The organism is Mesorhizobium sangaii (assembly GCF_014207355.1).
Lineage (GTDB): Bacteria > Pseudomonadota > Alphaproteobacteria > Rhizobiales > Rhizobiaceae > Mesorhizobium > Mesorhizobium sangaii.
The window spans coordinates 1-57,671 of record NZ_JACHEF010000013.1 but is presented as its reverse complement, the minus strand read 5'-3'; the positions used below and the strand labels follow the sequence as shown (position 1 = coordinate 57,671).

The 57,671-nt window shown below is 61.3% G+C and carries 47 protein-coding genes and 10 pseudogenes (1 of these 57 running past the window's edge); 34 read left to right on the top strand and 23 right to left on the bottom strand.

Translation table 11 applies throughout. The features are described 5' to 3' along the window. The 3 genes in view from HNQ71_RS33050 to HNQ71_RS33040 are tightly spaced (each overlapping or abutting the next) and all read left to right on the top strand, a layout consistent with a single transcriptional unit that may run on beyond the window. Window positions 1-860: the 3' portion of a saccharopine dehydrogenase C-terminal domain-containing protein gene (locus tag HNQ71_RS33050; protein WP_343068310.1), read on the top strand. It extends 418 nt beyond the left edge of the window; 860 of the gene's 1,278 nt are visible here — the last part of the coding sequence; the start codon falls outside the window, past its left edge; its stop codon occupies window positions 858-860. Continuing rightward, window positions 751-2,109: a SidA/IucD/PvdA family monooxygenase gene (locus HNQ71_RS33045; RefSeq protein ID WP_184878757.1), complete on the top strand. Its 1,359-nt coding sequence runs from the start codon at window positions 751-753 to the stop codon at window positions 2,107-2,109. Before HNQ71_RS33050 ends, HNQ71_RS33045 begins: the two co-directional genes overlap by 110 nt. Beyond that, window positions 2,073-4,103, top strand: a complete 2,031-nt coding sequence (locus HNQ71_RS33040) for a class I tRNA ligase family protein (protein ID WP_184878754.1) — start codon at window positions 2,073-2,075, stop codon at window positions 4,101-4,103. Before HNQ71_RS33045 ends, HNQ71_RS33040 begins: the two co-directional genes overlap by 37 nt. A 256-nt stretch (window positions 4,104-4,359) precedes the next feature. Here HNQ71_RS33040 and HNQ71_RS33035 read toward each other — a convergent pair. Beyond that, window positions 4,360-5,050: pseudogene (locus tag HNQ71_RS33035) on the bottom strand (IS6 family transposase). Window positions 5,051-5,162: 112 nt separating this feature from the next. Beyond that, window positions 5,163-5,922, bottom strand: a pseudogene (locus HNQ71_RS33030) (IS5 family transposase). A 99-nt stretch (window positions 5,923-6,021) separates the two neighbouring features. Here HNQ71_RS33030 and HNQ71_RS33025 point away from each other — a divergent pair. Continuing rightward, a complete protein-coding gene (locus HNQ71_RS33025; protein ID WP_210334139.1) occupies window positions 6,022-6,291 on the top strand; it encodes a hypothetical protein in 270 nt (89 codons plus the stop codon). A 342-nt stretch (window positions 6,292-6,633) separates the two neighbouring features. Here the strand turns inward: HNQ71_RS33025 and HNQ71_RS33020 are convergent, their stop codons facing one another. From HNQ71_RS33020 to HNQ71_RS32985, 8 genes and pseudogenes are all read right to left on the bottom strand, one after another. Then, a complete protein-coding gene (locus HNQ71_RS33020; RefSeq protein ID WP_184878751.1) occupies window positions 6,634-7,209 on the bottom strand; it encodes a Fic/DOC family protein in 576 nt (191 codons plus the stop codon). Beyond that, window positions 7,209-7,418 carry a hypothetical protein gene (locus HNQ71_RS33015; RefSeq protein ID WP_184878734.1) on the bottom strand — a complete coding sequence of 70 codons (210 nt, stop codon included), beginning with the start codon at window positions 7,416-7,418 and terminating at the stop codon, window positions 7,209-7,211. Before HNQ71_RS33015 ends, HNQ71_RS33020 begins: the two co-directional genes overlap by 1 nt. A 33-nt stretch (window positions 7,419-7,451) precedes the next feature. Further along, window positions 7,452-7,697: a DUF6290 family protein gene (locus HNQ71_RS35295; protein WP_184878730.1), complete on the bottom strand. Its 246-nt coding sequence runs from the start codon at window positions 7,695-7,697 to the stop codon at window positions 7,452-7,454. Window positions 7,698-8,034: 337 nt separating this feature from the next. After that, a pseudogene (locus HNQ71_RS33005) lies at window positions 8,035-8,378 on the bottom strand (nucleotidyl transferase AbiEii/AbiGii toxin family protein); the annotation flags it as partial. Continuing rightward, window positions 8,375-9,175 carry a DUF6088 family protein gene (locus HNQ71_RS33000; RefSeq protein ID WP_246462369.1) on the bottom strand — a complete coding sequence of 267 codons (801 nt, stop codon included), beginning with the start codon at window positions 9,173-9,175 and terminating at the stop codon, window positions 8,375-8,377. The pseudogene HNQ71_RS33005 and the gene HNQ71_RS33000, both read right to left, overlap by 4 nt. A gap of 123 nt (window positions 9,176-9,298) precedes the next feature. Then, window positions 9,299-11,932: an AAA family ATPase gene (locus tag HNQ71_RS32995; RefSeq protein WP_184878711.1), complete on the bottom strand. Its 2,634-nt coding sequence runs from the start codon at window positions 11,930-11,932 to the stop codon at window positions 9,299-9,301. Further along, the gene (locus HNQ71_RS32990; protein WP_184878707.1) at window positions 11,929-13,053 is read right to left on the bottom strand and encodes a metallophosphoesterase family protein; all 1,125 of its coding nucleotides are present in this window, start codon (window positions 13,051-13,053) and stop codon (window positions 11,929-11,931) included. Before HNQ71_RS32990 ends, HNQ71_RS32995 begins: the two co-directional genes overlap by 4 nt. A 13-nt stretch (window positions 13,054-13,066) precedes the next feature. After that, a complete protein-coding gene (locus HNQ71_RS32985) occupies window positions 13,067-19,030 on the bottom strand; it encodes a DUF3320 domain-containing protein (protein WP_184878704.1) in 5,964 nt (1,987 codons plus the stop codon). Window positions 19,031-19,413: 383 nt separating this feature from the next. Between HNQ71_RS32985 and HNQ71_RS32980 the strand changes: the two are divergent. From HNQ71_RS32980 to HNQ71_RS32970, 4 genes and pseudogenes are all read left to right on the top strand, one after another. Continuing rightward, window positions 19,414-19,764, top strand: a pseudogene (locus HNQ71_RS32980) (IS30 family transposase); the annotation flags it as partial. A 195-nt stretch (window positions 19,765-19,959) separates the two neighbouring features. Continuing rightward, window positions 19,960-20,469: pseudogene (locus tag HNQ71_RS35290) on the top strand (class I SAM-dependent methyltransferase); the annotation flags it as partial. 121 nt (window positions 20,470-20,590) lie between these two features. Further along, a pseudogene (gene repC, locus HNQ71_RS32975) lies at window positions 20,591-20,817 on the top strand (replication initiation protein RepC); the annotation flags it as partial. A 185-nt stretch (window positions 20,818-21,002) separates the two neighbouring features. Then, the gene (locus tag HNQ71_RS32970; protein ID WP_184878701.1) at window positions 21,003-21,197 is read left to right on the top strand and encodes a cold-shock protein; all 195 of its coding nucleotides are present in this window, start codon (window positions 21,003-21,005) and stop codon (window positions 21,195-21,197) included. A gap of 39 nt (window positions 21,198-21,236) precedes the next feature. Here the strand turns inward: HNQ71_RS32970 and HNQ71_RS32965 are convergent, their stop codons facing one another. Further along, window positions 21,237-21,482, bottom strand: a complete 246-nt coding sequence (locus HNQ71_RS32965) for a hypothetical protein (protein WP_246462367.1) — start codon at window positions 21,480-21,482, stop codon at window positions 21,237-21,239. 335 nt (window positions 21,483-21,817) lie between these two features. On the opposite strand from HNQ71_RS32965, the gene HNQ71_RS32960 reads away from it, so the two are divergent. Both HNQ71_RS32960 and HNQ71_RS32955 read left to right on the top strand, forming a co-directional pair. Further along, window positions 21,818-22,036 (top strand): hypothetical protein, encoded by a 219-nt coding sequence (locus HNQ71_RS32960; RefSeq protein ID WP_343068309.1) that lies wholly within the window; start codon window positions 21,818-21,820, stop codon window positions 22,034-22,036. Between the two features lie 221 nt (window positions 22,037-22,257). Continuing rightward, window positions 22,258-22,530, top strand: coding sequence for a hypothetical protein (locus tag HNQ71_RS32955; protein ID WP_246462366.1), 273 nt, complete (start codon window positions 22,258-22,260; stop codon window positions 22,528-22,530). A gap of 72 nt (window positions 22,531-22,602) precedes the next feature. Here HNQ71_RS32955 and HNQ71_RS32950 read toward each other — a convergent pair whose 3' ends face one another. The 5 genes from HNQ71_RS32950 to HNQ71_RS32935 all read right to left on the bottom strand — a co-directional run bounded on the left by HNQ71_RS32950 (window position 22,603) and on the right by HNQ71_RS32935 (window position 27,607). Then, window positions 22,603-23,271, bottom strand: a complete 669-nt coding sequence (locus tag HNQ71_RS32950; protein ID WP_184878698.1) for a hypothetical protein — start codon at window positions 23,269-23,271, stop codon at window positions 22,603-22,605. A gap of 798 nt (window positions 23,272-24,069) precedes the next feature. After that, window positions 24,070-25,725: a chaperonin GroEL gene (gene groL, locus HNQ71_RS32945; RefSeq protein ID WP_184878696.1), complete on the bottom strand. Its 1,656-nt coding sequence runs from the start codon at window positions 25,723-25,725 to the stop codon at window positions 24,070-24,072. A 62-nt stretch (window positions 25,726-25,787) separates the two neighbouring features. Continuing rightward, window positions 25,788-26,084, bottom strand: coding sequence for a co-chaperone GroES (gene groES, locus HNQ71_RS32940; protein ID WP_023802596.1), 297 nt, complete (start codon window positions 26,082-26,084; stop codon window positions 25,788-25,790). A 166-nt stretch (window positions 26,085-26,250) separates the two neighbouring features. Further along, window positions 26,251-26,382 (bottom strand): hypothetical protein, encoded by a 132-nt coding sequence (locus HNQ71_RS35595; protein ID WP_281391491.1) that lies wholly within the window; start codon window positions 26,380-26,382, stop codon window positions 26,251-26,253. Window positions 26,383-26,410: 28 nt separating this feature from the next. Then, the gene (locus HNQ71_RS32935; protein ID WP_184878693.1) at window positions 26,411-27,607 is read right to left on the bottom strand and encodes a DUF1173 domain-containing protein; all 1,197 of its coding nucleotides are present in this window, start codon (window positions 27,605-27,607) and stop codon (window positions 26,411-26,413) included. 362 nt (window positions 27,608-27,969) lie between these two features. Here HNQ71_RS32935 and HNQ71_RS32930 point away from each other — a divergent pair. From HNQ71_RS32930 to HNQ71_RS32920, 3 genes and pseudogenes are all read left to right on the top strand, one after another. Further along, window positions 27,970-29,165 (top strand): annotated as a pseudogene (locus tag HNQ71_RS32930) (DUF932 domain-containing protein). Window positions 29,166-29,330: 165 nt separating this feature from the next. Then, window positions 29,331-29,708, top strand: a complete 378-nt coding sequence (locus HNQ71_RS32925; RefSeq protein WP_184878767.1) for a DUF2958 domain-containing protein — start codon at window positions 29,331-29,333, stop codon at window positions 29,706-29,708. Beyond that, on the top strand, window positions 29,708-30,484 hold the full coding sequence (locus tag HNQ71_RS32920) for a hypothetical protein (protein ID WP_184878688.1): 777 nt from the start codon (window positions 29,708-29,710) through the stop codon (window positions 30,482-30,484). Before HNQ71_RS32925 ends, HNQ71_RS32920 begins: the two co-directional genes overlap by 1 nt. A gap of 313 nt (window positions 30,485-30,797) precedes the next feature. Here HNQ71_RS32920 and HNQ71_RS32915 read toward each other — a convergent pair whose 3' ends face one another. Both HNQ71_RS32915 and HNQ71_RS32910 read right to left on the bottom strand, forming a co-directional pair. Beyond that, complete coding sequence (locus tag HNQ71_RS32915; RefSeq protein ID WP_184878685.1) at window positions 30,798-31,184, bottom strand: DUF5615 family PIN-like protein; 387 nt, start codon at window positions 31,182-31,184, stop codon at window positions 30,798-30,800. Continuing rightward, the gene (locus tag HNQ71_RS32910) at window positions 31,181-31,801 is read right to left on the bottom strand and encodes a DUF433 domain-containing protein (RefSeq protein ID WP_184878681.1); all 621 of its coding nucleotides are present in this window, start codon (window positions 31,799-31,801) and stop codon (window positions 31,181-31,183) included. The genes HNQ71_RS32915 and HNQ71_RS32910 overlap by 4 nt, the downstream gene beginning before the upstream one ends. A 186-nt stretch (window positions 31,802-31,987) precedes the next feature. Here HNQ71_RS32910 and HNQ71_RS32905 point away from each other — a divergent pair, with 186 nt between their 5' ends. The 17 genes from HNQ71_RS32905 (at window position 31,988) to HNQ71_RS32825 (ending at window position 49,238) form a co-directional block, all read left to right on the top strand. Beyond that, window positions 31,988-34,141: a ParB/RepB/Spo0J family partition protein gene (locus HNQ71_RS32905; protein ID WP_184878678.1), complete on the top strand. Its 2,154-nt coding sequence runs from the start codon at window positions 31,988-31,990 to the stop codon at window positions 34,139-34,141. A gap of 74 nt (window positions 34,142-34,215) precedes the next feature. Beyond that, entirely contained in the window at window positions 34,216-34,692 is a 477-nt protein-coding gene (locus tag HNQ71_RS32900) for a hypothetical protein (RefSeq protein WP_184878675.1), read from the top strand. Between the two features lie 85 nt (window positions 34,693-34,777). Next, window positions 34,778-35,170 carry a hypothetical protein gene (locus HNQ71_RS32895; RefSeq protein WP_184878672.1) on the top strand — a complete coding sequence of 131 codons (393 nt, stop codon included), beginning with the start codon at window positions 34,778-34,780 and terminating at the stop codon, window positions 35,168-35,170. 91 nt (window positions 35,171-35,261) lie between these two features. Beyond that, window positions 35,262-35,894: a DUF1419 domain-containing protein gene (locus HNQ71_RS32890; protein ID WP_184878764.1), complete on the top strand. Its 633-nt coding sequence runs from the start codon at window positions 35,262-35,264 to the stop codon at window positions 35,892-35,894. Beyond that, a complete protein-coding gene (locus HNQ71_RS32885) occupies window positions 35,878-36,315 on the top strand; it encodes a hypothetical protein (RefSeq protein WP_184878669.1) in 438 nt (145 codons plus the stop codon). The genes HNQ71_RS32890 and HNQ71_RS32885 overlap by 17 nt, the downstream gene beginning before the upstream one ends. Window positions 36,316-36,464: 149 nt before the next feature. Then, window positions 36,465-37,247 (top strand): hypothetical protein, encoded by a 783-nt coding sequence (locus HNQ71_RS32880; RefSeq protein ID WP_184878666.1) that lies wholly within the window; start codon window positions 36,465-36,467, stop codon window positions 37,245-37,247. Between the two features lie 217 nt (window positions 37,248-37,464). After that, window positions 37,465-37,872 carry a hypothetical protein gene (locus HNQ71_RS32875; protein ID WP_184878663.1) on the top strand — a complete coding sequence of 136 codons (408 nt, stop codon included), beginning with the start codon at window positions 37,465-37,467 and terminating at the stop codon, window positions 37,870-37,872. 393 nt (window positions 37,873-38,265) lie between these two features. Further along, entirely contained in the window at window positions 38,266-42,723 is a 4,458-nt protein-coding gene (locus HNQ71_RS32870) for a strawberry notch family protein (protein WP_184878660.1), read from the top strand. 12 nt (window positions 42,724-42,735) lie between these two features. Then, window positions 42,736-43,806, top strand: coding sequence for a DUF7146 domain-containing protein (locus HNQ71_RS32865; protein WP_184878658.1), 1,071 nt, complete (start codon window positions 42,736-42,738; stop codon window positions 43,804-43,806). Between the two features lie 245 nt (window positions 43,807-44,051). Next, window positions 44,052-44,993: a DUF2493 domain-containing protein gene (locus HNQ71_RS32860; protein WP_184878655.1), complete on the top strand. Its 942-nt coding sequence runs from the start codon at window positions 44,052-44,054 to the stop codon at window positions 44,991-44,993. A 305-nt stretch (window positions 44,994-45,298) separates the two neighbouring features. Continuing rightward, entirely contained in the window at window positions 45,299-46,138 is an 840-nt protein-coding gene (locus HNQ71_RS35285) for a hypothetical protein (RefSeq protein ID WP_246462364.1), read from the top strand. A 404-nt stretch (window positions 46,139-46,542) separates the two neighbouring features. Further along, a complete protein-coding gene (locus HNQ71_RS32850) occupies window positions 46,543-46,866 on the top strand; it encodes a DUF736 domain-containing protein (RefSeq protein ID WP_184878652.1) in 324 nt (107 codons plus the stop codon). A gap of 55 nt (window positions 46,867-46,921) precedes the next feature. Continuing rightward, complete coding sequence (locus HNQ71_RS32845) at window positions 46,922-47,248, top strand: hypothetical protein (protein WP_184878649.1); 327 nt, start codon at window positions 46,922-46,924, stop codon at window positions 47,246-47,248. Between the two features lie 183 nt (window positions 47,249-47,431). Beyond that, entirely contained in the window at window positions 47,432-47,617 is a 186-nt protein-coding gene (locus HNQ71_RS32840; protein ID WP_184878646.1) for a hypothetical protein, read from the top strand. Window positions 47,618-47,814: 197 nt separating this feature from the next. Next, entirely contained in the window at window positions 47,815-48,054 is a 240-nt protein-coding gene (locus HNQ71_RS32835; RefSeq protein ID WP_184878643.1) for a hypothetical protein, read from the top strand. 290 nt (window positions 48,055-48,344) lie between these two features. Then, window positions 48,345-48,518 (top strand): hypothetical protein, encoded by a 174-nt coding sequence (locus tag HNQ71_RS32830; RefSeq protein WP_184878640.1) that lies wholly within the window; start codon window positions 48,345-48,347, stop codon window positions 48,516-48,518. A 195-nt stretch (window positions 48,519-48,713) separates the two neighbouring features. Further along, a complete protein-coding gene (locus tag HNQ71_RS32825) occupies window positions 48,714-49,238 on the top strand; it encodes a hypothetical protein (protein WP_184878638.1) in 525 nt (174 codons plus the stop codon). Between the two features lie 150 nt (window positions 49,239-49,388). On the opposite strand, the gene HNQ71_RS32820 is transcribed toward HNQ71_RS32825, so the two are convergent. Next, entirely contained in the window at window positions 49,389-49,799 is a 411-nt protein-coding gene (locus tag HNQ71_RS32820; protein WP_184878635.1) for a hypothetical protein, read from the bottom strand. Further along, entirely contained in the window at window positions 49,796-50,476 is a 681-nt protein-coding gene (locus HNQ71_RS32815) for a nucleotide-binding protein (RefSeq protein ID WP_281391490.1), read from the bottom strand. The genes HNQ71_RS32820 and HNQ71_RS32815 overlap by 4 nt, the downstream gene beginning before the upstream one ends. A gap of 463 nt (window positions 50,477-50,939) precedes the next feature. On the opposite strand from HNQ71_RS32815, the gene HNQ71_RS32810 reads away from it, so the two are divergent. From HNQ71_RS32810 to HNQ71_RS32795, 3 genes are all read left to right on the top strand, one after another. Next, a complete protein-coding gene (locus tag HNQ71_RS32810) occupies window positions 50,940-51,347 on the top strand; it encodes a plasmid mobilization protein (RefSeq protein WP_184878629.1) in 408 nt (135 codons plus the stop codon). After that, entirely contained in the window at window positions 51,344-53,584 is a 2,241-nt protein-coding gene (locus HNQ71_RS32805; RefSeq protein WP_184878613.1) for a relaxase/mobilization nuclease domain-containing protein, read from the top strand. The genes HNQ71_RS32810 and HNQ71_RS32805 overlap by 4 nt, the downstream gene beginning before the upstream one ends. Before the next feature lie 787 nt (window positions 53,585-54,371). Further along, window positions 54,372-56,108, top strand: a complete 1,737-nt coding sequence (locus tag HNQ71_RS32795; RefSeq protein ID WP_184878593.1) for a DNA methyltransferase — start codon at window positions 54,372-54,374, stop codon at window positions 56,106-56,108. 337 nt (window positions 56,109-56,445) lie between these two features. Here HNQ71_RS32795 and HNQ71_RS36095 read toward each other — a convergent pair. The 3 genes and pseudogenes from HNQ71_RS36095 to HNQ71_RS35760 all read right to left on the bottom strand — a co-directional run. Then, window positions 56,446-56,613, bottom strand: a pseudogene (locus tag HNQ71_RS36095) (sunset domain-containing protein); the annotation flags it as partial. Window positions 56,614-56,759: 146 nt separating this feature from the next. Further along, window positions 56,760-56,906: pseudogene (locus HNQ71_RS36090) on the bottom strand (thermonuclease family protein); the annotation flags it as partial. A gap of 8 nt (window positions 56,907-56,914) precedes the next feature. Beyond that, complete coding sequence (locus HNQ71_RS35760; protein ID WP_343068313.1) at window positions 56,915-57,262, bottom strand: hypothetical protein; 348 nt, start codon at window positions 57,260-57,262, stop codon at window positions 56,915-56,917. A 21-nt stretch (window positions 57,263-57,283) separates the two neighbouring features. On the opposite strand from HNQ71_RS35760, the pseudogene HNQ71_RS35275 reads away from it, so the two are divergent. Further along, window positions 57,284-57,454 (top strand): annotated as a pseudogene (locus HNQ71_RS35275) (LysE family translocator); the annotation flags it as partial. Window positions 57,455-57,671 lie beyond the last annotated feature (217 nt).

Sequence of the window (57,671 nt, the reverse complement as noted above, 5' to 3'; positions counted from 1 at the left end):
TGGTTGCGGCTGAAATAAAGGACATAGAGAGCATAGTAACTCATTGCGGAGGGATTCCCAGAATTCCGGAACCTCCGCTGAACTATGCTCTCGCCTTTGGGCGTCGGCTGCCCATAGAGCAGAGGCTCGCGTTGGCTCGAATCGATGGCCAAGCCGTAACGCGAAATCGATTCGAAAGCGTATCTCAGCTGTTCGTGGATGGTGTCGGCCTTCTCGAAGCATACGATGATGCAATGGTTTCGTCGACGGCTGCAGGCGCTCATCCTAGCATTCCAACGCTTCGACAATTGACTGTGCGGTGGCCTGGCTTTGCGGATGGCGTTCGGATGTTGCATCGCCTCGGGCTGCTGTCCGACGAGGAGATCGAAATCGGGAGCGCGCGCCTGCAGGTCAAGGAGGTCACGGAGGCGCTTTTAAGTCGCCGGAGCCCAAATGACGATGGCGACCAGGTCGTCCTTGACATCGCCATTGACGATCGCCAAGGGCGGGTTGGCCGCTGGACGTGCATCCTGCGCTCCGAGCTTCAGGAGCGAGGCATCTCAAGCATGGCTATCGCCACCGCAGTTCCGGTGGCCGCAGCCGTGGATTGCGTCACGCGTCAACAGTTGCGGGGTCCCATACACCCCGGCAAAGCCGCGCTCGCCGATGTCGCCGCGATGGCCCTCGAGCAACTGAGGAGAAGCCGGATCGCTGTCTTAGCCGAGCGCGCGACCGGGCTGTTGGAAACAAGCACGATTTTGGGAGCCGGTCATGCAAAGACGAAAGACACTGCTCGTGGGGAGCGGACCAGCAAACCTGGCACTACTGACCTGCCTCAAGGAGTGGGGATCCTCAGTTCTGGATTCGCTGGAAGTCCTTGAGCGCCGCGACAGCGCAGAATGGCACCCGGGCATCGCTTTCGAGGATTCGATGCTCCAAGTGTCGTTGTTCAAGGACCTGGCGTTCCTGAGGAATCCGGCAAGCCCATTCACTTTTTTCTCGTTCCTGCGTGACAAGGAGCTTCTCTATCACTTCATCCATACGAACAATCTGTATCCGTCAAGGAAGCTGTTTTCCGACTATCTGGTCTGGGTAAGCCGGTTCTTTGCGAACAAGATTTCTTTCGGCAAGGAGGCGGTGGCGGTCAGGTTCCACGAGAAGCCGTCGGGAACCCAAACCCTTGTCGTCATGACCAGGGATGTCTCGAGCGGAGATGTTTCAGAAATCGAGGCAGACGACGTGGTCGTCAGCCTTGGGCATGAGCCATACATCCCCGAAGAGCTGGCCGTCGACTCCGGCCGCGTGGTGCATTCAAACTTCTTCCTATCCCATGCGAACGAGGGAATGATCAACGCTAACGCTCGCGTTGCGGTCGTCGGGTCCGGGCAAAGCGCCGGCGAGATAGTCAGATTCCTGCTCCAACATCGGGAAGTGTCGGAAGTTATCGTCGTTGGTCGGCGCCACCTCTTCGAACAGACGGATGACAACCCGTTCGTAAATGATTTCTACACTTATCCACACTCGCTGAAGTTCGCGGAGTTGCCACTCGAAGATCGCAAGAGGTTTCTTTCCGACACGAGGAACACGAACTTCTCCACCGTCACCAAGGACGTCCTCAAAAGCATCTACGATCTTCGATTCAAGGACCAGGCGTGCGGACGCGACAGGTTCAGGCTGTTCCCGTATACTAAAATCACGGCGGCAAAGCGTCTCGAGAATGGTCTTCGTCTTGACCTTCGCGGAATCGGAGGCAGGCCGGACTCGACGACGCTTGAAATTGAACTCCTGGTATGCGCGACGGGCTTTTCAAACCGTCGCCATCTATCATTCTTCCAACTGCTGCAACCGCGAATGGAAGATGCCGACGTCGTTGTCGACGAGTCCTTCGAAGTGGGACTCGATCAGATGCCAGAATCGTGTCTCACCGGTCCGAGACCTCGCGTTTTCTTGGTGAACCACTCTTTTGGCCTTCGGGGCCCAACGGAGCACACACTCGGCGGTCTGGCCGAACGGGCTGCGGTGGTGGCGAAGGCGCTGCAAGACGGGCACGTGCTTCAACCTGCTCAAGGTCGCCCCGAGACCTTGCCAGCGGCATGGCCAACCGGAAATTCGAGAGTGGAAACGAAATGATGTGTTCGCAAGTAATAGATCTCAAAAATGAAACACGCGCGGTCCCCATCTCGATCGAAGGGGGCATCGTCATGCATGATCCCTTCCCGGAAGGGGGCGACGTTTCCATCCGACTATTGAAGCTCAGTCCAGGCGCGACCACTTGCCGTCACAACCATACGGAAGTCGAATTTTGGACGGTGATCTCTGGCGGCGTTCGAATTCATCTAGACGAAAAGACGTTCCTGCTGCTTGGCGGAGAGAGCATTAGGATGGACCCGCTGAGCAGGCACAGGATTGAGGCTTTGGACAGCGGTGCAGTCATGCAGACGGTGTGGTGGCACAGCCGCGCAGCCTTCGAAGAGGCGACTTCCACGAACGAAGCGATAGGAAAGAGCAGACCGCTGCTGCTGGTGCCCGCAATGCTTACCCCGAATGGGAACATGCATATAGGTCATGCTTCAGGACCGTTCCTCTACGCGGATGTGTTGCGCCGAATTGCCGAGACCGGCGGCCGAGAGGTTTTCGTGCTGCAGGGCACGCACGGTCACCTTGAGCACATTGCAATTGCGGCCGACGCTGCTGGACTGGAATACTACCAGCTGGCCGAGAAAAACACGGCTTCTTTCCAGGAGGCTCTGCATCGGCTCAATGCAGTTTCGGATATTTTCCTTGGGACAAAGCCTGACCGCCGCGGCAAGGCGGTCGTTCTCGAGGTCTTCAAGCGACTTTGCAGCAAGGGCCTGATCGCTGAAAGAGAGCATTTGGTCCCGTATGACGTCCAAAGTGGGCGCTTCAAGGTGGACGCCTTCGTCCACGGCAAATGTCCATATTGCGGCGGCTATTCCTCCGGTCACGAATGCGAGGATTGCGGCGCGCTGGTCCTCGATGCCGAACTCCAGGATCCGGTCGATCTCGACGGGCGCTCGCTGGAACGTCGTCCCCTGAAGCGCCTTTTCCTGAACCTCGCTCCATTGCATGACGCACTCGAATCCTTCGCCTCGCGGAACTTCCTGCCCATTTACGCCAAGCTCTATGTCGAGTCCTGGCTGTCCCGGGGGCTTCCGGCAGTCTGCATCTCAAACCCAAACCGGGAGGGAATTCGGATTCCAATCCCAGGATTTGAATGCCAGCGGTTTACCATCACCATGGAACACGTGCCTCGGCACTTGCTCGCCTTAGAAACGATAAGAGAAAAGAGCGGATGCCCCGCCTTCTGGTACCAAATCCCACGGGACGAGATGCCGGAGCTGGACATTCTCTTCGGGGCGGACAACGCCTTCGGACGTCTGTTGGTTATTCCCGGGGTACTTTCGGCGCTCGATCTCCATGAGATGCTCCCCCGACGGATTTTCGTCAACCAGATGCTCACGCTTGAGGGGAAGAAGTTCTCAACATCACGAAATCACGCAATCTGGGTGAACGACATCGCTGCGGAAGAAACTGCCGAGCCGCTTCGCTTCTACTTGTGTCGGTGTCGTCCGGACGGTTCTGTCGAGGACTTCTCCATGGGTGCCTACGAGAGCTGGAAACGGGACTTCTGGGACGGACGGCTGTCGAGATCGGTCGCGAAGGCTAACGAGGTCATCGGGCGGGTCGCGACAGACGAGCTCCCGTGTCCTGGCCAGTGGTCAGCCACCGACATTGCGTTCCTCGCGGACTGCAGACGCTTCAACGCGGAAGTGCGGGCGCGATTCGAAGCGGATTACCCGGACGTACGTCAGCTGACACGCGCAATCGAGGCGTTCGTCGACGCAATTGACCACTATTCATGTTCAGTGCTGCAAGTTCCGGCTGCGCCGAAGGTGAAGGAGGCGCTTGCCCGGACTGCGGCCCGCGCGGTGACCTTCGCGCTCGTCGGACTCTGTGTCGCGACATACCCGGTCGTACCTGATTTCGCCATCTCCATCGCAAGGAGTCTGGGGCTAGAGATTCCCAAGCTCAGCTGGTTCGACCGCGACTGGATGGCCGAGCCAGTCCGTCTGTCTGCAAGCCATGACGCCGGAGGCCGTTGAATAACCGATCAAAGATTTCGGGCGTTCACCGCAGCCACTTTTCGAGAATCAGCCCGGAGGATGCGGGCAAGCCAGGAAGTGCATCGTGGACTTCGTCTTTGATCAGCCTTGTCACCGAAACGACGCCCATGTCGTCCGGCTCGGGCGAAGTCTGAAGTGTTGATGGCTTTTCAAAAGCGCGGCTAAACGACGACAAGAGTTGGTTGTGTTGGAAAGTTTTTTCTGTGTCATGAAGGTTGGTCGGGACAGGCCGCTGTCATGCCGCCAGTATGGCGAACTGCTCGGCCAGGGAGGGATTTGGATTGAACGCGTACCTCGCCTGTCGCTTGCGCATCATGTGAAGCATTTCGATCCCCGACAGGGTCATGCTGGCGGTGGCCGGCGACTTGAAACCCAGCATCGGCCGCACACGGCGCTTGATGCGCCGGTGGCCCTGCTCGATCCTGTTGTTCAAGTATCGACTTTTCCTGATCGTGATCGGGTTTAGCCAGCGCCGGGAACGATCCTGCAACCGATTTGCCGCATCGCAGGAAGTGATGGCTTCATGATTGGTCTGGCTGCCGTCGATGACGATGCGATCGGGCCGGTTATGGCGCTCCAGGGCTTTCCTGAAGAAGCGCTTGGACGCCAGCAGCTCGCTTAACCAGAATTCGACCGTGTCGCCGACACTGTCGATGGCGCGGTAGAGATACATCCACTCACCGCGAACCTTGATTTAGGTTTCGTCGACATGCCATTTGCCGGTGACGGCACGCTTGCGGCGGTTGAAGCGCTCCAGCAACCGCGGCGCGAAATGAATGACCCAGCGATGGATCGTCGAATGATCGACGCCGAATGCCGCGTTTGGCCATCATTTCTTTCCAGTCGCGCAGGCTCAGATTGTAGGCCAGATACCAGCGCACGCATAACAAGATGACGGACTGGTCGAACTGACGGCCTTTGAACATCTCGAACCTCGCGAAAATTGATGCAGGGTTCTCCCACGCGACCAGTTACAGCAACACAACCTGGCGGCTGCCATCCAACTGGGGCAGCATCTAGGGCGTGGTGACGATTTAACTATCTGAGCCAGATAGCGATAGCGGCGAGTTTAACGAAGCCCATGAAGTTTGCCAGCAGCTTGTCGTATCGTGTTGCGACCCGGCGGAACTGCTTGAGCTTGTTGAAGAAGCGCTCGATGATGTTGCGCTCTTTGTATAGGTGAGTGTCGTAGGGACGCTGGACCTTGCGGTTGCGCTTGGGTGGGATGACGATTTCGGCCCCCGTTTCAGCGATCTTTTCGTGCAGGTGGTCGGCGTCATAGCCCTTGTCGGCGATCGTGGCGCCAGCCTCGAAGCCATCGACGAGATCATGGGCAAAGGCGATGTCGTTGCGTTGTCCGGGGCTGGCGATCAGCCGAACCGGGAGCCCGAGCGCATCGCCGGCGGCATGGACCTTGGTGCTTAGTCCGCCGCGAGACCGACCCAGCCCTTGGGCATCCGCCCCCCTTTTTCCTTGCGCGCGCCAGCGGCGTGCTGATGCGCTCGCACGATAGTCGAGTCGATCATCAGCCATTCAAGATCGGCTTCGCGGCCAGGACCGCCAACATGTCGTCGGGCACACCCATCTCGATCCAGCGATAATAGCGCCGCTTCAATATAGCGTGGTTGCCAAGCCTTTCCGGCAGGTCGCGCCAGCGACCGCCCGAGCGCGCCATCCACAGCAGCGCATCCAAAAACAGCCGGTTGTTCGTCCTGGGACCGCGCTTGCCTTTCGTTGCGCCGGGTACGAACCCTTTGATCCGTTCCCACTGATCATTCCGAAGCGCATCACAATCCACCGCTGACCTCCAAAAGTCAGCGTTGAATCTGATTTGCGCCCAAAGGGGAATCCCCAAACCTTAAATCGTCACTACGACCTAGGGACAATCGGTGCGACATTGCTCGCCCTGGCGGGCAAGAACAGTGACACGGGTCGTGGCAGCCCGTCCGACTTCGCGGATGCGGTCGAGCGGCTGCGCGGCAAGGTGCGAATCATTATCCAGCGGGGGCGTCTCGCGAAGATGCGCCGGACACCGCGTATCGCGGCGGTGCTGGACCAGTTCGTGCGCGAGGTGGATTTCGACGAGGCTACCCATAGCTGGCATCCGAAGGCCGCACTGGTCCGAACACGCAGCTTGGAGGGTGAGATTCGAATATCCTGCGATTGAGCGCGCGCGGTTCGTGGGACGGGGTCGTCAAGGACGCGGAGACGAAACTCTCAGCGTCGCCATCGCATCTCACGCAGCGGTTTCGCGAGGCGCTTGCAACCGAATTCGGAGAGCCGGTGCGCGAGAAGCTCGAGTTAGGGAGCATGAGGATTTGTGGGGCAGTCACGTTGCGGCCGACCAAACGGGCACTTTCTGTGGCGCGGTTCCGGCCCGCTCAGAGAGCCTCCGTAACCAACCGCCCCACAGTTCCTCATGCTCTCCAGGCACGCTCCTCGCACATGCCTCAGCCCGGCTTTAGGCGCACGCGCTAGACGCTCGTCTTGAACGGCGCACACCCAAGATCTAAAGGAGCAGATGACGAAGCTCCAGGACCAATCGGGTGAGATCGCCCGTGTAGCTTGCGACCATCGCTGGCAAAAATGTTTCTCTTCTGACGCGACTAAAATCCATGGGATATCCCGCGCGCTCGCCGAGCATCGCCATGAATGACAGTTGCGAACGGCCATTGCCTTCTCGGAAGGGATGGATCGCATTCAGTTCGCCCAGGAAATGGGCCGCCTCGGCCACGAAAGCACCAGCGGTCTCCGCTCCGATCACCGACGGAAGCGCACCGAAAAGCCGTTTCATCTCGCCGTCGATATACTCCGGAAAGCAGAACGGATTGCCGGCCTTCGCAGTTCGCACCGTGCGGTACTTGCCAGCCCAGCTGTAGACATCCTGGAACAGGTGGTAATGGACGCGGCGATAGTGGCTCGGGTCATAACGACCACGCGGTAGCGGCTCGCCAGCGCGCAGCGTTGTCATTTCAAGCTCGAAGGCCTCGAGCAATGTGGGATCGCGCAAGGCAAGCTTGTTCTTTAGGGTCGTGGTGCCTTTATAGGCGTAGGGATCGTCGAAGGCGTCGTAACCGACCGACATCACCCGCGTGACTTGGCGTCCTGATAAGCGCGGATAATCTCAGCCCGCTGATCGTCAGGCGAAAGCTTGCGCTTCTTCAGATCCGCGAGACGCTTACGGCTGGCCGCGCTCAAGTTGATGCCTTCGACGGCTGTGATCGCCGCGAATGTGCGCTGTCCGAGGATATGGCCGGGCGCGCTAGGCGTCGGACCCTTGGTGGATTTCTTCATGCTTCCCCTGTCATCGAAGGCGGCAGTGACCGACTAGCGGTCGAGCAGCTTACGCGCCTGTGAAATGCGGTCCTTGAGCCCGGCCTGGAAGCTTGGGTCACGTCTGCGGGTCTCGATATGGGTGGTTATCGCTGCCCGAATAATATCGGACACGGGCCGATTTTCAACGCTGGCGACCATCTCCAGGGCCTGAGCTTGCTCTTCGGAGAGGCGAACAGTCATCGCTTTAGCTTGTTTCATGGCGCTGTTTTGCACCAAAACAAGCCTCTTGTCAACCACCTTGGTATCGTGGTATCACGGTATCAAATTGTGGAGGTGACGATGAGCGAAATGCAGAATGACGCTGAATCAAATTCCGAGTAAACCGCCATTAATCTGACGGGCCCTTCTCTACAGAGAATTTGAAGCTGATACTGACTCATTTGAGGCCGCCGCAGCCTGCCATAGGATCCAAACAAGGTCCGCTGCGGGCCATTCTGAGGGTCTTTCCGCTGTCCGCTTGTGGACGGCCTGCCCGGCCAGTCGGCGTACGCCCCTGACCTTGCCAGGCGCGATCCCTGCTAAATCCTCGCGCCCGCGTTAACAGCGGGTCTTGGACTGAAGTAGGTAGCTAATGGCGGCTTAAAGTTTTGCGCAGCGGGCCGTTGATGTAGGCTTGGCAGGCGTCCTTGATCGCATCGAGGCGCGCCTTCCGTTTCTTACCGCTCAGCGCGTCGAGCTCCTCGATGGTCCCCGGTTCGCCAATGTCGTCCCGAAACACCGTGACGTCGATATCCTGTGAGAAGCGGTTGATCAGACCGAAACCTTTGGACAAGGAGGTTCCGCCCCTGAAAAGGAGGCGGGGTCCCCCCTCTTTCAGTCCATTGAACAAGGCATGCCGAGGCGCATCGCCGTAGTATCGAAAGCGCTTAACATCGCGTCCGACCCTGCCGCGAGGACCTCGTCGAAAGCCGCATTCATGTCTTCGCGGTCCGGGTTGCGCCGCGCTTGGCGGTTCGTGTCTTGCCGGCAGAGTGCGGTTTCGGCTTCCGTCGGCCGATGGCTGCGTGATCATCGTCGCCGTCCCTCGTTCGTTGTCGCTGACGATCATGATCAGCATCGGCACCAGCATGATCATCATCACCGACATGCCAACGACCAACGCCAGCGTCGTTTTCGACAAGCGGCTTGAGAAACACCCACATCCAGGTTGGTAGCGCCGTCATACCCGCAGTGATGTCAGCTTTCAGCTGCAGGCCCGCAACTGGATCTTCGAAGAGCTTGGCGAGCTTGCGCTTGACGTGATCACTCTCTCCTTCACGGACCAGGAGACCGCGGAGCCAGTGAAGCGCCTGGACGACGCGCATCGCAAGTCGCCCGGCCCAGAACAACTTGCTGGGCGCAGTCGGACGGAAGGTGATTGTGACGTTACCGAGCTTAATGGCGCGACGGCGGGCGTCTGTGTGCACCACGATTTTTGCCGGGACGGCGTCGGTCAGGCCCAGATCGTTTGCTGCGGTCATGCCATCGACAAGCATCCGGGTTTGGTCGCGTCGGCCAACGGCGTCGATGACCGAGCGCGGATCGGGCGGGTTAGTTTTTTGGGTGAGCTTGTTGAAGCCAGGCTGATCGTAGAGTCCTCGATCGATTCGCCTGAGAGTTTGCGCGTTCGTCAACCGCTGCAACGCCTTATCGACGGCGTCCCGCGAGGCGAGATCCACGAAATCACTGGGCGTCCACACCTTGCGCGGCGCGTCGGCACGGATGCGGTCAAGCATGGCTGTCTTCAGATCGGGCGAGTCGCTGCTCATGTCCGAAAATTGTAGACGTTTTTCGGACGATCAACAAGCAGCTGTCCGAAACATATATACAAATTTCGGACAGAGCCATCTCGTCTCCGCTTATGACTTACCCGGTTGCCAGTCGCTCATCTGCAAAATGTTTCCGCCGAGTTTTGCGAACGCGCGTTGGCGGCAGGAGAAAACGAGAATCTGCTGATCGCGTGATTGACGATGCAAAGCGTCGAACATGCACTCAATGCGATCGTCATCGGAATAGACCAACGCGTCATCGAGGATAACCGGTGTGGGTCGCCCGTCGCGGGCGAGCAGACGGGCGAAGGCCAGCCGGGTCAGAACCGAAAGCTGTTCTCGCATGCCGCCACTCAACCTCTCGACATCCTCGTCCTGACCATTGCGACGAACGGTCTGCGGCAACAGTGTATTCTCATCGAACACTATGGAGATGTCGTCGAATAACAGTCTGAGCAGCGGCCGCAGCTCGGACATGACCGGCGTGAGATATAGATCGCGTGCCGCCGAGCGCGCAGCGACCAGCGTTGTGCGCAGCCGGTCGAGGACGGCCTTTTCGATTTCGAAGCGTCCCACTCGCTCTTCAGCGACTTCCAATTTTTCTCTGGCCTCGCGCCAAGCTTCTTCCACCGCGTCGTCGGACCGGGTCCGAATATGGCCATTGACATCGGCTAGAGTTACACGCAACTGACTTGCTTCCTGCGTGGCGGCATCCTGAACCGAGCGGGCACGGCGCAGAACGGCTTCGGCGCTGGTGAGATCGTGAGCGCCGTCGCGCAGGGGTGCAGCGCGCGTTTCAGCCGCTTCGCGCAGAGTTTGTCGCGAGGTGGCCTCGGTGAGGAGCAAGCGCTCCTTTTCCTCGCGCTCTGCGTCAGGCCCCAATATGACCTCAAGGCTGGTCAGTTCCGCCTGGATGGTCACGTAAGCAGTCTCCGCGGCCATGACAGCCTCGTCGGCATGGCTGCGCAGGGGCAGGGCCTCGCGCACGTTGTTGCGTGTTGTCGCCACACGCTGCTGGGCTGCTGCATGATGTTGCCGGATCTGTTGCGAATCGACTTTAAGTTCGAGGTCCCCGGCCGCGAGGGCACTCAGTCGGGCAAGCTCCTCGTGCAATTGCTGTATTCCTTTGGGCGCGAGATCGCCAAGCCGCTGACGCGCCAAGCCCAGTTCGGCAGCCTTGTCGCCCGCTTCAACCAGGCGCTGGCGTGCCGTCCTGAGGCTATCGACACCAAGGGACGCAAGCAGGCTGTGGTGCTTCGCTTCGGCTTCTTCGATGGTCCGGTTGGCTTGCTGTGGCCGATTTGAGCGCAGGGTCAAGGCTCCGATGCCGGCAATATCTATGCGCACGGTGCCAGCAAAGCTTTGGTCTTCTGCATGGGGCAAAGGCTTGGCATCGATGGTCACCAAATCGGCGGCGCCGTCCCGGTATTCCATGCGTAGTGTCGGCAGGGTTCCCAGTTGAGCTGCACGAAGGCCGGCAATGTCGATTTCGAGCGCTTGGAGCTGCTCGATAGCCTGTTCCGGCACCGCCAGCATAGCCAGCGCTGCCTCTCCATCTTCGATCTGGGTTCTGGCGACTTCGGCTTGTTTCAACCGGTTGTGTAGGGTGGCCAGTTGTTCGGCTGCGTCGCGTGCCAAGAGGGTCGCATCCAGCCGCGCGAGCAGTTCGCGAGCTTCGCGCTCTTCCTGTTCGGCTACTTGAACTTCGGCCATCGCTCGTTCGTTTTCGGCTATGGCTGAAGCGCGCCGATCGAGAACCTCACTGCGGCGAAGCTGCGCAATCGTCGACTGCTCGCGCAAATCGGCGGCTCGTTTGAGCGCGGTCCGAAAACTATCGAGGGCCTGCTTCGCAGCGTCGTGGTGAATTGTCGCCAGGGCAGCTTCCGCTTCAGCAGCTTTCAGGGCTTCGCTGTGCGATTTGGCGGCCTCGACCGCGGCTTCGGCTACCGAGATGCCCTCCCGCCGGGTAGCGCCTTCTTCGGGGTTTTCAAGCTCAGACAGACGCGCCAACGCCATGCGCCGCTTGTCGAGCGCATCGCGCAGACCGGCAACTTCGGCGCTGAGGCGCAGCTCTTCTTTCAGCAGTTTGTCACGCTCATCGAGCGCCGCCGCATAGAGACCGCCGCTCTTGGGACGCAGCGTTGACGTAACCAGGCTATAGAGTTCTTCTTCACATGCGGCGGCGATTTCGGCCATGCGTCGCCCGCCGGTCAGGGCTTCAACTTCCCCCTGAACCGAGGATAGTAGGCTTTCGCGCACGCGTTTTTCGCCATCCTCCTCGCTTTTGCTGCGCTTTTCGATGCCGGTGACCCCTTGGCGAACCCAGAGCAATCCTGCCGGTCCTGCGGCTCCGCCATGGATTAGTTTGCCGATAAACGCTTCGGCCTCGTCCGCTTGAGCCAACAGTCGCCCCCGATCGAGGTCGATAACGCTTGCCAGCTTGCCTCCATAAAACTGCTTGGTAAGCCGATAGCGTCCTTCTGAAGTAGTGATGTCGGCCTCCACCACCGGGTTGCCCCCACTATAAGGCCGTAGCAGTCTCACGCCTTCGGGCGTCCCCGTATGAGGCTGGAAAAAGAGTGCATGGAGTGCTTCGAAGAAGGTTGATTTGCCGAATTCATTGACTGCACAAAGCACGTTGACGCCGTCGCCTATGTTCTCGATGGCGACACCTTGCCCAGCGAACCGTTTGACGTTGTGGAGCCGAAGGGCTGTAAGTTTCATGATCCCATCGCCTCGCAATAGCTGTACAGCCGAACCAATGCTTCTCGCGATATGTCGCGTTCGACAGTCGACCGCCTTTCGTCAATACTTTCATCCAACAGTGCCTGCGCTGCCTCGCGAAGGGCACCGGAGCGATCGATCCGATCCAAATCGCCGCTTTCGCAGTCGGTCGCAAGCCCGTCCCCTTGCAGCTCCAGATAGGCGTAGTCGGGCGCGACTGCCGCGACCGCCGCTTCGAGGGCGGTTCGTCCGCTTACCCGTACCCGGCCAGACGCGACAATTCGCAGCAAGGTCTGACGCCGCAAGGGTGCCGGTGGTAGCAACGCTTCAAATGCCGCCGCGCTGTCGTCGCCAGACAGCAAATGCAGCGGAGCGGTTTTCCAGGAAAAGCTGGCTGTCTCGACGGCCACAATCTCGGGCATGGCACCTGGCCCGGCAATGGAAACGACAAGGGCCTGGCCGCGTGTATCATGCTTGAAACGGTCAGGTTCGGGCGCACCGCTGTAGCGGCTGCGCTCATTGATGGTGACGGGCCCGTGCCAGTCGCCAAGTGCCAGATAATCGAGGCCGGCCTTGGCCGCGCGATCTGGTGCAATGACGTCGGACGCTGCTGAATCTTCGGAAAAGTTCTGAATGGCGCCATGAGCAAGGCCGAGCCGGATGGCGCCTTGCGGCGTCGCGGCGCTGTTCATCCACTCGGTAAGGTCGCGACCGGGTCTGCGGGTCGTGCACGGTGCGGGCAGCAGCGCCACGTCCGCGCCAATAGTCAGGATTTCGGGCCGGGTCGCCAGCATGACATTGTCTGGCACAACGCTACCCGCCGCGCTCCACAATTGATCAGCTAACAGTGAATCGTGGTTGCCGGGCAGCAATATCCAGCGCAAGGGCGTGCTCTGGCTCATCTCGGCAAGGGCCTGCCGCAACATCGCTGGAGTGGGCGTTTCGGTGTCGAACGTATCGCCGGCCAGAAATATGGTGGATGCACCATGGACGCGTGCCTGTTCTGCCAGCCGGCTGATCGCGCTATGGCGCGCCTCACGGAGCCGCCCGCGCAGATCCTCCGGCATGTTGCCGAACCGCTTGCCGATATGAAGATCGGAGCTGTGGATGAAACGAAACATGGAGTCTCCGAGACTATGTCGATGCCAGGTAGCGCCGGGCGCGATCGATGGCCTCATCCAGCCGGGAGCGTGATATCGCCGCAAGTCGCTCGACGCCGAGCATACGTGCAAGGTCGAGAGCGGGATCCGACTGTTCCAGAACGTCTTTGTTCGCGACGACGACAGCGGCTAGCTCGGCGATTGGAATGTCGGCAATGGACCGGCGAGCATGGGCGTCAAACGGCATGCGATAATCAAGCAGATCGACCACCGTCCCCTTCTTCCATAGGAAGCTGCCGCTGGATTCTTCAGTTCTATCGAAATCGCGCAGATGCAGGTCGATCCGCTCCCGAATCTTGTTGCCCGTTCTGAGCCAGCCATGCGCCCGTGCGATGCGCTGCGCAAGGACGTCCTCTCGCAGCGGACCTTCCTGTTCGATCACTGCGTCGACCATTGTCCGCAAAGTGCCTCGGTAGGCGAAGTCGTAAAAATGATCCGGGCTGCTAGCGAATGCTGATAGGTCAGTGAGGCGATAACGGTCGTCCGTCGGTACGGAATCATGCGTCGAATTCGCGGCCGCGGGCGAAATTGCTCCAGATGCCGATGGGCGCTCTCCCGTCGCGACGGGTGCGGCGACAAGTTCTGGCTCTGATTTTATCGGCAGATGTTCCGGTTCGCCGATCGATGCAAACTCTTCGGCTGGCAATGGGGCTATGGGGTCGACCTTATGTCCCATGTCCCATTGGATCGTCGCTTCACTTTCCTGTTGTTCAGCTTGCTTGCGACGGCTGTCCTCGAGCAGCGCGGCCAGGCTGGCATGAAGCCTCTCGGTGCAACCTTCGAGATCAAACCACCAATCGGTTGACCATACCCGGACAATGTTCCACCCGAGGCCTCGCAGGACCTGCTCTCGGACCTTGTCTCGATCTCGCGCCGTGGCAGAACTGTGATAGGCAGCGCCGTCACACTCGACCCCAGCCAGATAGGCGCCGGCGAGATCGGGATGCCGGATCCCTATATCCACTCGAAAGCCAGAAATGCCAACTTGTGGAACGATGGTCCATCCGCGCTTCTCAAGCTCGGCGGCTACAGCCTCCTCGAAAGGGGATTCCAAGGCCCCGACCGATCCGCGTTCCTGCGCTGGCAATGCCACGGCGCCGCGCTCGGCAAAATCGAGGAAGGTTTTAAGATGCTGTACACCGATTGCCTTGGTCCGGTTGGGGTCGATCTGGTCGGCGGTAAAACCTGAAAATACTATCAGTTCCTGCCGCGCACGCGTCACCGCGACGTTCAGCCGGCGTTCGCCGCCGTCCCGATTTAGCGCGCCGAAATCCATGCTGCGCTTGCCGGCGTTATCTTGCGAGAAGGTGATCGAAAACAAGATTATGTCGCGCTCGTCGCCCTGGACATTTTCCAGATTCTTGACGATGACGGGTTCAATACGATCGTCGGCAAAGAACCATTCAAGCTCAGGCTCCATCTGTCGCGCCTTGTCGAAAAAGTCGAGGATGAGCGACTGCTGTTGCGCGTTGAAGGTGATGACTCCGAGCGTGGGTCGATCCTTTTCTGCAAGGGCCAGCCAACGCCGCATCCTGCTGACCGCCTCATCGGTGACCGCTTGGGCTTCTATGCGGTTGGTGCGACTTTTTCCTCGGTCGTAGATGCCGGTCGTGATTTTTCGCAGCTGCACCGCCCGATCTTCCACCGTTGGGGAAGGGAATGTGATGAGCCGGTTCTGATAGTAGTGATGGTTGGAAAAGGCGATCAGCGACTCATTGCGGCTACGATAATGCCAGCGCAGGTCACGCACCGGGATGCCGGCCGCTTTGGCTTCATCGAGAATGCTCTCAAGATCCTTTTCGTGCTCGACGACTTCCTCGTCCTCCTCGTTGCGGCCAAAGAAATTGGTGGGCGGCAACTGCTTGGGATCGCCTACGATAATGGTTTGATGGGCTCGCGCGATAGCACCGACAGCGTCCCAGGTGGTGATCTGCGATGCTTCGTCGAAAATGACCACGTCGAACAGCGCCTGGTCGGGAGGTAGGTATTGAGCGATTGAAAGAGGCGACATCAGCATGCAGGGCGCGAGCTTGGCAAAGCTCGACGGCATAGCGCCGATCATCTCGCGGATTGACCTGCTGGGCCGCTGCAATTCCATCTGATGGCGCAACAGGCCCAACTCGGAATTGCGAGGGACGCTTTGCACAGCGGGCAGACCATGAGCGATGGCACTGATGACGCGAAGGCTTGCTTGAGCGCGGACAAGATCGTCGATTTCCCGGAAATCTTCGATGGCATGCTCGTGCTGGAAGCGCCGGAAATCTCGCAGCACCGGATCGGCATCCAGCGTGGCCGGCAGCCACCAGCGTACATAGGCCAGGCGGAACGCGGATTGAGCTTCGGTTGGTTGCACTAGACCCGCCTCGATATCGTCGACCAACGCTCCCAGATTCTGACTGACAGCTCTGCGACGAGTGCCGCACCACGAAGTCCAGTCCCGCAGAAGATGACGGGCATTGAGCAAGTCTCCCATCGCGGTCATCAATTCGGTCAGCGGGTTATTATGTCCTGCCCACGAAGGCGTCTTTCCAGCAGCGATCGCAAATTGGGTCCTCGCAGCCTCGAATGCTGTAGAAGCCGCAAGGAAGCGGGCTGCCCCATGGCGCATCGTGCTATCTGCTGCACCGCTTCGCAGGCTCGGGGCGGTTGCTTGGAGGAGCGCTCTGAGATCCTCCGTGCCGAGGCCGGGCAGGCGTAGCGTCTGTCGAAGCCTTTCGGCGATCGAGAGTATCTGATCGATACTATGGGTGTCGGTATCAAGTGCAGCAAATCCGACCGGCTTCCCAGATAGGATGTTGGCTTCGACAGTGGCGCGGCGGTCCTGCATCACGCGCAACAGTGACAAGTCCCGCTGAGGATCGGCCACGCCCTCTGTTACATAGCATTGAAGCAGCTTCTGGACTTTGCGTTTGCCCAACTGACTATTTGGCCAGAACGCAGAAGCGGCCTGTTGCCATTGCTGCTCTATGTCCTCTACCCGTATGCGCGCAACAGCAGCCTCGTCATAGTGTGCCGACAGGCCCGTACGAGACGCGCGATACTCCCCGATTGCATCATTTAGAGTCGCGAGGGCTCCCCGTAACTGGGAGAAATCTCGATCAAAGACAATGCTGAGGTCATAGCCGGCGCTGTCCTGGAGTGCCCCTGCTAGTTTTCGCAGCGCTTCGAGCTCCGCTTTTGACGCATCGCCTTTTGCGCGCAGGCCGATGCTCACCAGGAAGGCGTCAAGTGCGGTCGCTAGAACCTCGGACGCACTCTTGAGGGTCTTTGCCCCTTCGAGCAAATTGTCCTGCCAGCCTGACGTCCACTCGGTGACATCTATGAGACGCAAGACCGGTCGCATCTCAACTGACTGAAATGCGAGACCTGTTTCGGCGGCAATATGCTCCAGCGCCAGCCGGCTTGCCTCGTCCAGGCCATCGCGCGATGGCCAGGATAATCCCGGAGCGTGCTGTTGCTTGTTCTTGAGAGCGATGCCAAGCGCCAGATAGGGCGTGAGGCCATTGATATGGCGCCGATGCAGCGCTTCGACATAGGCATTCAGTTCGTCGCGACGGACGCGAAGCCGCTCGTTGATCGCAATCCACTCTGCTGCGTCCACGCGCGCGCCGCTTTCCCAGCTGATCCTGAGCTGGTTGAGAAAGTTGCGTCGGTCCGCCTTGCTGGAATGGAGTTCGAGACAGTGCGCGCCCAGGCCATGTTCGCGCAAGCGGCGATACACCACATCGAGCGCCGCCGTCTTTTCGGCCACAAACAGCACGGTTTTGCCAACTGAAAGACAGTTGGCAATCATGTTGGCGATGGTCTGGCTCTTGCCAGTGCCGGGAGGACCGATGATGACAAAGTCGCGACCCTCAGCGGCGGCAAGGCTTGCCGCGGTCTGTGAAGAGTCGGCCGGCAGCAGCGAAACGATATCGGACGGGGCATAGTGCCGATCGAGTTCGCGCTCGTCCCGGAATGATGAACCATTGCCCTCGAACGCTATCTCCGGCGTATCGATCAGGTGGCGTACGACGCGGTTCTCGCGCAGCGCATCGGTACGCTCGACCAAATCCTTCCACATGAGAAACTTGGCGAAGGAGAAGGTAGAGAGCGCCGTCTCGTCCACCACCTCCATGCCGGGGACGTCGCGCACTGCCTGTCGCATGAGACTTAGCAGACGCGGTACATCAACGCCGCTTTCGTCTTCGGGCAGCTCACCAGAGAACTGTGGCAGTTTGAGCTCGAAGTCGCGCTCAAGAAACTGCAACAAGGTTGCGTTGAACCGCGGCTCATCTTCATGAAAGCGCAAGGTAAAACGCGATGTTGCGCTGCGGCGCTCGATTTTGACCGGCACGAGCAACAATGGCGCGCGATAGCTGCGCTCGTCCTCCGGTTTTTTCTTCCAGCGCAGGAAGCCGACCGCCAGGAAAAGCGTATTCGCGCCGCCCTCGGCAAAGTCATTGCGTACTTGACGGTAAACATCGATCAGTCGGGATTCCAATTGGCGTCCATCGAGCGTCGATGGGAGCTCGTCGCGCAGGAGCGCTTCTGCTGCGAAACCGCGCTGCAGGTCACGTCCATGGACTTCGCGATAGAGAGCAGCATCACGCTCGCCCAATGGATTCTGTTCGGGCAGCGAAATCACCCGGATCGAGGCGCCCGCCATCAGGCGGTCCTCGAGGTAGCCGACATCGGTGCAAAGAAAAGGAATTGTCTTCTTGGAGTCGGGAAAATTGAGCAGTCGGTTTCGCAGTGTCAAATCAAGGAGCTTTTTCTGCCAGCGGTCGATCCGCCCGGCCGCGGTCGTCGGCTTCACCTCGACGATGTCGGCAGGCAGGGCTGTCACTACCGGTGCCGCTGGCAGCGGCAGCGCGATTTCGGTTGCCACCTCGGTATCCACGCTGCGACGCATCGGTTCGTGCGAGGCAAGCGGTGTAATGCCGCCGCTACGCGAGCGGCGGATATCGATGGCGGCGACAAAGGAGCCTACCTGCGTTTCGTCGAGCCGCTGTTCGATTGCCCGTTGCGCAGCCTCCAGCGTCATCGCCGGCCGATGCGTTACGCCGGTCGTCTCAAACACGATCAGTTCGCGCGATGCCAGCGCCTTGCGGATCTCCATGGCATCGGCTTCGATGGCATTGGCGAGCGTCTTTTGTGTCATCCAGACGCCGACGGCAGCGTGGCCCTGGAACATAAGCACGACTGGGTGCAGGCCCGTCGCCTCCAGGGCGGAGGCGAACAACAGACTGGCATCGAGACAGGTTGCCAGCCTCTCCGCGGCAATTGTCGAGGGACGTCGGATTTTTTGGCCTCGGCTTTCGAAGCTTGCAGGAGGCTCTGCATAGTGCAGGGATAAACCGGCAACGGCCGAATAAATTGCGGCCGACAGCATGAACGCGCGTTGCGGATTGCCGCTTTGATAGCCATCGAGGCTGGAGGCATGACCATGCGCTGCGAGCCGCTCCGCTGCGGAACGAAGCAGTCCTGCGATCGCGGGGTCGTTCGGCATGACGAATGCAGGCAACAGTTGCGCCATATCGATGACGCCACCCCATTCGTCGCGTGCAAGCAGGCGCACCGCAACGCGCTGCTCGGCCAGCACTGCGTCTCCTGAGGTGAGCCGCAGCGTTATCTCCCCGCGCTCAGCCTCGTTGAGACCGGCCAGATAGCTGGCGTCGAGATCGATTTTTCGGTCGCTTAAGGGAAGCCGGTCGCCAGCAAGGATCCGATCAATTGTCCAGCTTTTGGCGCGCAAAAAAGGTGGGTTCGATGTCAGCTCGAGAGTGCATTTTTCGAAACCCTGCTGGGTCGGGTTGTTGAGCGCGATAGACCGGATCACCGGAATAGCATTTTGGAAGGACGCATATGTAAAGCTGGCGGCGATGTCCGCCACGACTTCTATTACGGGCGCGGTTGATATACCGGCGGCATCGCCAGTGTCCGAACTCGTTTCCATGCCCCATCCCCTATTTTCATTTACGATAGAACTTTGCGGCCAGAATTTGAAAGTAAATTCTTGGTATGGTCGCCGCTTAGTTCTTCAGCAGCATAAATCTCAGAAATTCGAACCGCCTCCGTCAGCTCGACAGTTGTCGACCGCTGCAGGGATTGTGATCCTTGCCGCCGGTACAGCACGCTTTTGGCCCCTTGTTGAAGGCAATTTGCCTGTCTGCAGGTATTGCGTGGTGAGGCAGCTGCTCGAGGAGGGCAGCCGCGCTTGCTTCCACGTTTCTTCGAGCCGCGCTGGTCGCCGTTTGTGGCTGCGCGCGTTCGTCGGGACACTGCAACTGGTGGGTCTTTGGTCCGACTCCTTTGAAGACCATAGGTCATCGCTCGAAGAAAAGAGACTCCGCGACCGTCGTGGCGGCCTTGGCCCAACAGATCGGCAAACTGCCCGAAGCGTTGCGACGTTCGCTAACGTGGGACCAAGGAAAAGAGATGGCGCGGCACCAGAGCTTCACCGTTGCAACCGATGTACAGGTCTACTTCTGCGATCCGCGCAGCCCCTGGCAGCGCGGCAGCAACGAAAATACCAACGGTCTGCTCAGGCAATACTTCCCGAGAGGAACCAACCTCTCCCATGTCTCCCAGGCCCAACTCAACGCCGTTGCCCTGCGGCTCAATCAGCGCCCCCGAAAAACCCTGGACTTCGAAACACCGGCCGATAGGCTGCACAAGGTGTTGCGATGACCAGTTGAGCTCAACGCCTAATACCGGCCATTGCGATTGGCATTCCTCTGGCCCGTAAGCCGATATCGCGTTCGAGCCAAAAAGTGGAACTTCCATGGCGCGTGGTACGATCTGGCCCAGCAAATTGTTTCTACCGACAATTTCCGGCCTGTCCTTGGGTGTGCTAGCCTAGGGCGCGTGTGATCGCCGCTCCGCGTGGCCGCAGTGGCACCCTCCGGTAAGGCACTCGCTAGGATCATCACGCAAGATATCACTGCCGACACAGGGACCGTCATCGAACTTGGTCCCGGCACCGGTGTTTTCACGGCGCAATTGCTGGAGCGGAAGACCTGACATTGGTTGAGTACGGCGCGGAGTTCGCACAGCATCTCCAGGCCGCCTTCCTCGGGTGCGCGTACTGCACATGGACGCCGCTGCTATCGGAAACATTGCGCGCTTCAAAATGGGGCGGCCGGAGCGGTCATCAGCGGCCTGCCGCTTCTGAGCATGCCCAATCAAAAGGTGATAGCAATCCTGGACGGAGTCTTTTCACTGCTGCGGCCCGGCGGCGCCTTCTATCAATTCACCTACCGTCCGCGCTGCCCGGTGCCGCGTCCGATCCTCGCGGGACTGGAATTGCGTGCCGCGCGCATAGGACGCGCGGTGCTAAACGTACCACCGGCGGCGGTCTACCGGATTTCACAGCTGCGAGCTTGGGATCGAGCGTATCGGGAAGAGATAGCTACGGTGAAGACTGAGGGAATTTCTGCGCCGATTGCCTCGCTTCTTAAGCTCCACAAGCTGCTGGTCCGCTATCGTGAACATCTCGGTCGTTCAGTGATTGGTATATCTGGGTGTCTCACCATCAGCGTACGAGGAGGCTTGCCATGTAATGGGCCAGGAAGTCGCCGCGATCGTGATTGCCTGCATCCTGCAGCGCGCTCAGCACATCAACTCGGCAGGCGGTTATCTGCGGGTGCCGACCGACAAGGCGAGGACAGGGCAGTTCTCTGTCGGACCGATGCTGATGGCCGCGCTGAAAGCCAACGGGCGACGGCGAGAATGACCGGATGACCATCTTGGCGGAGCAATCTCGACCAAGCCGGCCCTTTTTATGAGTTTCGAGGAGGTTCTGGACGGACCAAGGCGTCCAGAACCTGGCTTCATCGCGAAGCTGCGGAGTGAGGGCTTGGGTTTTGAACCGGGATGCCGGCGATCTTGGCGCGCTTGGCCGCCGCTTGTCGGCAAGGAATGCGCATATGGCGACTGGGACGGTGAAGTGGATCAACGCCTCCAAAGGCTTTGGCTTTATTCAGCCGGACAATGGCGGACAGGACGTTTTCGTTCACATCTCGGCCGTGGAGCGAGCTGGCCTGTCGACGTTGGTCGACGCACAGAAGATCAATTTCGAGATCGAGCAGGAGCGACGAACCGGCAAATCTTCACTTAAGTAAAGCGTAAAGGCGCGCTTGATCCGACCTAGGTAAAATTTTCTAAGCTGGCGGCATTTCGAAGATCATTGACAAGCCTCGATTCGCCGCCATCTCGACGATCAGGTGTTCGATCGCCTGATCAGAGACGTTTGACTGCGTCAGAGTCCGAATCTGCTTGACGAGATCATGGACCGGCAAAGGACCAACATCCGTGTCATCGAGCAGTTTGCCGATCTCGATCACCACATCCGCATCGATATCGCGTGGCAGGTCTCGCATGTGCTTCTCCTCGATGATGGGCAACATCGCGCCGTTTTACCTGGCTGTCGAGTGCGACAGACGAAACGCCTGCGTGACGGGAAGAGAGGTATCGATGCAAGTCGCGCCATCAACCGGTGATATATTGATGAAAATATGTCTGCCTCGCCTCGACAGTCGGCCGCAAGGCGAGATATGCGTGCATGTCTGAGATGACGACGTGCTGGCACTGACATCAACAGACCGACCGATCATGGCTATTTCCATCCCTCCGCGACGCGAAGGTTCGCCTCCAGAGGAATGGACGACTGGAGCCCGATGACACTGTTGCAGAAGAACTTGAGAGAGCGGCCGATCGCATAACGGATATCCCGTGCGCGGACTTGCAGATTATCCTGCGCCGCGCTGCCCTCATGCTCAGAAACGTCGCCGGCGTGCCATTGGAACCGGCGACCAAGGATGCCCTTATCTCCATCGCCGCTGAAATGAAAATTGGGAGATCGGATCTCATCAAGATCATTTTACGGGAGTGGTTGGAGACGAATGCCTATTTGCCGGTGCGCATGGTCAATGAGGACGGCGAAACGGAGGGAAGCGCGTGATCTCGGAATTGCTGTGGCACAGGCTCGTAATATTTTTGACGTGGGTTCCCTGTTGTATTAGCGCACAAGGGTTCAGAATCGCGCGCACGGACTTCCAGGTAGTCGGACTTCCGGAGCGAGCGCTACAAAGCTGGCCAAGGACCGGAATGAGCTTCGTTTTGGGCTCTCGCTCGTGAGATAAGAATATAGTCAACGAGAGGATGATCGTGATGACAAGTAGCATGCGGCAGATGAAGGCGAGTGAGATTCCAGCCTTCATCGACCAGGTGATCGGGGCCGGCTGCGATATCTGCGCTATCGGCCACAGAGGCTATGTACTCGGTGACCTGGAGGAGATGGTGACGGCGGCGGAGGATATCAAACGCATAGGCGAAGAGTTTGGCGATCGTGATTTTTTGCTAGCGGAGATCGTCGCCTACCTGCGCTCGATTGGTCGGTACATAGAACCCGGCTCGCCAGCGTCGCATTGGTCCGAAAATCAGAAAACACAGTAGAGAAAGGCGCTCGGTCGGCAACCTACGAGCGCTCGCTGTCACAGGGACCGGCCAGGGGGCGGTTCGCGGCCTTCAGCGGCGGCCAAAGGCCAGGACCTCGGCTGTGTAGGTCTCCACCACCAGGCTGAAGGGCTGGTTCGCCCCGGTATAGAGGATGGCCCGGTGCCGCAGCACCTCGTGGGGAATGACCAGCGCCCCCTTCCCCGCCGCCGGCAGCGGCGTGTCCATCTCCCATCCCTTGGGCAGCGGCGACCACAGCAGCTCGGCGCTAATGGTCTGCCGGCGGAAGTGCAGCGGCTGGACCACCTTCCCGAAGGGCTGGTCGGTGGTGTCGAGCACCTGGTTCATCTCGGGTGTGAGGCGCGACGGGACGTACCAGTTATCGGCCTCGGAGAGCACGAGCTCGCCACAGGCGAGCTGCACGCGGCGGTAGTGCACGGGTTCGTCAGCGCTGATGCTCAACGCTTGGCGGGCATTATCCGGCAGCAGTTTGTCGTCGCCCTTCACGCGATGGGCGACGATCTTCGCCTCCGGCGCCAGCCCGTGGTCACCACACCACCGTTCCAGCGTGAGCGTGGCGCTGGGGTGGCTGAGCAGGTCGGCGTTGAGGGTTTCCACCAGAGCCAGGGCTTGGATGCGGGAGGCGGTGTCGTTGGTGAAGGGGGTGCGGGCCTCGGAGGGTGACCCGACGGTCACCGTCATGGCGAGGAAGGCTGCTGCGATGAAATTTCGAATACCCATGCGATGAAATCCTTTGCGTTGTGTTACGAAGCGGCGTTTGCAAAACGCAGCCTGTGCGCGAATTGAAAACATGGCGGCGCAGCCGCAACCACGAAACGCACCCTGCGCGCGACCGCTGTTCGCGATAATGCCGCAGGACCTGTTGCGCATCGCGAAAAGATGGCGCGCACAGGGTGCGCTCTTATAAGAAGCGCCGCTCTTACAGGCCCTTCGCGGCCTGGGCTACCGCGCCGAAAAGTGTGCCGGCAGCGACTAGCAAAATTATGAGTGCGATTCTCCCTTGGCAACCCCCTGAGTGGCTCATGGGCTCAAACGGTGTATTTGGCGCAGGCGAGAGGGTTCTGCGAGCTAACAAAAGTATTAAGGCCCGTTTACAGACATAGGCTTTGCGAGGAACGCAGCGACAAGATTGACGAGGCCCGCAAAGCAGTCGTCGGTCTTCTTCCTAGCCCGGTGCGATGCGTCGGAATGCCTTGAGTTGGCAGAAGGAGTTCTCCACCAGATGACGCCATCTGGGATGGGCCCGGCCCGATCGGCCTTGGATCGGATGACCGCTGTGGCGCACAGCAGCCTGTCAACGAGACCGCGCCGTAGGCCATGGCGAGCGTGCCGACCACCGCTTGGCAGCCCGCCCTATGGCGAACAGAATGAATTCAGTCATTGGCGTCTTCAATTGAAGTGCCGCCGTATGGTGCCCTAGATCGGGCAAGGACCTGCCCCTGTAGGCAAAAGAGGTTCGCCCAAAGAAAAGGGCGGCATCGCTGCCGCCCTTTCTGAGACTGTTGGGGTACGGGGGCCTTAGAAATCCATACCGCCCATGCCGCCCATGCCACCGCCGCCCATGCCGCCAGGCATGCCGCCGCCAGCCGACTCCTTCTTCGGAGCCTCCGCGATCATGGCTTCGGTGGTGACGAGCAGGCCAGCGACCGAGGCCGCGTCCTGGAGAGCCGTGCGAACGACCTTGACCGGATCGACGATACCCATGGCGATCATGTCGCCATAGTCGCCGGTCTGGGCGTTGTAACCGAAGGTCGCGCCCTTGTTGTCGAGGATCTTGCCGGCAACGATCGATGCTTCCTCACCGGCGTTCGACGCGATCTGGCGGGCCGGAGCCTGCAGCGCGCGACGCACGATGGCGATGCCGGCCGTCTGATCGGCATTGGCGCCGGTGACGGTGATAGCCAGCGAAGCACGCAGGAGTGCGACGCCGCCGCCTGCAACGATGCCTTCTTCGACGGCCGCGCGGGTCGCGTTCAGCGCATCGTCAACGCGGTCCTTCTTTTCCTTGACTTCGACTTCCGTCGCGCCACCGACGCGGATCACCGCAACGCCGCCGGCGAGCTTCGCCAGACGTTCCTGCAGCTTCTCCTTGTCGTAGTCCGAGGTGGTCTCCTCGATCTGCTGCTTGATCTGGGCGACGCGGCCCTGGATCTCGGCCTTCTTGCCGGCGCCGTCGACGATGGTGGTGTTCTCCTTGGAGATCGACACCTTCTTGGCGCGGCCGAGCATGTTGAGGCCGACGTTCTCGAGCTTGATGCCGAGGTCTTCGGAAATGACCTGGCCACCGGTGAGGATGGCGATGTCTTCCAGCATGGCCTTGCGGCGATCACCGAAGCCCGGCGCCTTGACGGCGGCGATCTTCAGGCCACCACGCAGCTTGTTGACGACCAGCGTGGCCAGAGCCTCGCCTTCGACGTCTTCCGAGATGATGAGCAGCGGCTTCGAGGTCTGCACGACGGCTTCGAGAACCGGCAGCATGGCCTGGAGGTTGGAGAGCTTCTTCTCGTGGAGCAGGATGTAGACGTCCTCGAGCTCGGCAACCATCTTGTCGGCGTTGGTGACGAAGTAGGGCGAGAGGTAGCCGCGGTCGAACTGCATGCCTTCGACGACTTCGAGTTCGGTCTCGGCGGTCTTGGCTTCCTCAACCGTGATGACGCCTTCGTTGCCGACCTTCTGCATCGCTTCCGCGATCATCTTGCCGACCGACTCGTCGCCATTGCCGGCGATCGTGCCGACCTGGGCGACTTCTTCCGAAGTCTTGATCTTCTTGGCGTTCTTGACGAGGTGAGCGACGACTTCGATGACGGCGAGGTCGATGCCGCGCTTCAGGTCCATCGGGTTCATGCCGGCGGCAACCGCCTTGTGGCCTTCCTGGACGATCGACTGCGCCAGAACGGTCGCGGTCGTGGTGCCGTCGCCGGCAATGTCGTTGGTCTTCGAAGCAACTTCGCGGACCATCTGCGCGCCCATGTTCTCGAACTTGTCGGAGAGTTCGATTTCCTTGGCGACGGTGACGCCGTCCTTCGTGATGCGCGGGGCGCCGAACGACTTGTCGATGACGACGTTGCGGCCTTTGGGGCCGAGCGTGACCTTCACCGCGTCGGCGAGGATGTTGACGCCGCGCAGCATGCGCTCGCGGGCATCACGGGAGAATTTTACGTCTTTGGCAGCCATTTTTAACTCCTGGCAAGGGCTTGGATTGAGCCCGGGAATTCAGTTGACGGAAAGTGCTGATATCAGCCGATGATGCCCATGATGTCGGATTCCTTCATGATCAGAAGGTCTTCGCCATTGAGCTTGACTTCGGTGCCCGACCATTTGCCGAACAGGATCCGGTCGCCGGCCTTGACGTCCAGCGGGACGAGCTTGCCGGCTTCGTCACGAGCGCCGGAGCCGACAGCGATGATCTCGCCTTCCTGCGGCTTTTCCTTTGCCGTATCCGGGATGATGATCCCGCCGGCGGTTTTCGCTTCGGATTCGACCCGGCGAACGACCACGCGGTCATGCAGCGGCCGGAAATTCGACTTTGCCATTTTTGGATGTCTCCCTGGTACGGATGTTGAATGGTTCTCAGTTGCCGGAGAGCGTTAGCACTCGACCCAAGCGAGTGCTAACGTGGCGGTGAAATAGGCCGTAGGCAGGGACTAGTCAAGACGGAAGGTCGGCCGTCGGACCCATGGGCGGGAATTGGCGCCGATATCAGGCCGCGACCGCGTCCTGGAACGCCTTGGCGAGGTCCGTCTTTTCCCAGGAGAAGCACGCGTCGCTGCCGGCCTTGCGGCCAAAATGGCCGTAGGACGAGGTCTGGGCAAATCGGTTTCCGACAACCATATACTCGTCATGTGAGGGGCACTCGGTCCTACCGAACAGGCAATGGCGGCATTTCACCATCGGCCGTCCGCCAGATCCAGGAATCGAACTCAGGTCGGGATGCGATCAATTCGCCCAGCGTTTCCTCATATGCGCCATCGGAAGAAGGAGGAACAACGTAAAGTCCAACCGGTCGCGGCGGAATTTGCAACATCGCGGCCACGGCCGGCTTATCCGCCGGCAGGTTGTAGCGCAGACTCTTCACGCTGCGCTCTCTCACCCTGGCGAGCGCATCGAGCAGCTTCTTTTCATAGGCGGACTCGTAGGGTACCCAATTCTCCGCCACCACCATGACGGCCATTTCCTCGATCACCGCAAGCCCCGCCGGTGTCAACCCAAAGGTGGCAATGGCGATCAAATGCGATGCCTCATCCGCACCCCAGAGAGCCATCTCGTTTTCAAAACGGGTTTGAAGCCGACGATGAAGGCTCTCACCCAGCAAGAACACGAACCCCGGCATGTGCTTGACGATTAACTTGTGGCCGCTGCGAGCCGTGCCGAATTCCTTGACCTCGCCGACAAGGATCATCAGCTTTCTGGGACCGCTCTTCGGGGGCAGCGCGGAAGCAAGCGCCTCTGCGCGCCTTTGCTCGATCACCGTTTTGTCGGCGGACCGGAACGGCTCTGGCACGAACAGGATTTTGCTGAGCGGTCCGCCCCTGACCGTCATCTGTCCGGCGGCTTCGACGAGGTGCCGCCGGATATTCCACCAATGGCGCTTACCAGCCCATCGCGACGTCCAGACGGTGAGTTCGGCTTCATGCCAAAGGTAATGAAGTAGACTGCGCAGGGACAGTTTCTTCGTGTCCCCGACCACGCTGTCCGAGCCTCCGGCGTCCACAGGAGACGCCGATCGAGCGCCAACTTTCGAAAGACTGAAATCCAGTTTGAGCGCCGCCATCCCGCTCTCTGAATCGACCTGGATTGCGCTGCCCATCAGCATGCCGAGGCCGGAGAGCTCGTCTGGAGCCTCGTAGGCCGAGCAGGAGGGATCATGCCCGTCGCCCGAGAGCGGCATTCGCTTGACGATGTACTGGTCGCCGACCTGTGCGATGTACATCGCCACACCCGGCTCCTTGCACAGGCAGAGTGGCCGACTCTTGCGCTGGTAGGCATCCGCCAGCACGACCTGCAGGTCAGACGCCGATTCCTCTATGACCTGGTCAGCAATTCTGAATCGTCGCATCTCCATGCTCCGGACGCCGCCGCATCTCCTTGACGCGCATTGATTCATGGTTTCGCCATCGTGGCAACTGCCATTGTTCTCGCCATCGGGCGAATGCGCCGGCGAGGGCGTGGCTTGGCTTATCCCGGTGGTGACCAGGCACTGGTAATGGTGGGGCGCGTCTGGCCGCAGGACCCGATTGCGGTTGCGCTGGGGCCGGCCTGCGGCCAGTCCCCAGCTTTCGCGCAGAGACGCAATAGCTGCCGCATGGGCGGCGCTCGGTCTGGCTTGGCCGGCGCCGAGAGGGAGAGGGTGGAGCGGAATGCTTTCGGCGGGTGAAGGCCGGGAGAGAGGCTCCTGGCACCCGCCGCGGAGCAAGAGCTATGACCCAGATGCAAATTCAGGCGCCGACCCGGATCGGGAACAATGGTTACAAGGTGGATGTCAGCCGCGGCCAGCGCATTGGCCGCGTCTCGTCTGAGTGGTTCAACCGCCCGCCGGACGAGCGATATCTTTCATTGTCCGATCTCCACAACTCGGTGAAGCGGCGATCCGATCGCAGCCGTACGCGCATCGTCGACAGCGAGGCAATCCGCGTCGAGGCCAGCCGCGACGATCCCGAGCGCCTGACACTGATGCTGCCGCAGGCAGACACTCCCGTCGCCCCGACCCACTGGAGCTTCGGGCAACTCGCCGGCCTGGTCGGCGCACCGGCGACCTATTTGCGCCAGTTGCCGGCAGCGCTCGCCGGCATCAACCTGCAATATGGCCTTTCCACGCACCGTGCCGAGCAGGTGAAGACACTCGAAATCGAGAATGGCCGTCTCGAGCTTCGGGCAGTTACGGGTCCGGATTACGGGAGGATTTTCGACCACGAGCTCGTCGAGGCGGTGCGGAAGATCGCCGGCAACGGTACCGGTGACACACGCTGGAAGGTGCCCGGCGTGCTCGACTGGTCGACCAGCATCTACAATCCCAACGTCGACATATCGAAGGACACGACGACGCTTTATGCCTCGGACCGCGACATCTTTGTATTCCTGGTCGACGATCTTAACCCGATCGAAGCCGGTCGGCTGCCGAATGGCGAACCGGATCTCTACTTCCGCGGATTTTACGCCTGGAACAGCGAGGTCGGCTCGAAAACCCTCGGAATTGCAAGCTTTTACCTGCGTGCCGTGTGTTGCAACAGAAATCTCTGGGGCGTCGAGGATTTTCAGGAAATCACCATCCGCCACTCCAAATACGCCGCCTCGCGCTTTGCACTCGAAGCCGAGCCGGCACTGATCCAGTTCGCCGAATCCTCGCCCATGCCCTTCGTCAACGGCATCAAGGCAGCGCGCGAGCGCATCGTCGCCCGTGACGACGACGATCGCACGACATTCCTGCGCAAGCGCGGCTTCTCGAAGGTGAAACCACGAAGATCATCGAAGCCGTGCTCAGCGACGAAGGCCATCCGCCAACGTCGGTTTTCGATTTTGTGCAGGGCATCACCCGTGTTGCTCGCGACAAGCAGCACCAGGACGTCCGGCTCGAACTGGAAGGCAAGGCCAAGAAGCTGTTCGACCTCGCTAACTGATCAGGCTCGTCGGCACCGTCGGCTTTCCGATCATCGCCACTCCAAGGCGCCGCTCCTCCCAGCCAGGAGGACGGCGCCTTTCGTTGTGACGGGTCAGGAGGTCGTAGAGGACTTACGGCCGCCCGTCACGGAGCAAGCCTGATGAGTAAAATCGCCCAGAATCCCATGCCCCTGCTGGCGCCTGATCAGCGTGAACAGCTCCTCGCCAACGGCCGCCGGAGCGGTCGCGACCATGTGCCGGTGGTCAAGTTCTTCAATCCGGTCGGCATCGGCACCTGGCTCGCCACCGAGCTCGACGCGGACGGCGACATCATGTTCGGACTGACGCAGCTGAACGACCCGCCGGAACTCGGGTCCTTCAGCCTCGAAGAGCTTGCCACGCTCGAGCTGCCGTTCGATATGCATATCGAGCGCGACTTCTTCTTCACCGCCGCGTACCCGCTCTCCGCCTATGCCGAAGCCGCGCGTAGGACCGGCAGCATCACCACAGCCATCCGCATCCTTTCCAATGGCGCGCGGGCTGAACGCGGGGAGGGGGCCTGATGCGTTTCCGTCCCTGGCCAAAACCCGAACCCTATCGGGACACGTCGCGCAAACGTGCAGCCTTCAAGCGCAAGCAGCGCCTCGAACGTGAGGCCCTGCCGCTGTTCGCGGACATGATCGCTGCAGGCCAGCATAGCGTCGACGAAGAAATGGCCCGCCGCCACATCTGGTGGGATGAGCGCGAACGCGAGCAGCGCGCCCTGCGCGCCGCCCGGTGGCACGCAGCCCGTGCCCGGCTATTCGCCCTGCCCGACGATCTTCGCTGCACTGTCCGAGAACTCTGGCGGGGTTGTCCCTATCCCGCTGATCCCACCTATCTGCTCGATCTGCTTCATCAGATCGCCGTCGGCCGCGTCGATCCTCAGCGACCGCCCTGGGTCTTCCACGGCAAGCTGACAGCGCGCACCACGCCTGATCCGTCCAGCTTTGACGACGCCTTCCGCCAGATCGGGCAGCGGAAGATCGGCGGCGGCCCGAAGACCACGCCGGCCGTCGAGTTCCTGTTTTGCGGCAATCTCGGTTCGGGCATCCTGTTCCTGCGCACCCGCGTCCGGCTCAACGATCCACCTGAGAGCTACTACACCCCCTCCAGCCACCGGCTGCGCGACTCCCATGTCAGCCGGGCCGGTCACTGGATCGATCTCGAGGTGCGCGGCGACTGCTCAGATGCCGAACTCGACCTGATCCGCCGCCTCGCCCAGGAAGCCGACGCGCGGCCCGTGGTCGTGCGCCGTGTGGCGACGCTGACAACCACCGGTGAGGAAGTCGACGCATGAAATCGATCCTGATCCCGGCCCCGCGATTGCTCATCCTCGCCCGCTCGACAACCAAGCGTCACGACCCAGGTCGGTACATTACGGATTCCGCGATGCCGCCACGCCGATCGCGGACTATGACGCGCGGCTCACGCCAGATCTGGCCGAGCGCATGATCGCCGGCGGCGTTACGACACGCTGGCCATGCCCCCGCCGTCGAAACGGCCCTGACAATGCCGGCATGCATCCCGGCGCCGAGATCGCGTCCATGTCGCGCTGGGGCGCTGCGCAAGGCTGGCCGGGTCGACCTTGCCGAACCAGATGGGGTAGCGAGCTACTCGGGAAGATCGAACCGCTCGATCGTCACGGTCCGGTCTACGTCCACTGTGATCTCCAGCACTTCGTTCCACGCCTCTTCACCGTCCAGTTCGGAAAGGGCGAGGAGGAAGAGCCGTACCTGAAGATCGAGACTCATCAGGCCGGGCGCCGTGTTGAAGGCGATCAGACCGACATGGAGTTCCTCACGGCCGTAAAGCCCACGAAAGTCCGTCGTGTTGTGGGTGACCAGGACATAGCCGTCATCGACAGCGCGTCTAGTAACCACATGATCCTTCGCGCCCGCCAGGCCCAGCCAGCGCACGTGACTGGATTCCAGATACCCGCCCTCTCGCGCGAGCTTCGCCAGGTCCGGGCTGAGGCATTCGTCGATCAGGAACTTCACGAACCCGCCGGCAAATCGTCGAGACGGACCGTGCGCGACAATTTTGACGGCGCGGTCCGCCAGACTGGTTTCACCGGCGGACGGCCACGTCGGGGATAGGCAAGCGCGTAGTCCGCAGCGAGCCCGATCCGGTCGAGGGGCAGCTGCGGATAGGCGGAATGGATCGCCTCGACCGTATCGCCGTGGGCAAGCATATCGGCGATGTCATGGACCAGCACACGCGTTCCGTCAAAGACCGGCTGACCGCCCAGAACTTCGGGGTCCCGCGTGACCATCGCCTTTGCCTTTCTTAGCCGCGTAAGGCCGGTCTTCACCTCAGCCGCAATCGGCTTCAGGTCGACCTTCAGCGGGTCGGCAGCAACCACCGATGTCGCGTTGTTCGCAATCGCGCGCTCGACGATGCGCCGCCGGGCCGTCGGTGTCAGTGTCTCGGCCGTCAGCCAGGCCAGACGCAGCCCGACCAGGCCCGATCCGACGATGACGCGGCTTCCACCACGCATCTCGACACGGCCGCGCAGCAGGCCAGCATCGATGATGCGATGCACCTGCTTGAGCGGCACGCGCGTAACCGATGCCGCCTCGTTGGTGGTGAGCACCTCACTGCTGAACCCGGCCATCACAATAATCCTTCCACGTTTCTGGAAGATATATAGTTCTCTCTCGGGCAACAGTCCAGCACGCGCTGCGACCGCCGACGAGCGCTGGCGCGCGGCCGGCAGAGGCAGAGGGCGGAGGGGAGGGTTCCTGACGGGTTTGGTGGTTCGGGGAGAGGCCCCGGGCCGCCCGTCATGGAGACCCTGATCATGGCAAAGGCCAATCAGAAGATCGCAATGAACCCCTCGGAGAATATTGCCTACGACAAGCTTGTGCTGTCGCAGGAGAATGTGCGCCGGGCGAAGGACGGCGTAACCATCGAGCAGCTCGCCGAGGATATCGGCCGGCGAAAGCTCCTTCAGAGCCTGAACGTCCGTCCTGTGCTCGACGGAAATGGAGAGGAGACCGGCACCTTCGAAGTGCCCGCCGGCGGCCGTCGCTATCTGGCGCTCGGCATTCTCGTCAAGCAGAAGCGTCTGGCAAAGAATGAGCCGATCCCCTGCATTGTCAATCGCAGCGCAACGACGTCGGTCGAAGAGGACTCGCTTGCCGAGAACGTGCATCGCGAGAACCTTCATCCGCTCGACCAGTTCCGGGCTTTCAAAGCCCTGAGCGACCAGGGCCTTGACGTCGAGGAGATCGCCGCGCGCTTCTTCGTCTCGGCGGCTACCGTCAAGCAGCGCCTGAGGCTTGCAACGGTCTCTCCAAAGCTGCTCGAGCTCTACGAACGGGATGAAATCCGTCTCGAGCAGATCATGGCATTTTCGATCTCCGATGACCATGTGCGTCAGGAGCAGGTATGGGAGCGCATCTCCAAGAACTCGAACATGCAGGAGCCCTACTACATCAGGCGCCTGCTGACGGAGACCACGGTTCGTGCCGACGATCGCCGGGCGGTCTATGTCGGCGCCGAAGCCTATGAGGCTGCGGGCGGCGTTGTCCTGCGCGATCTGTTCGAGCAGGATTCCGGCGGCTGGTTCCAGGATGCAGCTCTTCTCGAGCAGCTGGTTTTCGACAAGCTCAAGGCAGATTCCGAGGCCGTTCGCGCCGACGGCTGGAAGTGGGTCGAGGCGGCGATCAGCTTCCCCTACGGCCACACCTCCGGCATGCGGCGCGTCTACGCCGAACGGGCGGAGATGATCGCCGAGGAGATCACCCGTTACGACGCGGCGAAAGCCGAGTATGACGATCTCGACGCCAAGTATGCCGAGATGGAGGAACCCGACGAGGCGATCGAGTCCAAGCTCGATCAGCTTGGCGCCGAACTCGACGCTTTCAGCGATCGGCCCCAGGTCTACGACCCGGCGCAGCAGGCCATCGCCGGTGCGTTCATCACGCTGGCCGCTAGCGGCCAGCTGCAGATCGAAGCCGGTTTTGTCCGTCCCGAGGACGAGGCGCGGGTCGAGACGGACGAGGACGACGAAGAAGCCGACGGCGAGGATCGCGACGCGTCGCAGGCAGACGATGACGGCGCCAATGGCGTTGTCGTCAACGGCAGGTCCGTGAGCGGAGCATCCGACGGCGCAGAAGAACCCGAGGATGAGGGCATCAAGCCACTGCCTGATCGTCTTGTCTTCGATCTCACCGCGCAGAAGACGCTCGCGCTGCGCAACGCGCTCGCGAACGACGTCGACATCGCCTTTGTCACGGTCCTCCATGCCCTCGTGCTGCAGGTGTTCTACCGGTTCGCCAAGGACAGCTGCCTGGAGGTCAGCCTGACGAGCAACAGCTTCGGCCAGGTCCAGGGTCTCGCCGAGACGCCCTGGGCGAAGGAGATCGCCGAGCGTCATGAAGCTTGGGATAGGGATATGCCGGACAGCAACAAGCTGTGGGATTTTCTCCTTGGTCTCGACGAGGCGAGCCGCAAGGCGCTGTTCGCGCACTGCGTGTCGCTCTCGCTCAATGCCGTCGTCGAGGCGTGGAACAAGCGGCCTGGCGCGCTGGCCCATGCCGACGCACTCGCCGCCACGCTCCAGTTCGACATGGTGGCGGCCGGCTGGGAGCCCACCGTCGACAACTATCTCGGCCGCGTCACCAAGGCCCGGATCGTTCAGGCGGTCCGCGAGGCTCGCGGCGAGGACTCCGCCCAGCTGATCGACCACATGAAGAAGGACTTGATGGCACGTGAGGCCGCCCGTCTTCTCGAAGGGTCGAACTGGCTGCCCGAGCCGCTGCGTCTCGATGTGGACGAGGCGGTTGCCAATGCCGGAGAGACCGTCACTGACGATAAGCCGGACGATGCCGGGCGCGATGGCGATGCCGCCGAATTGCCGGCCTTCCTCGCGGACGATGCGGCTCCGTCTTCCGAAGAGTCCGAGACCATCGCCGGCGACGAGACAAACCACCTCCAGGCCGCCGAGTAATCGGCCTCCCGCTCCGCACCGGGCCCGGCATATTCCGCCGGGCCCTTTCCGTTTTCCGACATGGAGAAATACATATGTCCGCACATACAATTTACGATTGCGCTTCTCTAGGGAGCGTCGTCCGTTACTACGACGCCACACCGAAGCCGCCGGCCCGCTTCACGAAAAAGGTCGTCGCGTGGGAAAGCCGCAATGGCACCGGTCGCCTGGTCAGGAAGGAGCCGCCGCGGTCGCGGGCGACCTATAGCTCGCCGGCCTGTTTCACCTTGCATGAGGGCGATTTCGGGCAGGGCGGTGTCATCATCGTCTCGGTCCGGCGCACCTGGTCCGTCGAGAGCGACCTGCGTTTCGAGATCGTCGAGCGTCCAGCAATAGCCATGGTCCGCGTTCTGCAGGACCTCGGCGACAGCCCGGAGCTCCTGCATCTCGCAGAGAACCGTGAAGCGGCCGGACGCTGGCTCGCCCGCAATTCGTACAGCCGGGCTTATCTCGAGGAGGTCTCTGCCGACGAGGTCGGCGCTGATGTCATCGAGGGCCGCGCGGCCGCCTGACGTCTTCACCGTTTAGAACCAACCGACAACAGGCCCGGGATCGCACAAGCGATCGCCGGGCCTGTTCCGCTTCATGGAGATCGACATGTTCGACTGGAACAGAAGCTGCTCCTATGACGAGCAGCAGAAAAGACGCTTTCACACGACAGCGCGTTCACGGCTGAAGAAACTCGCCGCGGAGCTGGCGCTGCCGCCGGGCAGCTATATCGTCCGATCCAACAAGGCCGGGGTTGCCATCTCGGGTGAGGTTACCCTGCACCACGACGGCGTCTACATCCAGGTCGGCCAGTTCGCCCTGTCCTCGGGTCACGGCATTCTGATCCGGACTTGCAAGGGGCGCAAGGACTATATCGGTGGGCCCAACCACTTCGTCGCGCTGACCATGCTCGACGACATTCCGGCCCTCGCCGCGGCCGTCCGCGCCATCACCGGTGTCGGTCGTGATGCCGCACTTTCCTCGGATCGCCGCGCCGCTTGAACCCCCCGCCACCGCCGATCCCGTCATCCCCCGACGGTCACTCGCCGCAGCGCAGCCGCGGCGGGTGGCCCGGCCATTCCGGAGAAACTTCATGTCCAACCATCCACCGTTTCGAAAGGTGTTCGAGGGCGTCGCGACGCGCGAGCAAATGTTCGCCCTCTTCAATCGCCACAGCGATACTCCCGGTGTCGATCCCCTGTCCGGCAAACCATATGCGTCGGAATGGTTCGAGATAGGAGGCGCGGAATATCATTTCATGCTGGGACTTCTGCCGCCGCTGTTCCAGAGGACCGGCATGTTCGGCATGTCCGAATACAAGGCGGGCTACGTCACCAGCGTTTTCTTCGCGATCAGGATCCGCGGTCGCGAACGGTGGTTCCATGGATTCTGCGATCTCTCCGACAAGCGCAGTCCTGACGCCATGCGTGCGGCGATCATTGCTCACGAGACGGGCGCCGTCGACAGCATGACGCGTGAGGAAAAGCTCGAGGCGATCTGGAACGCCACCCACCCCGACTTCAAGGGCATCGCCGGCGAGGCCAATCCCGACGCCTGGCCCGTCGAACACCACGGCAAGCGGACCATCCTGGTCAACGCCAGCGAGCAGGGGACCGTCCTCAAGCTCCTGGAGGATCTGTCCGACGAAGAGATCGACAGCCGCATGCCGGCAATCCGCCCACGACGCACGAGGAGGGGAGGAGGCAAAGATGCGGACCCATCGTAAGCAACCGTCGCCGGCGGCCACGCGCACCTACGAGGCGCATTCGACCTATACCGCCGGCCTGGGTGTAGCGGATCGACGGCGATACCGGCGCACAGCGCCCGGCGCGCCGACGGTGGCTGATCTCGCCAGGCCCGGCGACGCGGTTACGACCTCCTATAGCACCGGTGGCGTCGTGATCGAGGTAAAGGAGTACTTCTACGCCGCGCCAACAGGCGAGACGCTGTCGCATTGGACGATCGTCTATGTGCCGCCCGATCGCGTTGCAAAATACGGCGATCCCGATCGTCACTGGCTCAACGAGTGCGTCGCGGTCGGCAACCGCATTCTGATGCTGTTCGAGGCGAATTCAGACGAAGTGTTCGTCGTCGGCCGTGCTCGATCAGCTCAAGCCCAGAGCTTCAGAACCATTCTGATCACGTAAGCGCCTTGCCGATACGCGCTGCCACGTCGATCGGCTCTCGGCGCGCTGCAGCCGTCATGCCGGCGGCAAGTCCCCTCAGCCCCGCATCGCACTCTCTACCTCATGCCGAGGCGTCGGCCATCGTAATTCATTCTGGAAAGGAAACCGCCATGGCCAGAAAGGTCTTTTTCGCCGCCTTCGTCATCGACGAGGAGGCATACACACCCGAGCCCGGTCCCGTCGATCACCATTTTGTCGCCGCTGATCTCGCCCAGTCGAGTTTCGGCGAACAGTCCGGCGTGTCGAATATCATCCTCTGGAACTCCGCCGAGGACCTGATCGCCGATCATCAGCAGCGCGGTCCGATCACGGTTGCCTATCTGCGCGACGACGAAGCAGAGCACGGTGCGAGCTTCACGCATGGGCCGGAGAACTGCCCGGCAAGCCACTGGAACCGCGGCGACGACATCTGCGCCGATTGCGGCGCCAATCTCAACAAACTGCAGGCGAAACCGGCAACACCACTTACCGATCGCTGCCCATCGTTCCGAGACCATCTTACGCCAACAATGCGCAACACCCTCACCTTCGAATATTTCGAGGTGAGACCCTGCATCGAGCGCGATCGTCAGGTCACTTCCTACCGGGACGAGGATGAGTTCGCCGCCGACCTCGCGAGAGCGCAGAGGGCCGGCAGGGAATTCCGCGCATTCTGGTCACTTTATGGAGTGGACCAAAACTCCACCACCGCGATCGGCGACTTCGTCTCGAAAAATGCCGCACGTGAGGTGCTGAACGCAATTCTTGCCGTCCCTGCCGCGGCCCGCAACGCACTCCACGCCGAGAATTCCGCTCGACGACGGACCGGCGCTGGACTGGAAGTAGCCCGATATTCCGTAGCCGATTGGCTCGATGACATGATCAACCAGTCCTCTAACAACCAGCCGATCTGACAGCCGGTCGATCCCCGTCTTCACCGTACATGCCGGCCTCGCCGGGCTTGCGCATTTTCGGGGCTCGCGCAAGCGGCCCACCAGCCAGGGAGAACCTCTATGTCACAGCCAGCGATGGCCGCCTCTCCGTCTGTTCCGCCTTCCGACGCGCTAACCCCCACTTTGCGTCCTTCCCGGCACCCAACCGGACAGCCACATTCACAACAGGAGTACCGTAATGTCCAAATTTACGATCGAAACCACGTATCGTCTTCCTGTTTATCGCCAACGAGCCTACGAGGCCGCAACACTGGAAGATGCGTGCCTTCTCGCCATAGATGACGATGGATGGGGTGACGCCAAGGAGGATGTCGATACCTCCGGCGAAACCTACGTCACCGGCATCTGGTCCGGTGCAGATGCTGCTCATCGCGGCGAAGCTGCCGCCATTCCGTCCCAGTTCCGCGAGACGGTCCAGCGCAAGGCCGAGCACTTTCGAGATTTGCTCGACCAACTCGCCTATGTCGCCCAACCTACGGGCCTGTCCATGGTTGATTTCGAGCGTTGGCTGCCGAATGCGATTGCCGCGGTGGAGAAGGGAAGGGCGATCATCGAGGAACGGAGCAATCCCGATGAGCAGAATTAGTCATCGCGTCAACGGCGCAGAATCTTTGGCAACCGCCGTTTCCAACGCTGCCCTCGGGGGGAATGTTGGCTCGCCGTAGCGCCTGATACGCTTGCGCGCTGGCCGGGCAGGCGCTTCGGCAGGGGCCGTGGCAAGATGCTGCCCGGCATGCAGCGAAGGCCAACGGTCCATCGCCTCAGCACTTTGGATCTAGGGCTCCGGCACCCACGCGATTCATCCGCGTGGTCCGTGGCGCCAAAGAAAGGTGACGGGGGAGCCGCTTGCCGAGATCTCTTCGCCGCCCCCTTCGTCCACGTAGCTGGAGGGAGAGCGGGGCCGGAAGGAATGCGGCCTTGCCGGGGCGCAGAGAGCGTGCCGGCGGGGCGGACACTCACTTCCGCGAAGGACATATCCATGAACATCGTTACGACCTCATCGGCCGTCGCCCCGACGGCCGCTCCCCTTGCCAACCCGACCCCTGACGCCATCGACACTGCGCAGGCGATCCACCAGGCGGCCACACAGCTTCTGCCCTTCTTGGAACAGGGCAACGCGATCACAACCAGCGCACTACGGATCGCCATGACCGACAGCTTCGGCGGCACCGACGCACAAGGGTTCTGGGTCTGGAAAGACGCCTATGAGGCGCTCGAAGCCGCCCAGGTTCTGTTCATCCAGAAATTCGGGCCGGCGATCCTGTCCCGGTCAGCCTCGCCGCAGGTGACGCTGGCGATGATGAAACGCATTGCCGAACTCGTTCCCACCCACACGCGCCGCTCCGACGAGAGCCAGGCCATGCAGCAGCTGTCGACGCCGCTCCCGCTCGCTTTCGTCACCGCCCACGCCGCCGCGATCGCCGCTTCAGACCTCGTTCTCGAACCCTCGGCCGGCACCGGCCTTCTCGCCCTCCATGCCGAGACTGCCCGGGCTTCGCTCGCGCTCAATGAGCTTGCAGCAACACGCGCCGATCTGCTCGGCCTGCTGTTTCCGCGGGTTCCCATTTCCCGGCATGACGCAGCCCATATCGACGATCATCTCGATCCCGCCATCGAGCCGTCCGTCGTGCTGATAAACCCGCCTTTCACCGTCGGCGCCCATGTCGACGGTCATGTCGCCGATGCCGCATGGCGACACCTTTCCTCCGCATTCGCACGCCTACGCGCCGGCGGCCGTCTTGTCGCTATCACCGGCACCGGGCTTTCGCCCGAAAACCCCAAATGGCGGCCTGGCTTCGAACGACTGCAGCAGCAGGGCAGGATCGTCTTTACCGCGGCAATGGACGGCCGTGTCTATGCCCGCCACGGCACGACCGCCGAAACCCGCCTGACCATCATCGACAAGGTTCCTGCGACCGACGCATCCGCGTTCGCCACCTCGCTGGGCAAGGCTCCGGATGTCGAGACGCTGCTCTCCTGGATCTCTGACCTGCCGCCCCGGACACCGGGCGGCTTTCGGGACTCGATCGGCGCGCTGTCGAACGGGATCCTGCGCAACACAGCAATGCAGATGGCCGGTCGGCCCGCGGTAAGCACCGCCCCCATCGCCGCCTCGGTGGCTGCCACGAAGACCAGCCGGCCAGCCCACCCGGTTGCCCGGACGAGGTCCACCCGCCCAATCGTGCCCGGCACCACGCCCGCCGTCCCGCTCGCCTATGAGCTCCGCGACTGGATGGCGGAGGAGGGCGGCCGCCTCACCGACACGATCTACGAGCCCTATGCGCTCCAGTCGATCGACATTCCGCGGGCAAAGCCGCATCCGACACCGCTGGTCCAGTCGGCCGCCATGGCCGCGGTCGCGCCGCCGAAGCCGTCCTACAGGCCCCTCCTGCCTGATGCGATCATTGACGAGGGCTTGCTGTCCGACGCTCAGATCGAAAGCGTGATCTATGCCGGGGAAGCCCACTCCGGCCACCTCGCCGGCGCCTGGACTGTCGACGAAACCTGCGACGTCGTCGCGGCCGCGCCCGAAGGCGCTGCGAACGCTTTCCGCTTCCGCCGTGGATGGTTTCTTGGTGACGGAACCGGCTGCGGCAAGGGCCGACAGGTCGCCGGCATCATCCTCGACAACTGGCTGCAGGGTCGTCGTCGCGCCATCTGGATCTCCAAGTCCGACAAGCTGCTCGAAGACGCCCAGCGCGATTGGGCCGCGCTCGGCCAGGAACGTCTCCTCGTCGAGCCGCTCTCGCGCTATCGGCAGGGCACGCCCATCCGCCTTGCCGAAGGCATCCTCTTCACGACCTATGCGACGCTCCGCTCGCAGGAGCGTGATGGCAAGAAGTCGCGGATCGCCCAGATCATCGACTGGGTGGGAAAGGATTTCGACGGTATCATCGTCTTCGACGAGGCGCACGCCATGGCCAATGCCGCCGGCGGCAAAGGCGAGCGCGGCGACGTTGCGCCCTCGCAGCAGGGCAAAGCCGGCCTGCGGCTCCAGCATGCGCTTCCCGCTGCCCGGGTTGTCTATGTGTCGGCGACCGGAGCCACCGCGGTCGACAATCTGGCCTATGCGCAACGTCTCGGCATCTGGGGCAGCGAGGATTTTCCGTTCGCCAACCGCGCCGAGTTCGTGGCGGCCATCGAGGATGGCGGCGTGGCAGCAATGGAGGTCCTCGCCCGCGACCTCAAAGCGCTCGGCCTCTACATGTCGCGCTCGCTCTCCTATGACGGCGTCAAATACGACCTGCTCGAGCACGAGCTGACTGACGAGCAGATCCGCATCTACAATTCCTATGCCGACGCCTTCCAGGTCATCCACAACAATTTGACCGCCGCGCTCGAGGCGGCCAACATCACCAGCGAAACCGGAACGCTGAACCGCAACGCCAAATCGGCGGCGCGGTCGGCCTTCGGGAGCACCAAGCAGCGTTTCTTCAGCCATTTGATCACTTCGATGATGACGCCGACGCTGATCGGCGCCATCGACCAGGACCGCGCCGACGGTCATTCGGCCGTCGTGCAGATCGTCTCGACCGGCGAAGCGCTGATGGAACGGCGTCTTGCAGAGATCCCGACCGAGGAATGGGCGGATCTGCATGTCGACGTGACGCCACGGGAATACGTCGGCGGGTACCTGATGCATTCCTTTCCGACGCAGCTGTTTGAAGAATACTCGGACGCCGAGGGCAATATCTATTCACGGCCTGTCCACGACGCCGACGGCAACCCGGTCCAGTGCCGGGAAGCAGTCCGCCGGCGTGACGAGATGATCGAGAAGCTCGCCTCGCTGCCGCCGGTCGGCAGCGCCCTCGACCAGATCCTCCACCATTTCGGTACCGACACCGTCGCCGAGGTGACAGGCCGCTCGCGGCGTATCGTCAAGAAGACCGGCCGCGACGGCGTCGACCGGCTTGCAGTCGAGAACCGTCCGGGCTCAGCCAATCTCGCCGAGACGCAGAGTTTCATGGATGATGCAAAAAGCGTGCTGATCTTTTCCGATGCCGGTGGCACCGGCCGCTCCTATCACGCCGATCTTGGAGTCAGGAACCAGAGGCTGCGCAAGCACTATCTGCTGGAAGCCGGTTGGCGCGCCGACAACGCCATCCAGGGTCTCGGGCGGACCCACCGTACCAATCAGGCGCAGCCGCCCCTGTTCCGGCCCATGGCCGCCAATGTGAAGGCCGGCAAGCGCTTCCTGTCGACCATCGCGCGACGACTCGACACGCTCGGTGCAATCACGCGCGGCCAGCGCCAGACCGGCGGGGCAGGGCTGTTCAGGTCGGAGGATAATCTCGAAAGCCCGTATGCCCGTGCCGCCCTGCGTCAGTTCTACTGGCTCTTGCACCAGGGCAAGATCGAAGGCTGCTCGCTCAGGACCTTCGAAGCCGTCACCGGCCTGTCGCTGACGACAGACGAGGGCGGCTTGCGCGATGAGTTGCCGCCGATCACGACCTGGCTCAACCGTTTGTTGGCGCTGCGCATCGAAACCCAGAACCTTTTGTTCGAGGTGTTCGAGCAACTGATGACGGCGAAGGTCGAGGGCGCCATCGTTGCCGGCAACTACGACAGGGGTCTGGAGACGATCACGGCGGAAAGCATCGTCGTCACCAATCGGCGCACCGTCTATACGCATCCGGTCTCGGGCGCGCAGTCGCATGTGCTGACCGTGGCGCGCAAGGATCGCATCCGCCCGCTCGGTCTGGTAGACGCGCTGGCCATTGCCCGCGCGGAACCACAATCAATCCTGCTGGTCAACGCGCGCTCGAACCGCACCGCGATACAGCTGCCGACGGCGAGCCTGATGCTCGACGACGGCGCGATAGAACACCGCGTGCGCCTACTGCGGCCAACCGACGAGCTGCGCTTTGGCCTCGACGCCCTTGCCGAAACCCACTGGCAGCGGGCTGACAGAAAACTGTTCTGCGAGCTGTGGCAGGCTGAAGTGGCCGCCGTCCCGGAGTTCACCACCAGCACATTCCACATCGTCACCGGCCTTCTGCTGCCAATCTGGCGGCGGTTGCCGGGCCATGACTGCCAAGTCTACCGCCTCCAGACCGATACGGGCGAACGCATCATCGGCCGTCACATCGCGCCAACGCTGGTCGCGACGATGTTGCGCAATCTCGGTCTCCGCGATGTGCCGACGCTTGCACCCGACGATGCATGGGCTGGGCTCGTTGAGGGCCGGATCGGCCTGCAGCTTGCCGACGGCCTGATCCTGCGCCGCAGCCGGGTCATGAACGACTACCGCATCGAGTTGATCGGCTTCACTGACGCGATGGTCGCGCGGCTGAAGGCTCTCGGCCTGATCTCCGAAATCATCTCCTGGAAGCTCAGGCTGTTCATCCCAACCAGCACGCAGGGTTCGGTCATTCTCGCCCTGCTGCTCGACCGCCATACGCTGGTTGGGGTCACCGATCGCATGGCAGCGGCTTGAACGGAGGCGAGCATGACAGGCTCGGCCTCCGATCTGGCGCGCCGTCTCGGCGACCATGCCGAGGCGGTGTGCCGCGAATATCTCTCCAACGGCCATCGCTCGGGCAACCACTGGATCGTCGGCGATGTCCGCAATACGCGCGGCCGCTCCATGCATGTGCGGCTGAAAGCCAATGCCAAGGGCCTTGCGGGTAAATGGGTGGACGAGGCGACCACCGAATTTGGCGATTTGCTCGATGTCATCCGCGAAAGCTGCGGTTTCGTCGATTTCCGGGATGCAGCGGATGAAGCGCGTCGCTTCCTTGCTATGCCGCGAGCACCCTGGTCGACCTCCCGCGCGCAGCCCCAGCAAGCCGCGAAACGCGGCTCTCCTGACGCGGCGCGTCGCCTCTTTGCCATGTCGCAGCCGATCGCCGGCACGCTTGCCGAACGCTACCTTGCCGGCCGCGGCATCCTGCTCGCCGCGCGTGAGCGCGCTCTGCGCTTCCATCCTGGCTGCTACTACCGGGATCTCGTGACCGGCGAGACGCAGACGCTTCCCGCCCTGATCGCCGCCGTCACCGGCCTCGACGGGCGCATCACCGGCCTGCAGCGCACTTATCTCTCCCCTAGCCTCTCCCCTGGGCTCGACCCGAGCGGCAAGGTCGGCAAGGCGCAGCTCATCGATCCCCGTCGCTCGCTCGGTCATCTTCTCGGCAACGCCATCTGGCTGGGCCTTGAGCCTGGTGCCCCCATTCCGGTCATGGCCGCCGGCGAGGGCTTCGAGACGATGGCCTCGCTGCGGACGGTGATGCCGGCACTGCCGGTTGCCGCCGCGACCTCGGCCAATCACCTCGCCGGCCTGACCTTCCCGCCCGGCTGCCGCCGCCTCTACATCGCGGCCGATGCGGACGCCGCCGGCCGGCACGGCATCGAGCGTCTCAGCCAGCGCGCAGGCGAGGCCGGGATCGAAGCTCTCGTGTTGCGGCCGCAGCTCGGCGACTTCAACGACGATCTGCGCCATCTCGGCACCGCCCGTCTCGCGGCGTGGCTCACCGATCAGCTCATCCCGGAGGATGCCCGTCTGTTCCTGCCGTCCGGATGACCGGCTCGGGCCGGCAGGCGGGCAGGGGCGGCGTCACCGGAGGGCTCGCAGGCATGGCGGTGGTCCGGCGGGAGGCCGCGCCCGCGGCCTGCCTGAGAGGCGATCCCTGCCACCCCCCGGTCACGGCCGCAACGGCTACGCCGTCCTCCGCTTTGCTCCGGCCTTCGGTGCGGCCGCGCCCGGGGCGCGGCCGGGTTTCGCTGTCAGGCCGCGATGGGCGCGGCCGCAACCGACGGATACGCGCCATGACCTACGAGCTTCCTTTCGACGACGCCTACGAGCCCTACCACGCCTCCTCGCCGACCGATCGCGTCATCCTCGAACTTCAGATGTACGGCCACCGTCCGCATCAGGACGAGCCCGATCCTCGCCCGCTGCCCGACGACGAGGTGATCCGGGCCGGCCTCGCCGGGATCGTCGAGACCTTCGCCGGCATGCTCGGCGACACCAGGCTCGAACCTGACCTCGACGACCTGCTCTGGAGCTTCGCGAACGTCTTCCACCGCGCCGCCGAGCGCGTCGCCCGCAGCCTCGACCGTAACGAGGACGCCCAGCGCTCGAGCCAGAATGAGCAGGACGGCTCGGAGGTGAAGTCCGTCGAGCTGGAACGGCTCACGGCCGAGGGCATCACCTACATCGAGCGCCGCAATGTTCTGGAAATCATGCGCGACGAGGCGGCCGACCTCTACGAGGCACAGACGGGCTCAGCATGGCGGCCGCGCACCGGCTCCAAGGTCTCCCATCAGGCGATGACCGCGGCGGTGATCGACAGCCGGGACTTCCTTGCCGCGCGGCGTCGAGCCGAAACCGAGGTGCTGGTGCCGGCCGGCACCAAGATCGCTTTCGCCGGCGGTCTCGACTGCAACGATCACGACCGGATCTGGGAGGCGCTCGACAAGGCCCACGAGAAGCACCCGGACATGGTCCTGCTCCACGGTGGCAGCCCGCGCGGCGCCGAGCGGATCGCCGCCTGCTGGGCCGAGAATCGCAAGGTCACGCAGATCGCCTTCAAGCCGGACTGGAACCGGCACGCCAAGGCCGCTCCGTTCCGGCGCAACGATCAGCTCCTGACTGTCATGCCTTACGGCCTCATCGTCTTCCCCGGTTCCGGCATTACCGAAAACCTCGCCGATAAGGCCCGCCGCCTCGGCATTCCGGTCTGGCGGTTCACGGAGGATGGCGCGTGAGCGCCGCATACCTTCGGCACATCGAAGAACCCGGCCGTTCGCGGTCGGGTTCTTCGATGCACATCCGTTCCAGCCGCCGAATTCAGCGCGGCCAGGCGACAGGTGCGCCAGATGCGCGAAGGGCTCATTTATCCTCCGACCCGGTCCGGGCGCGCCGGCCTGCCGGCCGACCGGGCTCTAGTCGCGGCGTTCCGCCGCTCCCCGAGCCGGCCTCGCCGTCTTGGCCTTCGGTGACGATCCCTCGCGCGGGAGAGGCAGAGGAGAGCCGGGCCGGGGCGGTTGATTTGAGAGAAAGGAAAGCGACCATGACGATGATATTCCTCGGTGGTTCACGCGACATCTTCGAATTGCCAGTCCCCGCGATCGAGCGGATCGGCGCGATCGTCGCGGCCGAGCACGGCGTGCTGATCGGTGACGCGCCAGGAGCCGATGCCGAGATGCAGGGCTTGCTCGCGGGCTACAATTACGAGCATGTCGGCGTCTTCCATGCCCGGGCCGAACCGCGCAACAATCTCGGTGATTGGGCCGCCTACCACATTCCTCCGCCGGTCGATGCGCAAGGCTTTGCCGTCCACGCCGTGAAGGACCGGGAAATGGCCCGCCGCGCCGACTTCGGGCTGATGGTCTGGGACGGCGCATCGCCGGGCACCTGCCTCAACATATTGCGCCTCGCCGTGATCGGCAGCTCCTGCGTCGTCTACGACATGATGCGCGGCAGGGTGGCGACCGTTCACAACACTGCGGACTGGCGCGCCATGCTGCACATTGCGGGCCCTGACGTTCGCCGCGGGGTTGAAGCCCGCATGACGGCCGAGGAGCGCCTCGCGCTGCCATCTGATTGCCGCGAGCCCCGCCGGGACCGGGCGGCGCAAGCCGCTCCCTTGACCCGGCCGAAGGCCGACCCCGGCGCTTATGCCGGCTGCGGCGATCGTTTGCTTGCTCCTTTCGAAGCCAGCCCCTTGCGAGGCCGGCCCTTGCGGCTCCCGGCAATCCTCAGGAACATCCTGCCCGTCTGTCGCGCCAGGGGCAGGGCAGTTGCGGATCAGGCAGAGCATTCCCGGCTGCCGCGCCTGACCGGGGCGAGCCCCGCCCGTGTCGGATCAGAGCGCCACCTGCCGGCACCGATGTCGAAACCGGGCGCATGACGGAAGACGGGGCAGGGGACCTCCTCAATGGACCGTGGGTCCGGAGGGTGATGGAGAGGCAGATCCGCAGGCGGGGCAAACGCATGCCTGCGACCGCAGCGCCCGGCGTGGTGGATCTGCGATGGTGGCCGGAGGCATCGCCTTCGTTCACATCCGGACCAATCCCTTGTCATGTCGCCTTTGTAGTGGACCGCCTGCTTTTGCGGTCAACCCCCGTTGGGGGTACGCTCGACAAAAATTCAGGAAAATTCGATTTCAATTTTTTGCTTGCGGGCAGGCGAAGGGCCTGCCCGCGGTTTTCGCAAATAGAATTTTCCAGAATTTGTGCCGAGTGACCGCAGCAGGACGGTCCTCTCCTTTGGCGCCATCGGGAATGGTCCCGATACAACCGAAGGAGAACTACCATGGCCACCACGATCGCAAACCTCACCACCAAGGCTGACGGCTCGATGGAAGGCGTCTTCGCCACGCTCCGGGTCAACGCCCCGATCACCCTGATCCCGAACGCCAACAAGTTGCGCGAGGATGCACCCGACTACCGCATCGTCAACAAGCGCACGGGCTTCGAAATCGGTGCCGGCTGGAACCGCATCTCGCAGCGTTCGGGCGAGGAATACCTCTCGGTCAAGATCGAGGCCCCCGAGATCGGCGTGATCTTCGGCAACCTCGCCCCCGCCCCCGGCGGCGACGAGAGCAAGAAGGTGATCCTCTGGAACAACCCGCAGTGAGGCATCAGTGGCCGGCCCCGCAAGGGGCCGGCTTCCCTTCCAACAGGAGGCTGCAATGAGCCGTTACACCATCACCGTCACCGAACTAGGTCGATCAGACCCCGAGGCCATCATTGGCTACGATCCGCCGCTGCGGACCCTCTTCCTTCAGGCTTTCCCTCACGAGGTGACCGACGATCCTGCGGTGTGGCTCGGCACGAGCGACCGCGAATATGAAACGGTCGACGCCCTGCATGCAGCAGCTCTTGCCAGAGGCTTCGACTTCATGCCGCTGCCCGACGACGTCGCGTTGCTGCTCGCCGACGACCTTGCAAAGCAGGCCAACCGGCCGCCGCATGACGGTCCGCTCGCCGCGTTGCTGCGACATCTTCAGTCGAAGTAGTCGCTTCGACCGAGAGGCCCGCGCCGGACGACGATCCAGCGCGGGCCTCTTTTTTTGCCGATCCTGACCGCTACCCTCGAACGTTAAAGTTGCGATTGGGGACACTGTATCTACCGCCCGCCGCGAAACCGCGTCCTGTCTGCGCGAACCCCGTGTTCCGGACGCAGAGCACATGCGTCACCTGTGGCAATTTTTCTGTTACGCAAAGTGCATCGCGCCGTGTGGGCGGAGCGCCGAAAACAAAATGCAGAGCTTCTCGCACATCCGATGCTCGACCGGGAAAGCTGCGCGCTGGCAACATCCCGGATCGAAGAGTGTGAACGTATTCTTGCCGATCTCCAGCAAAACCGGAAAAGTGATGATGCCTGAACCTCCAAATCCGACAAAGTCGAAATCGCATGAAACGCGTCGCCGATATACTGCACTTCGCCTTCGTCAGGCGCTGAATCGGCTTGTCACGGGAACCCCGCAACAAGGGCGGCCTTCTCGGCTCACCGTTGCTGCGCTCGCACGTGATGCGCGGGTTAGCCGCAACACAAACTACGCCGAACATAGCGAGTTCCTTGATGAACTGGCCTCCGAAATCGGCATGGGCCGGCAAAAATCTGTCTGCTCCAAAACCAGAGACGGCCGCGCTCCGACCTTTGATCGGGCAGCTCCAGGAGCAAAAGCGTTTGCTCGCGACAGAGAATGCCGGTCTGCTCAAGCGGCTGATCGACGCCGAGAGGGCAGTCGCCCGCCTGGAAAAGCAGAACGCTAAGCTGGTTCAGGACATCAGCGTGGTCCGTCGGCTAAGCGCGACATGAGGATCGGGTGCTGAAGAAGGATCGATGCGGAAATGCCAAGCCCTTCGATCAGCATCTGAGCACTCGGTTGGCTTTCTTATGTCCGAGCCCGTGGGAACCGAAGGTCAGTTACTTCAGATATCCCATCATACCATGCCGGAACAGTCCGCCTCGAGCACGAGCGGTACCCCCAAAATGCTGTGCATTTTGGCTCCCCCACTCGCCGGCTCCGCCGGTCGCCTACGGCGATCCTCGACCCGATCTGCTCCGGCATCGTGCACGTCTCTCGTCTTCAAACAGAGGAGAGACACATGCTTACGATCTACGACGAAATCCAACAGCTGCGCACCGAGCTTTCCGCTTGCATCCTTACGCCCAACGAACGCGCAGCAGCTCAGGCGGAGCTCGCAAAGCTTCTCGCAGAGCAGGCAGCGATTGATCGCCAGTTCGACGCGATGATCGCCGAGGAGGAGCCGCCCAAATGACGGCACCTTCTTCCAACAGGACATTTGACCAAGACCTAAAAGCGGAGGAACCGATTTCAGCTCCGACCCTGACGGGCCGGATCAAAAATCGGTTCCTCCGCTTGCCGCCTTCGGCGGTCGCGTGGCGCGATCCTTGACCCGATGCTCGACTTGCCCGTCGCCGGTCTCCGTCATCAAGATGAAGGAGATCATGACATGGCACACAACAATCTCATGCTTGTCGCGCAGCTCTCGGGGCTCCGCATCAGGTTCTCGCCAACCGTCTCGGCTGCGACAGCGATCTCACGCGCAGCGTCCACGGCAAACTTGCATCTGTCCTCGCTGAAATGGTGGAAGGTCAGCGCAAGGTCCTCGCCGCCGAGCGGGGCGCTTGCTGCGGCGCTCGGGACATCGGACGTGGAGGACGTCTTTTTCGATCTGCAGACTGCGTACTGCGAGACTGGCTGCTCGAAACCGTCGCGCTTCTGGACGCGTATCTGGTGGACGACCTCACTCATGAATTTTCAACTTCCGCACCGGACGATGGTATCACCGCGACAGGTGCCGATCGTCGTGGCGGTCCCGGCCAATAAGCTCCGCAGTCTCGCCGAAATCATCACCGAGATCGAGGACACCTCCGGTGTCAGGTTCAGCGTCGATCAGGTCTACTACAGCGAACCCGAAGCGGAGGCCGCTGGTGGGAGACCACGGGCTACGGGCCGGATACCTTCTTCGCAATGAAAGAGGAGGGCCGCGCGTGAAAAAAAGAGGTCGAGGCGACGCAAGCCGTCTCGACCTCTTTTTTTGTCAGGTCGACTTTCGCTGCACCAGCTCGCCGCGTTAGGCCCGTGAGGTATCTGTTCGCCGCACAGGCCAATATTCCCTCTCCGCTCATTCCTTCGGCAATTTGTGCTTGTGCACGCGAATGTAATCCTGCACCGCCTTTCGCAGCAATTCCGTCATGCTGTGGCCGTTGCTGATCGCCAGCAGCTTGAAGTGACGCTGCTCCAAAGCCGTCAGGTAGTAGCCGCAGCGCACCATCTCCTCCTCGCGAATCTTCTTGCCGGCGATCGGGTCCTTCTTCTGACCCTGCCGCAGCAGCTTGCGAAAATCGGGTGCGGCGGCCGATGTGGGCGTCGACGGTTCGTCTGACTGCGCCACTGCTGATTCCATCTTCGCTTGCGCTGCCTCGGCCTTCGGTGGAATGAACATGCTCGGCAACGCCGGCGGTTGCGTCGAGATCGCCTTCATCATGCGGGCTTTCTTGTCATCGCCCGATTTGGGTGTGGTTTCGTCGCTCATGCCGCGTTCCTCGTGGCTTCAATGAAAGCTTGGAGGACGTCATCGAAGACGCCTTCGCTTTCGCCAATCGCCTTCGCGTCAGGTTCGGCGGGACTGTAAAGCGTCTGTCCGGTCTGGAGATCGCGATAAGCAACGCGGTTATTCAGGACGTGCTCGGCGATCGGCGTGCCATTGGCCTGGATGATTGTACGCAGTTCGCTTAAGGCGCGCGCCCTGCCATCGATGATGGTCTGTTTCGTCAGCACGAACACTGCGGGCAACGGTCGGCCCCGGCTTTCGACTGCCAGCGGGATGTAGTGGTCGGTGATCTGGATTGCAGCGGTCACGTCATCGAGGGCGAAGTAGATCGGTACGACGACAATATCGGCCGCGAACAGCCCGGCCATCAAATTGTCGTTGGTGGTGCCTTCGGTATCGATCAGGACGACGGATCGCTCGCCATTGTGCGAGGCAGAGGCATCGAGGATTTCCTGTGGGGTCATCGCGCTCACCAGATGGAGCCTGTCAGGACGATTGCCAGCGTCACCCAGCATCTGGAACCAGCGGTGCATGTTCTGCCGCCGATCGCCATCGATAAGAGTGACCGAATAACCCCGATGCAGCGCGACGGATGCCAGGGTGCGCAGCATCGTCGATTTGCCAGTGCCGCCCTTTGGGATCGCAGCGGAGATGATCATGTGGGGCCTTTCCCGGCGTAGGCTCCATGTTTCCATGTTAACATGGAAACAAGTCATCATGGACACATGGAGCGATGTCACGGTCGAAACATGGTGACATAGTCAACGGGACAGACCGGTTTGGCAACCCAGGCGCGCGCCAATCAGGAGCCCGCTCAGGGACGCAGTCGCTACGAGGCTGCTATCTCTGTGAGGAACAGATCCGGCAGGCCGTTCGTAACTGCGAACCGGCTTTGTTGTTTCCATGTTAACATGGAAACAAGTCCTCAACGCATCATCGACACATCGCATCAAATCACGATGGAAACATTGCGACTGGGCCCCTGCCGTCGACAACTGGCTGGTGAGGAAGGCGACGTAGGTTTTCTTCTTTCTTTATTGGCAGGATAGCCTATTTTGTGATACGCACAAAATAGGCGGCGCGGCCCTGGCGGGCCTTAGCGCCCGCAAGCGGGCTTGAGAGATGGATGCAGACGCCCAGAAAGCAGCGGTCAAGAGCGCGTCACGACGCTATGGCGAGGTGACGCACATCCGGGTTTCGGCTGACGAGCTGGCCAGCCTGAAAGCTGTTGCGGAGCGGGAAGGCGTAACCGTCAGCGAGGTCGTCCGGCGTCTGGTGCGGGCAGAGGTCGGGCATCTGCCTATCGCATCAGAGGCGTTGCGGCCGGCGATCGTGGACATGACCGATCAGCTGCGGCGTGTCGGCGTCAATTTCAATCAGGCGGTGCGCGCCATGAACGACGGCCGTGTTGCCCATGATGAGGATCTTGAGCAGGCGCTGATCGCCGTGGGCGATCTCGTGCGGCAGTTTCGCGAGGAACTGAAGGCGATGACTGGCGGGTCCCGCAAGGCGAGGGAGGCCAGGCCATGAGCGGTCGTCTTGCTGGCTACGCGGTCGAAATCGAGCGCTATCTTCGAGGCGGGTCCAGCGTGAAGCGCGAGGACCTGGACGATGACGAATCTCTGACGGGCGCCCGGCGCGAGGCCAGCGAATTTCAGGCGATGAAGAGTTATGAACGGACCGGTGGCGGCGGAGGGCTCGGGCAAGGACAAGCCGGCTCGGCTGTAGGTTCCGGCAGCAACGCCCCTCGTTCGTCGCCGGGAGGGACAGGAGTGGCGGGGAGCCCCGTGTCCAGTAGGGCTCCGTCCACTGCTGCTGCGAGCTCCCCCAAGGCCGCTAGCGCGCCGATCATGGTCTATGGCGCCACGCTCGCCGGTTTCCGGCCGGAAGAGGAGGAGGAAGACTGGAAGCGCCGCGGCGGCGGCCGCGGCGGTGGTGGGGGTCGCCCGAGCGGTACACGACGAGCGGCGCGGGTCGCCTATCAGGCGCGGGCCGTGGCGGCACGCGCAGGCTACGCGGCGGGCGCGCAGCCTGCTGTGTTCAAGGTCATGCCCAATCCGCCATCGACCAAGAAAGCCGCCGCTCGGCTGCTCAATTACATCGGGAAGCGCGAAGACGAAAAAGGCGAGAAACACGACATCGAGATTTTTGACGAGGATGGACAGGTTCTTGCGACAGGCGGCGCGCGAAAAGCGTTCCTGGAGACGTTTTGCGAGACGTTCGAACCACCCTTGGAAAATACCAATTTCATCGAGGTTCGTTTCGAGCTCGCCGGCGAGGTCACCGGTGCCGCCTTGAACGAGGCGCTGAACAAGGCCTTCGGTTCGAAACCGTTCATCTATGCGCAGGACGGACAGACGGTGCAGGTGTACGCGCACACCGATGAGCGGGCCGGACCGCTTGCGAGAGTCCTGGCCGGTGGTCGGGAGAATTCGCGCAGCAAGGCGCTCGACAAGATCGAGGCGCGGTTGTCTGAAGCTATGGGCGCGGCGGGGGTGGTCGCCAAGGCAGACGTTACGGCGGCCGTCAGCCGTGAACCCAAGGCGAAATATTTCCTGCAGAAGTTCATTCGCACCCACAGCCAAGTGCGGTTTGCAAATGGGGAGCCTGTGCCTCGGGCAAAGAACCCTACCAAGGCGGCGGCTTCGGTCTATGAACAATGGCGCCCGCAGTTTTCGGGGCGTGAGCGCCGCAATGCCTATCACCTGCTTTTCTCGGCAAAGGCCGGCACCGATGCCAACGCCGTCATGGCCGCGGCGCGCGCCGTGCTCGAGGAGCGAGCGCCAGGATACAAGTTTGTCCTGGCGCATCACAAGGACACCAAGCACGTCCATATCCACGCGATGGTGCAGGCACGGTCAGCAGACGGCGAACGCCTGAAATTCTACAAGCCGGATCTCGCAGCCTGGCGCGAGACCTTTGCGGAAAAAGCACGCGAGAACGGTATTGCGATGGTGGCGACGCGGCGGATGGATCATGCGATGACACGGCCATTCACGAAGGAGCATGCCGGAGCCTACAGCCGCGCCCAGAGCGATCCGCGCTACCAGGTCAGCGCCAGGACGATCGAGCGAGTGGAGGCCAAGCGGCAACGCCGTTTGGATGGACAATCCCTTGTCGTAAACGGCGATGCAATCGCTGCCGCATGGCAAAAGACTGTGACGACGATGCGGACTGCGGGCATAGTCGGTCAGGCTCTCACGGCAGCGGAGTCGATAGGCAGCAATTTTCTGCGGTTCCGTCGCGATCGAGCAGGGGATGGGCAGCCAGGTCCTGCGGCAGAGAGCGGAGCTGATCAATCGGGGCAGAAGTCTTTCCTGTCCCATCCCGGTATGAGAGAATTGAATGCACTGATAGGAGATTTGAACATGGCGCAAACCCCCTTGGAAATGCGGCGTCAGATGGCCCGCGTCAATCAGGCTCTCGACAACATGCGCGAGACGCTGCCGCCGGCGCATCAAGGACAGTTCGAACAGTACAGTGAAGAGGTCAACGACAAGATGCACGACCGTCTCGCGCGGCTGCAATTCGAGCGGCAGCAGCAGCGTCGTGGTGGTGGCGGTGGCGAGCCGATCCCCGAGCGCGAGGCGCGAGGGCGAGACCTTCCAACTCGGGACGATTCCCGCCAGCCGGAGCAGCCGCGCACAGGCACCGAGCAGGAGAAGGTGGGAGCCAAGCAGAAGGACGCCAACAAACAGAAGGCACGGCAGTCGGAAGAGCAGGACCGTAAGACCCAGCGCTCGAATGACAACGATTACGAGCGCTGAACAAAGTCGACATCTTCACCCCAGCCGAATGTGCTAACTACTTCAAAGCCGCAGGATATGAACCGGATTAAACAGGACTTGCTCTAGGCCATTTGAGAAGACCAAAACACCAGAGGTTGTGTGGGGTCGACCATAGCCGACCTTGTGTCGGTGGCTCCCAATGCTCGCTTATATATCAAGCGAACGACCAGGCCGACGTATCCAACCTGCAGAAGGACCAGTGCAAGGATAGTCCATCCGAGCGCCGCCCAGACGGATCCGGTTTCGAGGTAAGCCCAGATTGCGACCACGGTCGTTGTGGCAGACATCCCCACCAGAAACTGCGGAAAATACATGCTTTGCCCAGCCGATCTCGGAACCTTCGCGGTTCGAGAACGGTCCCCTTTTGCCCTATGTCCCTCCACCAAGGTTTCACTAATTTGGCAATTACGCAATTATCCGGTTTCAAATATCGGTGCAGCACGACGTCGCATCGCCTATCGCCGCTTGTCCGGAGTCACGGCGTGGTTTGTTAAAGCCAGTTGTCTTAGTGGTCCAGGCCGGCGGGCCGATGGGGCTCGCCGGCTGAGGCGATATTATACCCCCTCTTCATGGCCGCGCAAATTCCTCCTGGCGATTATCGGCCGCACATTGTCGCTCATGCAAAACCCAAAGTCCCTTCGTAACACCAGGTCTGAACGCCGTGGAGTGGTCATCAGAAGGCAGAGGCCAGCATTCGCCAGCAATGGTTAACGGCTCGTTGGGGAAGTTCAGGCAAGCTTTGCTCGATGGTGGGGCAAGTGTTGTGATGAAAAATCAGCTCTGGTTCGGCGACAATCTGACCGTTCTGCGGGAGCAGGTCGGATCAGAGAGCGTCGATCTTGTTTACTTGGATCCACCGTTCAATTCCAATGCTACTTACAACATCCTCTACAAGACGCCTGTTGGTGGTGATGCACAGGTCAAAGCATTCGAGGATACGTGGCGTTGGGAAGATGGGGCTTCGAAGGCTCTCGACGACTTAAGCCACGAGGACATAACCACTTTCAACATGCTTCGCGCCCTCCAATCGTTTCTGGGTCGAAGTGATATGATGGCATATATGGCGATGATGGCGGTTCGATTGGTCGAACTGCGACGCATTCTGAAACCCGGAGGTTCGATTTACCTCCACTGCGATCCTACCGCCTGCCACTATCTGAAAATCTTGATGGACGCCGTCTTCAAGGGAGAGGGTTTCGTGAATCACATCTCTTGGAAGAGATCACATGCACACAGTGACGGTCGCCAAGGTGCCAAGCATTTCGGACGGAACTCTGACACGCTTCTGTTTTATTCTCGTTCCCCGGATCGTGTCTTCAACGTCCAATACACTCCCTATTCGGATGAGTACAAAGACAGGGACTACCGCCGCGTCGAGAAAGATGGACGGCGATATCGGTTGGACAACATTCAAGGTCCTGGCGGCGCGGAAAAGGGCAATCCCTCTTACGAGGTCATGGGAGTGACTCGATATTGGCGTTACTCCAAGGCGAAGATGGCCGCTCTCATCGAGGAAGGGCGGATCGTTCAGACGAGGCCCGGTGCAGTTCCTCAAATCAAAAGGTATTTGGATGAGATGCCTGGCGTCCCTGTCCAGGAGATTTGGACGGACATACCGATAATCAGCAACCGATCAAAGGAAGCACTTGGATATCCAACCCAGAAGCCACTCGCTCTGCTCGAGCGAATAATCGCTACCTCCACAAACAATGGAGACGTGATCTTGGACCCGTTTTGCGGCTGCGGAACGGCCATTCACGCAGCCGAGAAACTCGGACGCGTCTGGATAGGGATCGACATAACATACCTCGCTATCCAAGTGATCGAAGATCGATTCAAAACTTGGTTGCCTGCGGCGTCCTACAAACTGAACGGTATTCCTGCGGATGAGATGTCGGCAAGGAAACTTGCTGCACACGACCCATACACATTTCAGCAGTGGGCAGTTGGAAAGGTGGGTGGTCAATCACGAGGAAAGGGAGCGGACGGAGGAATCGACGGTGAGATTGTATTCCAGACCGGTGCTCAGACCTACGGACGAGGCTTGGTTTCCGTAAAGGCTGGCCGCCACGTTGGGCCGGAAATGATCCGATCGCTCTGTGCCGTCGTTCAACGGGAACAAGCAGACATCGGAATTTTCGTTTGCTTGGACGAAGCTACCCGGGACATGAAGTCCGAAGCCCATGGTTTTGGACGCATCACTCTTCCTGGCGGCGATCGCCCCAGGATTCAAATCGTCACGGCTTCCGATCTAATCAGCGGGCCAAACCTCGGGATATTAACTGCTCTCAACATCGTCGCGGCGGCACAGGCCGCTCGTTCAGTCGCTCGTAAACAGCCGCAGCGGCGGCCCTCTGCTGACGAACTGCGGAGGCAGCCAGAATTGCCACCAATGCCGATTTCTGGAGGTAAGACCTCAAAAGGTCAGCCGTCTTTGCCCTTGGAAGAGCCCCTTCTTTCAAATCCTCAGCCCGGACACGGGCGACGGCGGAAGCGCAGTTGAGGCTGTCCGTTCCGCACAGCGACTCACACGGTACCCCGTCGCTGTCACGATCAAGCTTGCCGCCCCAAGGCAATTCTCAAGGTACCAACGGGCCTCATCGCAAGAACTGATTTGCGAACAGGTCAGCCTTGGCTGGCAGGACCAACTTTGAGCCAGCAATCTCAACGGGAACATTTTACTCGAGATTGTACCACCCATCCTTGGAAGTATCGTTGAACCATATCGAGGTGGTTCGTGGGCAGCCGTCGCCGAGACGGACAACCAGCAACCGACCAAAGTAGTCGTGATTCTTTTCATGTCTTCCCCCAAGAGGCGTCACGCAATACGTAGCCTCTTACTATCTCTTTGACCGTCGCCAGCCTGCGGCACGCGCGTCAGCTTCGGAGCAAAACCACCTCTCACCCTTAGCCTCCGTGATTTTCGTAATGTCGTAAAACTTCTGTCAAGGAACGTGGTAGATGCGCTGACCCTCAGCAGAGATGTTTCCCCTGATGTTGCAGCCTGAATTGCCAAGCGCAAAAAGGGAGTGCCGGTCGATTGGTCCGTGTCACGATGCTCAGCACGCCAATCCCAAGGAACTTGAAACGATCCCTGCCACATGCCGCGTTTGGCTGCTTCGGCCTTTGCTTGTTGCTTCGCGTAGGCACCCCCGCTGTATTTTTGCCAGTCAAGCGCATAGCCGTTCTCGACCAACCAACTGGCGACATTGAGTCCGTCTACGCGAGCGCAGTTGCCAACGTACCTCCCGTAGCGATCCCAACTGACGAAATCACAGTGGACGGGTCGTGACGCAGACAGGAACTCGTCTAGGGCGGCGGCTGATTTCGCACCGCACTGATAGCGGAAGCCCTTTGCATCGTCGCACTGTTGCGCGGATTCTGGCGGGTCATCCCATTGAAGCGGACGCGCTGTCCGTGAAGTTCTATCGTGTCGCCATCGATCACCGATGCAATGCCCGTGATCGGATCGGCATGCAGCACCGAGCCCGGCAACGGCAGGCGAGACAACGCAGCGCCTCCATCTGACCCGAAGTAAGCTGCGATCCCCAACAACACCATCACGAGCCCTAGCAACAATTGAGGCCACTTAAGAACTGATCGCCTCGCATTTCGCTTTGTGTTTTTCGATCTTCCGAACTGAGTTGCTTTTGCCATGGCGCTTACGGAGTCATCATCATCCTTGCAGGATGTGCGGTGCTGAGCGTTACAATATTCTGCGGGTATGCCGTCGTGTTTTCCACGCAGCCCATGGTCAGGATGTACCGGCGTGCGCGGCGAGGCATTGAAGTTGTTTTAGCCGTCGCCTTTGGTTTTGCGGGGCTGCGGCTCCTGCTTTGGCGAACCTGAAAGGATCTCCTCAACAACTGCCTCGCGACGAGGAGCGGGAGCGAGGGTCAAGTCCCGGGGGCGGAGGGTATCTCTGGCACCGCTTTACGTGGCGGCTGGCGCATCAAAAATGCGGCCGAGAGCTAGGGTCAGGACCCATTAATTTGTTGAGTTGATATCTGTTGGGTGATTCAAGGTGGCAGGAGGTGCTGCCTTGAGTGATTTGCTGATGTTGACG

Coding starts and splice junctions, on each gene's coding strand:
- HNQ71_RS33045 (WP_184878757.1), top strand. CDS start 751: ATGCAAAGACGAAAGACACTGCTCGTGGGGAGCGGACCAGCAAACCTG.
- HNQ71_RS33040 (WP_184878754.1), top strand. CDS start 2,073: ATGGCCAACCGGAAATTCGAGAGTGGAAACGAAATGATGTGTTCGCAA.
- HNQ71_RS33020 (WP_184878751.1), bottom strand. CDS start 7,209: ATGTCGGTCGGTTACGACGCCTTCGACGATCCCTACGCCTATAAAGGC.
- HNQ71_RS33015 (WP_184878734.1), bottom strand. CDS start 7,418: ATGAAGAAATCCACCAAGGGTCCGACGCCTAGCGCGCCCGGCCATATC.
- HNQ71_RS33000 (WP_246462369.1), bottom strand. CDS start 9,175: ATGCTTGACCGCATCCGTGCCGACGCGCCGCGCAAGGTGTGGACGCCC.
- HNQ71_RS32995 (WP_184878711.1), bottom strand. CDS start 11,932: ATGAAACTTACAGCCCTTCGGCTCCACAACGTCAAACGGTTCGCTGGG.
- HNQ71_RS32990 (WP_184878707.1), bottom strand. CDS start 13,053: ATGTTTCGTTTCATCCACAGCTCCGATCTTCATATCGGCAAGCGGTTC.
- HNQ71_RS32985 (WP_184878704.1), bottom strand. CDS start 19,030: ATGGAAACGAGTTCGGACACTGGCGATGCCGCCGGTATATCAACCGCG.
- HNQ71_RS32970 (WP_184878701.1), top strand. CDS start 21,003: ATGGCGACTGGGACGGTGAAGTGGATCAACGCCTCCAAAGGCTTTGGC.
- HNQ71_RS32965 (WP_246462367.1), bottom strand. CDS start 21,482: ATGTTGCCCATCATCGAGGAGAAGCACATGCGAGACCTGCCACGCGAT.
- HNQ71_RS32955 (WP_246462366.1), top strand. CDS start 22,258: ATGCGGCAGATGAAGGCGAGTGAGATTCCAGCCTTCATCGACCAGGTG.
- HNQ71_RS32950 (WP_184878698.1), bottom strand. CDS start 23,271: ATGGGTATTCGAAATTTCATCGCAGCAGCCTTCCTCGCCATGACGGTG.
- groL (WP_184878696.1), bottom strand. CDS start 25,725: ATGGCTGCCAAAGACGTAAAATTCTCCCGTGATGCCCGCGAGCGCATG.
- groES (WP_023802596.1), bottom strand. CDS start 26,084: ATGGCAAAGTCGAATTTCCGGCCGCTGCATGACCGCGTGGTCGTTCGC.
- HNQ71_RS35595 (WP_281391491.1), bottom strand. CDS start 26,382: ATGGTTGTCGGAAACCGATTTGCCCAGACCTCGTCCTACGGCCATTTT.
- HNQ71_RS32935 (WP_184878693.1), bottom strand. CDS start 27,607: ATGCGACGATTCAGAATTGCTGACCAGGTCATAGAGGAATCGGCGTCT.
- HNQ71_RS32925 (WP_184878767.1), top strand. CDS start 29,331: ATGCCCCTGCTGGCGCCTGATCAGCGTGAACAGCTCCTCGCCAACGGC.
- HNQ71_RS32920 (WP_184878688.1), top strand. CDS start 29,708: ATGCGTTTCCGTCCCTGGCCAAAACCCGAACCCTATCGGGACACGTCG.
- HNQ71_RS32910 (WP_184878681.1), bottom strand. CDS start 31,801: ATGGCCGGGTTCAGCAGTGAGGTGCTCACCACCAACGAGGCGGCATCG.
- HNQ71_RS32905 (WP_184878678.1), top strand. CDS start 31,988: ATGGCAAAGGCCAATCAGAAGATCGCAATGAACCCCTCGGAGAATATT.
- HNQ71_RS32900 (WP_184878675.1), top strand. CDS start 34,216: ATGTCCGCACATACAATTTACGATTGCGCTTCTCTAGGGAGCGTCGTC.
- HNQ71_RS32895 (WP_184878672.1), top strand. CDS start 34,778: ATGTTCGACTGGAACAGAAGCTGCTCCTATGACGAGCAGCAGAAAAGA.
- HNQ71_RS32890 (WP_184878764.1), top strand. CDS start 35,262: ATGTCCAACCATCCACCGTTTCGAAAGGTGTTCGAGGGCGTCGCGACG.
- HNQ71_RS32885 (WP_184878669.1), top strand. CDS start 35,878: ATGCGGACCCATCGTAAGCAACCGTCGCCGGCGGCCACGCGCACCTAC.
- HNQ71_RS32880 (WP_184878666.1), top strand. CDS start 36,465: ATGGCCAGAAAGGTCTTTTTCGCCGCCTTCGTCATCGACGAGGAGGCA.
- HNQ71_RS32875 (WP_184878663.1), top strand. CDS start 37,465: ATGTCCAAATTTACGATCGAAACCACGTATCGTCTTCCTGTTTATCGC.
- HNQ71_RS32870 (WP_184878660.1), top strand. CDS start 38,266: ATGAACATCGTTACGACCTCATCGGCCGTCGCCCCGACGGCCGCTCCC.
- HNQ71_RS32865 (WP_184878658.1), top strand. CDS start 42,736: ATGACAGGCTCGGCCTCCGATCTGGCGCGCCGTCTCGGCGACCATGCC.
- HNQ71_RS32860 (WP_184878655.1), top strand. CDS start 44,052: ATGACCTACGAGCTTCCTTTCGACGACGCCTACGAGCCCTACCACGCC.
- HNQ71_RS35285 (WP_246462364.1), top strand. CDS start 45,299: ATGACGATGATATTCCTCGGTGGTTCACGCGACATCTTCGAATTGCCA.
- HNQ71_RS32850 (WP_184878652.1), top strand. CDS start 46,543: ATGGCCACCACGATCGCAAACCTCACCACCAAGGCTGACGGCTCGATG.
- HNQ71_RS32845 (WP_184878649.1), top strand. CDS start 46,922: ATGAGCCGTTACACCATCACCGTCACCGAACTAGGTCGATCAGACCCC.
- HNQ71_RS32835 (WP_184878643.1), top strand. CDS start 47,815: ATGAACTGGCCTCCGAAATCGGCATGGGCCGGCAAAAATCTGTCTGCT.
- HNQ71_RS32830 (WP_184878640.1), top strand. CDS start 48,345: ATGCTTACGATCTACGACGAAATCCAACAGCTGCGCACCGAGCTTTCC.
- HNQ71_RS32825 (WP_184878638.1), top strand. CDS start 48,714: ATGGCACACAACAATCTCATGCTTGTCGCGCAGCTCTCGGGGCTCCGC.
- HNQ71_RS32820 (WP_184878635.1), bottom strand. CDS start 49,799: ATGAGCGACGAAACCACACCCAAATCGGGCGATGACAAGAAAGCCCGC.
- HNQ71_RS32815 (WP_281391490.1), bottom strand. CDS start 50,476: ATGATCATCTCCGCTGCGATCCCAAAGGGCGGCACTGGCAAATCGACG.
- HNQ71_RS32810 (WP_184878629.1), top strand. CDS start 50,940: ATGGATGCAGACGCCCAGAAAGCAGCGGTCAAGAGCGCGTCACGACGC.
- HNQ71_RS32805 (WP_184878613.1), top strand. CDS start 51,344: ATGAGCGGTCGTCTTGCTGGCTACGCGGTCGAAATCGAGCGCTATCTT.
- HNQ71_RS32795 (WP_184878593.1), top strand. CDS start 54,372: ATGAAAAATCAGCTCTGGTTCGGCGACAATCTGACCGTTCTGCGGGAG.
- HNQ71_RS35760 (WP_343068313.1), bottom strand. CDS start 57,262: ATGGCAAAAGCAACTCAGTTCGGAAGATCGAAAAACACAAAGCGAAAT.